Consider the following 57,671-nt stretch of genomic DNA (forward strand, 5'->3'; position numbering starts at 1 on the left):
AAGATATTTCTTCATTAGATACGGCCTTAGCTACTGATACAGTTTCATTTGATATATATAATCAGGTATATGAAGGTTTATATACCTTAGATAAAAATGATAAAGCGAAACCAGGTGTTGCAAAAGCTATGCCAAAAGAAAGTAATGGTGGTAAAACTTTGACGATTGATTTGCGTAAAGATGCAAAATGGTCTAATGGTGACCCCGTTACAGCACATGATTTTGAATTTGCGTGGAAACGTGTCGTTAACCCAGACACTGCATCTGAATATGCTTATATTATGTATGATTTAAAGAATGCTGAAGAAATAAATATGGGCAAAAAAGACGTAGATGAGCTAGGAGTTAAAGCAGTTGATGACCACACATTAAAAGTGGAATTAACAAAACCAATACCATATATGAATGAGATGCTAGCCTTTGCAACGTTTATGCCACAAAATGAAAAAGCTGTGAAGAAAGCTGGACAACAATATGGTACTACAGCTGATAAAACAGTGTTCAATGGACCGTTTAAAGTAAAAGATTGGAAAGTGGAAGATAAAATACAACTTGTGAAAAATGATGATTATTGGGATAAAAAAGCAGTGAATTTAGATCGTGTAAATTATAAAGTGTTGAAAGATCAGCAAGCAGGTGCGTCACTATATGACACAGGTTCTGTAGACGATACAACGATAACTGCCGACCAAGTTGATAAATATGCAGATAATCCAGGATTAAAGAAACGTTTATTAGCAAGTACATTTTATATTAAGTTAAATCGAGACAATGTACCCGAATTTAAAAACAAAGACTTAAGGTTAGCAATTTCTCAGGCTATCGATAAAGAAGGCTATGTAAATTCAGTTAAAAATAATGGTTCTGAAGCTACAGATGGCTTTACATCTAAACTAACTGCTAAATCGCCAGATGGTAAGGATTTTACCGAATCAATTGATTCGCCGTTAACATATAATCCTAAAGCAGCAAAACAACATTTAGAGAAAGCCAAAAAAGAGTTAGGTATCAAAGAGCTAACATTTACAATGAATACGGAAGATACTCCAGATGCAAAAATTTCAGCAGAATATATCAAGGCACAAGTTGAAAGTAATTTGCCAGGAGTTACAATGAATATTAAACAATTACCGTTTAAACAAAGGGTGAATCAAGAACATTCTGAGACATTTGAAGCATCATTATCTGGGTGGGGACCAGATTACCCAGATCCATTAACTTTCTTGAATATTATGACTACAGGTAATCCATCTAATAATACAGGATGGGGCAATAAAGAATTCGATAAATTAGTTAAAGATGCCAATGGCAAATTATTGAAGAAACCTGAAGAACGAAATGCAGCAATGAAGGAAGCAGAGGAATTATTGTTAGCAGAAGCGCCAGTTGCACCGATTTACCAAAAAGGGGAAGCGCATTTAACTAATCCTCAAGTTAAAGGTTTGGTGTATCATCAAATTGGTGGAGATACTACCCTAAAACATGTGAAAATTGATAAGAGTATCGACCCTAAAACTGGTAAAAAGAAAGAGAAATAAGCATAAAAAAGGAGAATCCGAAGTACTGGATTCTCCTTTTTTATGTTCTGAAAATTGTAAGATCAGTAAGTTATCTTTTACGACCTAAGCCCATAGCTTTTTCCATTTTTTTCAATGTTTTAAATGACACTTTTTGTGCTTTATCTCTACCATTATCTAAAATTGTATCAAGCTCAGCAGAATTGAAATAATAGTCATATTTTTCTTGGAAATTAGTTAAGAATGATTTCACGATTTCTGCTAAATCTGCTTTAAACACGCCATAGTTTGAGTCTTTATATTTTTCTTGAAGTGAATCAATAGATTCATTAGTTAAACTTGAATAAATAGATAATAAATTAGAAATTCCTGGTTTATTTTCACGATCAAATTTAATGATACCGTCAGAATCTGTTACAGCACTTTTGATTTTTTTAGCGGCAACATTTGGCTGATCAAGTAGTGAAATAAAGTTTTTCTGATTATCATCACTTTTACTCATTTTTTTAGTTGGGTCTTGAAGACTCATCACGCGGCCTCCAACTTTTGGCATACGGATTTCTGGTTTGATTAATACATCATTATAACGGGAGTTAAATCTATCTACTAGATTACGTGTTAACTCCATATGTTGTTTTTGGTCATCACCAACTGGTACGATATTAGTATTATAAATAACGATATCAGCAGCCATCAATGGTGGATAAGTTAGTAATCCTGCTGGTACACCTTCAGTTTGTTTTACTGCTTTATCTTTAAATTGCGTCATACGTTCTAATTCGCCAATTGAAGAAATTGTAGTGAGCATCCAACTTGCTTGAACATGCGCAGGAACCTCAGATTGGATAAACAGTGTTGATTTTTCTGGATCTATACCAGAAGCTAAATAGATTGCAGCAAGTTGTCTAATTTGTTTACGTAGTTTTAATCGATCTTGGGGTACCGTGATTGCATGTTGGTCCACGATACAAAAGAAACAATCGTAATCATCTTGTACTTCACCAAATTGTTTCAATGCGCCAATGTAATTACCAATTGTTGGAATCCCACTAGGCTGGATACCTGAAAATAATGTTTCCATTTTATGATGCCTACTTTCTGAAATTTAATTTAATACACAATACGTTTATTATAACAGTATTTCAATCATTTGTAAGTTATGTTAAACTACATGTACATCAATATTTCTAGTTGAATTTATTGAGAAATACTTTTATTTTAAATTTTTTAAAAAAATTAGAGAATTCTCATTTAATTTTAATGTTGAAAGGGTATACTTTCATTGTAAGGTTAAGGAAGGCGAAGAAAACTATAAAGTTTCCTAATCATATAAATATTGAAATCAAATGAATTTACATTCATGAAAAATAGGAGAGTGAGATGTATGGTAACATTATTTACTTCACCAAGTTGCACATCTTGCCGTAAAGCGAAAGCATGGTTACAAGAACATGACATTCCGTATACGGAGCGTAACATTTTTTCAGAACACTTAACAATTGACGAAATCAAACAAATTTTAAAAATGACTGAAGACGGTACTGATGAAATTATATCTACACGTTCTAAAACTTACCAAAAATTAAATGTAGATATTGACGCGCTACCACTTCAAGATTTATATTCAATTATTCAAGATAATCCTGGTTTATTACGTCGTCCAATTATTTTAGACGAAAAACGTCTACAAGTTGGTTATAACGAAGATGAAATCAGACGTTTCTTACCTAGAAAAGTTCGTACGTTCCAATTGCAAGAAGCGCAACGTATGGTTGACTAAGACAAATTATAAGTGAAATAAATAAATCGTAAACCATAAAGTAATGAATTAAAAAATTGCTTTATGGTTTTATTATATTTAATATAACAAATACTAATAGGTTTAGGTCAAACGCAAAGGTTGTCTAAGCGAAAAAATCGATTTAATATAGAATTAAGTTAATTTTGGTGCAGCACGCTTGAATAGTTAGTGCTGTTTTTTTGGCTAATATAAGGGTATATGTTAATATAAGATACTAATTGGAATTTAGTGAAATTTAATCAAACAAATCAATTGTAATTATTGCTATGTTCTAATACAATATGATTACTATTCATCGACTGTAAGGAGTGAGATGATATGAGAATAGAGCGCGTTGACGATACTACCGTTAAATTATTTATAACATATAGTGATATTGAAGCAAGAGGTTTTAAACGTGAAGATTTGTGGACTAATCGCAAACGTGGAGAAGAATTCTTTTGGAATATGATGGAAGAAATCAATGAAGAAGAAGATTTTGTTGTTGAAGGCCCATTATGGATTCAAGTACACGCTTTTGAAAAAGGTGTTGAGGTAACGATATCTAAATCTAAAAATGAAGATTTGATAAATATGTCAGATGAAGATAATGAACAGCTTGATTATCAAGTGAACGATTTATTATCACAGACGTTTGATCAAGATGATAGTTTAGAAGATTTATTTGAGCAACGTCAACAACAGAAAGAAAATAACCATAGCCAAGAACGAAATGACCATAAACAGCAAAATACACGTACTGTTATTGTTAAATTTAGTGATTTAGAAGAAGTAATCGATTATGCACATCACAACGATCAAGTGACAGATGCATTTGAAGATTTATTATATAGTCTTAACAATATTTATTATTATGCTGTGCATTTTGACGAAAATGTAGATCAAGAAACAATTAATGATAGTTATAGTCAATTACTTGAGTTCGCATATCCTACTGATAAATCTGAAGTATATTTAAATGACTATGCAAAAATAATCATGAGCCATAATGTTGCGTCACAAGTGCGTCGTTATTTCCCAAACACTGCAGAGTAATTAATGTGAATAAATGAATGATATAACCATTACTAGAATTGATTTGTAATGTATAGTAAGAGTTATGTTTATAAGAAAGACCCTAGGCCGACAAAGTTTATACTTTGTCGGCTTTTTTATATTAGGTAAGTTGAAATTATAATTTACTAAAGTAATTTATGTGAGATTGCCGTGTATATTAAATGAGGTGATTCAAACATGTTTTACGCGAAAGATGGCAACGGGGTATTAATAACTGCGCATAACGCTAATAAAAACTGTGATTATAAGTGCCCGCATTGTCAAAATAAAGTTATTTTAAAAAAAGGGACAATGAAAACAGCGCATTTTGCTCATGTTCACAGAAGTTCAAACTTTTGTAACAAAGGTGAGACTTATGAACATTATATGTTTAAATATGAATTGGCACAGCAATTAAATAAATTAGATTATTATGTGGTAATTGAACCTTATATATATCAGTGCTATCAATATCCTGATTTAATCATTAATAATAAAATTGCGATTGAAATACAATTTTCAAATATAACTATAGATAATATAAAAAAGCGAAGCAATGCTTTAGCCAGTATTGGTTTTGATGTTATTTGGATTATCGGTAAGTTGAAATATAATAAAAGAACAAAAATTTTAATTTTAAATAAGTCTGAACGTACTTATATTAATTTGAAAAGAAGACAACTTTTTTCGTGGCATAGCGACACGTTTTTATTATATAGATATAAAATAGTTCAATTCATTGGTGGAAATCGTTACATAGCTATTAGGGAACAACTTTCATACAAACAATTTACATATTATTTTAATAAAAATGACTCTCCAATGTTACCATGTCATTTTAAATTAACGAAGTCTTCAATTGAACAATATATCAAGTATTGCAGACGTCAAAGAACTGTTCGTGAGCCTAGTTTGAGTGTTATTTACAATTTACAACTAACGGAATCATGGGTTTGTGAAAATTTAGGTATGGTGTATCCAGAACAAATATTTGTACAATCACATCCTATTTATTGGCAATTGCAATTGCTAAATATGTTAGATAAAAACAATATTAATGAAGGCTTATTCTTAAATACTATTAAGTATAATCATTTTTATAATTATGATGTTAATAGCCAAGTAATAGTTCAAGCAATTATCTATAAGTTTCAAAAATCATATCGAAATATTAGGTATAAAAACGTGCAAAATTGAGTCTTACATGAGAAAATTATGGTATTGAATTTAATAGGAGGTTTACTAAAATTATGACACAACAATTAACAAGAGAAGAACAAGAACGTAAATATCCTGAATATACATGGGATTTAACTACCATATTCGAATCGGATGAAGCTTTTGAAGAAGCTTTTAAAGAAGCAGAACAAAATTTAGGAAAAGAACAAAAATTTAAAGGTCATTTAGCTGATAGTGCTGAGACTTTATATCAAGCATTAGCTTTAGAAGATGAATTAGGCTCTAAATTAGAAAAAGTTTATGTATACGCACATTTAAAGCAAGATCAAGATACAGCTAATGATAAATACACGGGTTATGAAGCGCGTGCGCATCAATTAATAATTAAGTTTAGTTCAGGATGGAGTTTCTTAGTACCTGAAATATTACAAATTGATGAAGACAAGATTCAATCATTTATTGATGAAAATGACAATTTAAAACAATATGAATTTGATTTGAAATTAATTAATGAAAAGCGTCCACATGTGTTGAGTGCGGATAAAGAAAAGTTACTTACAGAGGCACAAGATGCTTTATCAACAGCTGATAATGTATATGGTATGTTCAGCAATGCTGATTTAGAGTTTGAAGATGCTATCGATAAGGATGGTGATCGCCATTCACTTACACAAGGCACATTTATAAAGTGTTTAGAATCAGATGACCGTATATTAAGAAAATCTGCATTTGAAAATTTATATAAAGCTTATGGTGCCTATAATAATACTTTAAGTGCTACATTAGCAGGAGAAGTTAAAAAGAATGTGTTTAATGCACGTACACATAACTATGAATCTGCAAGAGCAGCAGCTTTAAGTAATAATCATATCCCAGAAGCAGTCTATGACAATTTAGTAAAAACAGTCCATAAATATTTACCATTATTGCACCGTTATACAGAATTACGTAAAGAATTGTTAGGTCTTGAAGATATGAAAATGTACGACTTATATACACCTTTAGTTAAAGATGTGAAGTTTGAAATGCCATATGAGGAAGCAAAAGATTGGATGGTTAAAGCTTTACAACCTATGGGTGAAGAGTATATGGAAGTAGTAAATGAAGGATTAAATAATCGTTGGGTAGACGTATATGAAAATAAAGGTAAACGTTCAGGCGGTTATTCTTCAGGTGCACATCTAACAAATCCATTTATCTTATTAAATTGGTCCAATACTGTGTCAGATTTATACACGTTAGTACATGAATTTGGTCATTCAGCTCATAGTTATTTCAGTCGTAAAAATCAACCATCTAATTCAAGCGATTATACAATATTTGTCGCGGAAGTAGCATCTACTTGTAATGAAGCATTACTAAGTGATTATATGGATAAACATTTAGATGATGAACGTAGATTGTTGTTATTGAACCAAGAGCTTGAGCGTTTCCGTGCCACATTATTTAGACAAACGATGTTTGCTGAATTTGAACACAAAATTCATCAGATCGAAGAAGCAGGAGAGCCATTAACAGCAAATCGTATGAACGAAGAATATGCTGAATTAAACCGCGTTTATTTTGGTGACTCAGTTGAAACAGATGAAGATATCAGCAAAGAGTGGTCAAGAATTCCTCACTTTTATATGAACTACTATGTGTATCAATATGCAACAGGCTATAGCGCTGCACAAAGTTTAAGTCATCAGATATTAACTGAAGGGCAACCTGCAGTAGATAGATACATTAATGAATTCTTGAAAAAAGGTAGTTCAAATTATCCAATAGAAATCTTGAAAAATGCTGGGGTAGACATGACAACACCTGAACCAATTGAGCAAGCTTGCCAAGTATTCGAACAAAAATTAGATGCTTTTGAAAAGTTAATGAAAGCTTAGTATGAATGTATTCGTTTACAATATGACAAGTTTGTGACAAACTAAATTTATTTAATTTAAAAGGTTGAAAGGTGTATTTTACCGTGTTATATTATAAACATGAAATTAATCACATAACAAACATACCCCTTTGTTTGAAGTGAAAAATTTCTCCCATCCCCTTTGTTTAGCGCCGTGTAATCAGACACGGCGTTTTTTTGTACTCTTTTTTAATGATTCTTCTAAAAATGAGTATAATTGAATAACTATTCAATCAACTTTAAGTGGAAAATATAGTGAAAACAAAAAAACGATAATTTTTTACTGAATTGTAGTAAAAATTATCGTTTTTAATTTAAGTAGAACATTTTATGTCATTATCTATTTAATAAAATCTATTTGATTATAAAGTTAAATCATAGAGCATTAATTTTTAGCTTTCCAAAATTTGCCGTCTGGCGACTTAAGTTTTTCAATTTTTTGTTGAATTGCTAACTTTTTCAGCTCTTTATTCATTAGTTTTTCTGGCCACTCATATATTGTCAGTAACTCTTCTTTAGTAACTAATTGTTGTTGTTGAATATATTCTTCAAGACTCGGTGGTAATTCTTTTTCAATTGTTGAACCAATGAGTTCGTTAATAATATAAGTATAAATATGGTAAGGATATAATCCTTCTACTTTTAATCCTTCTTCGTGTACGTCCTCGCTAAAGAATACGAGGGAAGGAGCTTCTTCAATTTCCATTTCTCGTGCGATATGCAAATCAACTTGTAAACTATCTTTTAAACAGTTACTTTGCAAATCTTCTTTAAAAACTTCGTAGTCTAGTCCTGCGTTACTGATACAATTATTAACCATCGATTCTGTAATAATATCTCGCTTGGGTATAATTTCATTTTGTACAAGATGTATAAAACGCTCTGCACGTATACGTCCCTGAAGTTCAGCGGCTTTATATGCGAGTGCGATATTATCTAAATCAGATGTACTTTGCGCTTGGCATTTTGTCAAAACGCGTAATGAAGGGTTCAATATATGTCTAATACTTATATATTGTTTATACTCAATGCGTAATTTAGAAAGGATTGCAGATAATTTAAAACATTCCTTGCTGAATGGATCAAAAAAGGAATAAATTTCTATCTTACTAACAGGTGAAAGATTTACATCTTCACGACTATTGGGTTGTATTAATCTTAATTCTTCAGTCATGTCTATTCCACCTACAATTAATTTTCGGAATTAACCATGTGATTCGCTGTTAAACGTAATCTCTCGTATAAATAATCACCGACACCTTCGGGAAAATCAGCATGCTGTATAGCTTTATACATATTTTCTAACCAAGCATCACGTTCATGATTTGTTATAATAAAATCTAAATGACGTCTTTTCAACATTGGATGACCATGTTCTTGTGTGTAAAGATTTGGGCCACCTAAGAATTGTGTTAAAAATTGTTTTTGTTTTCTGCTTGTTTCTGCAAAATCTCCAGGAAACAAGTGATTAATTCTACTATCTTGTTCTACTAAATAATAAAAGTAATCAATCATCTCATATAAGGCTTTTTGGCCAATGATTTCATATGGTGTTTGCGTCATAATATCACCGTATCCTGTTAATATAATACTAATATAACATGAATTTTTACATTTGGAAGTAATTCGACTTCTTACAATTGCATGTGATTAATTATGATATAAATTTGATTTACGATTAAAAAATCTTTGTACTTTATTAGCTGGAATTTCATGTTTTATATCAAATTTTTCAAGGATTGATTTAAATTGAATTAAACCTTCATCATAATCTTCTACTTCGTATTCTAATTCAAAATCTTCAAAATCTAGGTAAGTACTTTTATCAAGTACAAGTAAGTTTCCATTTATTTCTTTCTCTAAGCGTTCAGTTTTAAGTGAACCAAGAATAATTAATTCAGTTAAATCGATATCCATCTTTGTAAGTTGATCTGCAATTTCAGAAGGCAACGATTGTTCTGGAATAGGCTTGTTTAATTCAGGAACGACATGTGTTTCAAAATTGTATTCAGTAAGACCTACTTCAGCTGGTATTTTTAATGTCATCTCTAAGTACTCATCTTTCACACGAATTCTCAAAGCTGATTTATGGTCTTTTAAATCAAAGTCTGGCGTATCAATATAGAAATTTGTTTGTTTATAAGGTTCAATTTCGTTGAAATAGGTTTTATGAATAACATTGTATTGACTTTCTGTTAACAATTGTTTGAATTCAATCTCGTTATTTGTTGCCACTATAATCTCTCCTTCTGCTGCGTATATTCATTTATTTTAAAACACTTTTTATTTAATTTAAATTGAACTGCATTTATGATTACATAAATAGTTGAAATTGATGGATTGATGTTGGTATAACATTATCTTGTAACGTGTTATGTAGCATGAAATTATGTTAAAATAATGAAGAATAAGGAGGAACAAGCATGCGTATTTATGTGAATGAAATTAAAATTACAGAAGATAGCATTAATTGCTATACAGAACAATCCACAGAAGGTTTACAAGAAGCAGGACAAATGCTTGTTGATAGTGATAATTACAGCTTTGCATACATTTTAGACGACGGACAAAACTATTCGTACTTGATATTTGTACAAGAAACGTGGTCTATGTTATATGAAAACAAAGGCAAAAAAATTATCGTTAATGACGACTTAGAATTAAAACAATTCGAAAATGAGTTTAATTACATATTGGATAACATTCAAGGTAATTCAAATTATGGTAAGGAGTTTGTTTCCGTTGTAGAGGATATTTTCGAATTAGATTGAAGCGGAGTGAGGCACAATGAATCAATGGGATCAGTTTTTATCTCCATATAAACAAGCAGTAGACGAATTGAAAATTAAATTAAAAGGGCTTAGAAAACAATATGAAGTAGAAGATAATGCATCTCCTATAGAATTTGTAACAGGGCGAGTCAAACCCATGACAAGCATTATTGATAAGGCTAATAAACGTCAAATTTCTTTTGATCGTTTACATGAAGAAATGTATGACATTGCAGGTTTGCGTTTAATGTGTCAATTTGTTGATGATATTGATATTGTGGTTAATTTATTAAGACAGCGTCAAGATTTTAAAGTTGTAGAAGAACGGGATTACATTAGTAATACCAAACAAAGTGGTTATCGTTCATTCCACGTCATTATTGAATATCCTATTGAAACATTAAATGGGGAGAAGAAAATATTGGCAGAGATTCAAATTAGAACGCTAGCAATGAACTTTTGGGCAACGATAGAACATACTTTGAGATATAAATATGATGGAGATTATCCACCGGAGATTCAACATCGATTGGAAAGAGCAGCAGAAGCGGCATTTTTGCTGGATGAAGAGATGTCAGAAATTAAAGAAGAAATTCAAGAAGCTCAGAAATATTATTCTAAAAAGCGTGCGAAAAAGCATAATAATGACTAGGGGATGTTACGATGCGTTATACGATTTTATCTAAAGGTGATTCAAAATCGAATGCTTTAAAGCATAAAATGATTAACCATATGAAAGATTTCCAGATGGTTGAAGACCCAGATAATCCAGAAATCGTTATTTCTGTTGGGGGAGATGGAACTCTGTTACAAGCTTTTCATCAGTATAGTCATATGCTATCTCGCTGTGCGTTTGTAGGGGTTCATACAGGGCATTTAGGCTTTTATGCTGATTGGGTGCCACATGAAGTTGAAAAACTCATAATTGAGATTAATAACTCTGAATTCCAAGTCATTGAATACCCTTTGTTAGAAATTATTGTGCGTTATAATGATAATGGATACGAGACACGTCATTTAGCATTAAATGAAGCTACTATGAAAACTGAAAATGGTTCTACTTTAGTTGTTGATGTGAATATTAGAGGTAATCAATTTGAACGCTTCAGAGGTGATGGTTTATGTATTTCTACACCATCAGGTTCTACAGCATACAATAAGGCATTAGGTGGCGCATTGATACATCCGTCATTAGAAGCAATGCAAATTGCTGAAATTGCATCAATAAACAACCGGGTATTTAGAACTGTAGGTTCTCCTTTAGTTTTGCCCAAACACCATACGTGTTTAATAACACCAGTTAATCATGATACTATTTTAACGACGATTGACCACGTTAGTATAAAACACAAAAATGTTAATGCAATACAATATCGCGTAGCCAATGAGAAGATTAGATTCGCTAGATTTAGACCGTTTCCGTTTTGGAAAAGAGTACATGACTCGTTCATTTCAAGTGGAGATGATGAGTAATGAAATTTACTTATACAATACAGCAGCCAGAAATGGTTCGTACATTTTTACAACAACAAGAATTTTCAAAACGGACGATAAGCGCCATTAAGCATAATGGCGCTTTATTAGTTAATGGACAACCAGTTACAGTCAGAAAGCAATTAGCTATAAATGATAATTTGGAAGTATTTTTAAGTGATGAAACACCAAGCTCTAACTTAAAACCATATAACGACGGGTTAAATATCTTATATGAAGATTCATATTTAATTATTGTGTCGAAATTTGCCCAACAAAATTGTGCACCTTCTAGAGATCATTTACATTTTAGTTTAGTAGAGCAAGTGTTGGGTTATTTTAATGATAGAAAGTTATCATTGACCCCACACATTGTTACGCGTTTAGACCGTAATACATCAGGCATTGTTGTGTTGGCAAAGCATGGATTTATTCATCATTTAATGAGCCAAATTAAAATCGATAAAAAATATTTATGTATTTGTCACGGCCTATTAGACGGTGAAGATTTAATTGATGCTCCTATCGCAAGACATCCAGATAGTATTATCCAGCGTCAAGTCAGTAGTTTAGGAAAGTCTTCACAGACTAAATATAAAGCACTCGAACATACTAATAATCATACTTTATGTGAAGTGAGTTTGCTGACAGGAAGAACACATCAAATACGTGTGCATTTTCAACATATTGGTTATCCTTTAGTAGGTGATGACTTATATGGCGGTAAAGATGAAACTTATCATCATCAATTATTACGTTGTATTCAAATATCATTTATTCACCCAATTAAAAAACAAAAAATTATAATAAACGATAGATATGACGCGATTGAAACTATATTTAATATGATATAATTTAAAAGAACTATGGAGGTGGGGCTAATGGCTAATGAAAAAGAATCAATTACATTAGAGGATGAGCAAGTATATGATAAAGTATTGCTAGATGATTTGTTGATTAATAATCATATTGACGAATTTAGAGATGAATTCTTATCTATGCATACATATGAACAAAGTGAATACTTTGAAGATAGTGATGAAGATATACGACAACGTATCTTTGAAGTACTATCGCCAGAAGAAGTTGCCGATTTCTTTGAACAATTAGAAATCGATGAAGATGAATACGAAGCATTATTTGATACGATGGATGCTAATTATGCTAGTAAGATTTTAGAAGACATGTCTTACGATAATGCCGTAGATATTATGAATCAGTTGTCTAAACAAAAAACAGTTAGTCTCCTCACACTAATGAAGCGTGAAGACGCTAAAGAAATTAAAGCATTATTACATTACGATGAAGATACTGCCGGTGGTATCATGACTACTGAATATATCTCATTGAAAGCAACAATGCCTGTAAAAGAAGCGCTTATTCATGTCAAAGAACAAGCCCCTAATGCAGAAACAATTTATGTTATTTTTACTGTGAATGATGATAAACAACTAGCCGGTGTGCTCTCACTTAGAGATTTGATTGTAGCCGAAAATGATGCTTACATCGAAGATATCATGAGTGAACGTGTCATTAGTGCAAATGCAGCCGATGACCAAGAAGATGTTGCTCAAAAAATGAGAGACTATGATTTCATTGCAATGCCAGTTGTCGACTACCAAGACCATTTACTTGGTATTATTACGATTGATGATATTTTAGACGTTATGGACGAAGAAGCAAGTGAAGACTACTCTCGTTTAGCCGGTGTATCAGACGTTGATGCTACAAATGATTCTGTAATTAAAACTGCAAGAAAAAGATTGCCATGGTTGATTATACTTACATTCTTAGGAATGATTACCGCGACAATTTTAGGATCATTTGAAGATACATTATCAAAAGTTGCATTATTGGCTGCATTTATTCCAATTATTAGTGGGATGTCTGGAAACTCGGGTACACAATCGCTTGCCGTTTCTGTTCGTAATATTTCAACAGGTGAAATTGATGAACAAAGTAAATTTAAAGTCGCATTAAGAGAAACTGGTAGTGGATTTTTAAGTGGGTTGGTCTGTGCAATCTTGTTATTTATCATTATTATGGTCTTATATGGCCAACCAATCTTAGCAACCATTGTAGGCAGTAGTTTAACAATCGCGATGACAGTGGGTACATTAGTAGGTTCAATGATTCCGTTAGTGATGAACAAATTAAAAATTGATCCTGCAGTTGCAAGTGGTCCGTTTATCACTACAATTAATGATATTGTCAGTATGTTGATTTATTTTGGATTAGCAACATCATTTATGTCTTACCTAACATAAGGGGGTTATATGGAATTTGTATCACTTGTTGTCGTAGTTTTAGCGGCATTTCTTACACCAATTATAGTCAATAGACTAAGGATTACATTTTTACCTATAGTTGTAGCTGAAATATTAATGGGTATTATTATAGGCAATTCTTTTTTGAATTTAGTCGAACGTGATTCAATGCTTAATATATTATCAACTTTAGGTTTTATATTCTTAATGTTTTTAAGTGGCTTAGAAATTGATTTTAAAGCTTTTAAAAGAGATAAAAGTTCAACTAAAAAAGAAGAAAAAGTTAAAAAGCAAGAACCAGGTCATTTACAGCTTGCCATAGTTGTATTTATGTTTATTATGATTATATCTATTGTCTTTGCATACATGTTCAAATGGTTCGGCCTAATTGATGATGTTTTACTAATGGTTATTATTATATCTACGATTTCATTAGGTGTCGTTGTACCAACGTTAAAAGAAATGAATATCATGCGTACGACAATTGGACAATTTATCTTGTTAGTTGCTGTACTAGCAGACTTAGTAACAATGATCTTATTAACAGCATATGGTACGTTTCATGCTTCAGGCAATACATCATTGTGGTTAATCGGTAGTTTAGTGGTATTTACAATTGTTTTTTACTTTTTAGGTGGTTTCTTCAAGAAAGCACAATTCTTACAAAAATTAATGGATGGTACTACTCAAATTGGCATACGTGCTGTGTTCGCACTTATCTTATTGTTAGTGGCTTTAGCTGAAGGTGTTGGTGCAGAAAATATTTTAGGCGCATTTTTAGCAGGAGTTGTAGTTTCTCTTCTTAATCCAGATGAGGATATGGTGGAAAAGTTAGATTCGTTTGGATATGGATTCTTTATTCCAATCTTCTTTATCATGGTTGGTGTAGATTTAAATATCCCAGAGTTGATTAAGGAGCCAGCATTATTGCTGATTATTCCGTTTTTAATACTAGCTTTTCTAATATCTAAACTGATACCAGTATTTTATATACGTAGATGGTTTGATATGAAAACTACAATTTCTTCTGCATTTTTACTAACATCTACATTATCATTAGTAATTGCTTCTGCTAAAATTGCAGAACAACTTGGTACAATTTCACCAGAGATATCTGGTATTTTGATATTAAGTGCCGTTATTACTTGTGTATTTGTACCAATTATCTTTAAGAAAATGTTCCCGATACCAGACGAAGCAACAAGACAAATTGAAGTAAGTTTGATAGGAAAGAACCAACTAACGATCCCAATTGCTCAAAATTTATCTTCACAACTTTATCAAGTTTCTCTTTATTATCGAAATGATTTAAGTGACAAACGTAAATTATCTGATGCAATTTCAATGATTGAAATTGCAGATTATGAAGAAGGGTTACTTGAGCGTCTTGGTTTATTTGAGCGCAATATTGTTGTATGTTCGACAAACGATGACGGTATTAATCGCAAAGTAGCATTAATGGCAAAAGCTCATGGTGTAAAACGAGTTATTTGTAGGTTAGAATCTAGTTCTAATGACGAGTCTCTCCAAAGAGAAGGTATTGAAGTGTTTAGTAGTTATATGAGTAATAAAATTTTATTAAAAGGCTTAATAGAAACACCTAATATGCTTAACTTGTTAAGTAATGTTGAAACGTCATTGTATGAAATTGCGATGTTAAATCATCAATATGACCAGATTCAACTACGTAATTTCCCATTCGGTGGGGATATTATCTTTGTTCGTATTATTAGAAATAATGAATCTATTGTCCCACATGGCGATACTCAGCTACGTTACAGAGACCGCGTTATTGTTACAGGTTCTAAAGAATATGTTGACGAATTGAAACGTGAATTAGAGTTTTATTATTAAATTGCTTATGACAGTAAATGATACTCTAATCTCATATCATCTAACTAATCATATATTTAAAAATGAAGGCTGAGGCATATTATAAAGTAATGCCTTAGCCTTCGCTATATTAAAACAGGATAAAAGTAGTATTTTGTGATACTCCTTGTAAAATTCGATATAAATGTATGTTCGAATCTTTTTATAATACTCCTTATAGGATAATTATTTCACTTTAGATATGTAAACGCGTAAAAAGTTCAATTGATATTAAAATAAATTGTTTATTCATTATAACCAATGTTAAAATAAAGAATGTTGATATTGGTATCGAGTAAAAAAGTATATATCTGTGTCATCTGAATTCGAACCAGTTAAAAAATGAAAATTCAAATAAAGGAGCTATTTTCATGTTAAATTTAGAAAACAAAACTTTCGTCATTATGGGTATTGCAAACAAACGTAGTATTGGTTTTGGCGTAGCTAAAGTATTGGACCAACTTGGTGCAAAATTAGTATTTACATACCGTAAAGACCGTAGTAAAAAAGAATTAGAAAAATTAGTTGAACAATTAAATCAAGAAACTCATCATATGTATCAAATTGATGTTCAAAGTGATGAAGATGTAGTAAATGGTTTTGCTAAAATTGGAGAAGAAGTTGGCAATATAGATGGTGTTTACCATTCAATTGCATTTGCAAATATGGAAGATTTACGTGGTCGCTTTATTGATACATCACGAGATGGTTTCTTATTAGCACAAGATATTAGTTCTTATTCATTAACACTTGTATCACGTGAAGCTAAAAAACTTATGCCTGAAGGTGGTAGTATTGTAGCTACAACTTACTTAGGTGGCGAATTCGCAGTTCAAAATTATAATGTGATGGGTGTTGCGAAAGCAAGTCTAGAGGCAAATGTTCGCTATTTAGCATTAGATTTAGGACAAGAAAATATCCGTGTTAACGCGATTTCAGCTGGACCTATCCGTACATTGAGTGCAAAAGGTGTAGGTGGATTTAATTCAATTTTGAATGAAATCACAGAACGTGCACCGTTAAAACGTAATGTCGATCAAGAAGAAGTTGGTAAAACTGCAGCTTATTTATTAAGTGATTTTTCAAGTGGTGTTACCGGAGAAAACATTCATGTAGATAGCGGTTATCATATCGTTAAATAATATTGTAAAACCTCAAAATAAATATCATATTGTCTAATTTATATATTATAATATTGGCTAATGATTTGCGGCAACTTCTGCGGAAAGAGCGCTAGTCGAACACTATAGGTTAAGTCAGTATTCGCAGAAAACGTACAAAAAAGCTGTCAACAAAGTCTTGGACTTTGTCGGCGGTCTGAAACCTCTGATACTTGGTATTAGAGGTTTTTTGTATTGATAAATTAAAATCGGGACATGCATTTATTACGACCTCAATATATAAAATTAAAGCACCTAGTCAAATCGACGACTAGGTGCTTTAATAAATGTGTCTAAATTTAAACACTGATATAGTATCTAAGCTATTTTTTTAGCTATCCTTTAACATCACTATTAGCTTTTTCAATAATTTGTTGGCGATATTGGAAAACATTACGCACAATCGTTTTAATTACTGCGTAAAGTGGGACAGCTACAAGTATTAGGCCAAAGCCACCGAGATTACCAGCAGCTAAGATGACAACAATTATTGTTAGTGGGTGAATATTTAAAGATTTACCCATAACATTTGGTGTAATAACGTTACCTTCTAATTGCTGAGCAACTAATGTGATAATACATACCCATATAAATGTAGTTGGACTTTGAATAATTCCGATAATGGCTGCTGGAGCAAATGCCATCCATGGACCAAGGAATGGAATCATATTAGCTACACAGGCAAACATTACTAATAATAATGTGTAATTCAAACCAATAATTGAATAACCGATATATAAGATAATACCTAAAATAATACTAACTGTTACTTGACCTTGAATATAAGACTGTACTGTATGATTTAAATCTTTTAATAAATCAACAATAAAAACTTTTCTATCACCTTTAAATAGTTTAGCAATAAAAGGTATAAAACGTTCATGGTCTTTTAACATATAGATTAAGAAAAATGGCACCATGATAAGTAAAAATAGTGTTGAGATAAATGAAGTTAAATAACTAAATGAATTAGATAATATATCTGCAGTACTATCACTCATAGATTGAACCATTTTATTTATTCTATCTGTTACATCAGCAGGTAATCTCTCCATTTGATCTAAAGCAAAATTGATAATATATTGAATTTCATGTTGTAATGCTGGGATTTGATTGATTAAATTTTCAATTTGTTCTGCAATAGGTGGTGCGATAAACCTAATAATGATACCGATAATGATAAATAAAGCGATAAAGATAATTGTAATACTAGCCCAACGTGGGACTTTATTTTTTTCTAGTATTTTTTGAAAAGGTAAGCAAATATAGAATAAGAAGCCACTTAATAACAATGGTAATAATACAGATTGAATAATAATTACAAAAGGTACAAACACACTATGGACTTCCATGACTAATTTGATTAATAAAAACAGGATTAATAAGGCAATGCCTGTTCTAAACCAAACTTTATTTAGCATAGGACAGTTCCTCCTAAATTCTTTTTTAAGTACTATTTAGTATATCTCAAATAAACAAAGAACAAAAGATGAAAATTGAATTCAATAATTTCTGTGGTGCAATTATAAAAAAATAGAAAGTTATATCTATAAAATAGACTAATTTGTGATGAATAGTGTAAAACTATTTATCTATAAGAATAAAGTGATCTGAAATATTTAATATAAATTTTGTAATATAATATATAAATTGTGAAAAATATAACTTAATGAATACGTTGCGCGGAATATTATATATGTGTATAATAATGAAAAATATATCATTTCACATGATGGTACAACAAGGGGGATACGTTATGTTAGAGGGGTTACTTACGTGGTTGTATGATATTGTTTGGAGCAAACCTTTGGTTTATGGTTTATTACTTACAGGAGTATTATTTTCATTTATGATGCGCTTTTTCCAAATTAGGCATTTTAAAGAAATGATACGCCTAATGTTTCAAGGGGAAAAATCACCGACAGGTATATCTAGTTTCCAAGCAATTGCTTTATCTTTAGCAGGTAGAGTAGGTACTGGTAATATTGTAGGTGTTTCAACGGCTATATTTATCGGGGGTCCTGGTGCTATATTTTGGATGTGGGCATCGGCATTTTTAGGCGCAGGTAGTGCATTTATTGAATCTACACTCGGACAAATTTATAAGCGTGAAGAGAAAGGGCAATACCGAGGCGGTCCAGCATTTTATATTGAATATGGTATTAAGGGGAAATTAGGAAAGATATATGGTTTAATATTTGCGATCGTTACTGTCATATCAGTGGGGTTATTATTACCAGGTGTGCAGTCTAATGCGATTTCAAGCTCAATGAAAAATGCATTCAGTTTAGAACCTTGGATAGTAGCAATATTCTTGGCGATCTTAATTGGATTAATCATATTTGGAGGTATAAAGTGGATTGCAAATGCAGCAACTGCAGTAGTTCCATTTATGGCAATTGCGTACATATTAATGGCAGTTATAATTATATTTATAAATATCGAACAAGTTCCTGCTCTATTTGCTTTAATATTTAAATCAGCATTTGGTTTTGAAGCAGCTTTTGGTGGTATTGTAGGTGCTATGATTGAAATTGGTGTTAAAAGAGGACTATATTCAAATGAAGCAGGACAAGGTACAGGCCCACATGCTGCGTCGGCAGCAGAAGTATCTCATCCAGCTAAACAAGGGTTAGTGCAATCATTTTCAGTTTATATAGATACATTATTTGTTTGTACAGCAACCGCTTTAATTATTTTACTTTCGGGTACGTATAATGTTACTGATGGTGGTTCGATGTCAGACGGTAAAGCGAGTATGATTAAAGACAGTGGTATATTTGTAGAAATGTCCAATGGTGATAAAGATTATTCAGGTACAGCAATGTATGCACAAGCTGGTATTGATAAAGCATTCCATGGTAGCGGTTATCACTTTGATCCGACTTTCTCAGGATTTGGCTCATACTTTATTGCAATTGCATTATTCTTCTTTGCCTTTACAACAATACTGGCATACTATTATATTGCTGAAACCAATATTACCTACTTAACTAGAAGAAGTTCGAAGAAAACCACTTTTGTATATATTAATATTATAAGAATCGTTTTAATTTTAGCGACAGTATATGGCGCAGTTAAAACTGCAGATTTGGCATGGATGATGGGTGATTTGGGTGTAGGTATGATGGCATGGTTAAATATTATTGCTATTTGGATACTACATAAGCCAGCAATCAATGCTCTGAAAGATTATGAAAAGCAAAAGAAAAAACTTGGATCAGGTAAACGAGCAATTTACAGACCAGATGCTAGTAAAGTACCTAATGCTATTTTCTGGCTGAAAGATTACCCACAGCGACTAAAAGAAGAAAAAATTGATGATTAACGTATCATTCAATTTGTAAAAATTAAGTTGAAATATTTTAAAATCATGCGTCTCTTGGTACAATGTCTATAAGACTACTAGGGGGCGCATTGTTTATGTATGACTTTCAACCAGGAAATATCAATAAGATTAATTTTCCTAGCAAGATTTTAGATAGAGATGTGACATTATCTATCTATTTACCTAAGGATTTTACAGAATTATTTAAATATAAAGTTGTTTTTTGCTTTGATGGGGCAGACTTTTTTGCTTTTGGCAGAATCCATCGTACTTATGAAAAGTTAAGAGAAACCAATGAAATTGAGCGAGCAATTTTTGTAGGTTTTCACTATGAAGATGTTGATAAAAGAAGAGCAGAATTTCATCCACAAGGCGCTCGTACACCATTGACTGTGAAAGCTATGGCTAATGAAATATTACCGTTTATAGATAAGACGTTCCCAACGTTTAAAGTAGGCAATGCACGTGTTCTATTAGGGGATAGTTTAGCTGGTAGTGTTGCTTTAATTACTGCGTTATCATATCCGCGTGTATTTAGTCAGGTGGGTTTATTAAGTCCGCAACATGATGAGGCTATCCAGACATTAATTGAACGTTGCCAATTTAAAGAGCAGCTATCAATTTGGCATGCGGTAGGATTAGAAGAAGAGGATTTTAAGTTACCTACCACAGGTAAAACTGCAGATTTTTTAACACCAAATCGTGAATTAAATTCAATTATTAAAGCAAATGATTTTACGTATCATTATTTAGAATTTGAAGGAGGCCATAGATGGAAATCATGGCAATATTTACTTGATGAAATGTTAAAATATTTTTTATCTGATAATATTTCATTTTAATATTCTGAAATAAATTGACTTTAGAGTAACGAATTTTTCAGAAATTTGCTATAATGTAATTATGTTAAACAAAGGAGGAATTTAAATGATTTTAGGATTGGCATTAATTCCGTCAAAAGCATTTCAAGATGAAGTGAATGCATATCGTAAGCGTTATGATGCTCATTATGCATCTATTATGCCGCATATTACGATAAAGGGGCAATTTAAAATAAACGATGGTGATTTAGAGTCTGTAAAAGAGACAATTAAATCAAGAATCGAAGGCATTCCAACGGTTGATGTTCATGCAACAAAAGCATCTAATTTTGCGCCGATAACAAATGTTATTTATTTTAAAGTTGAAAAAACAGAAACTTTAGAAAACTTATTTAATCAATTTAACAAAGGCGATTTTTATGGGGTTGCAGATCATTCGTTTGTACCACATTTTACTATTGCCCAAGGATTGACGAGTCAAGAATTTGAAGATATTTATGGACAATTGAAGCTAGCGGGGATTGACTACAAAGAAACTATTGAGCAACTTTCTTTAGTTTATTATGATGAAAAAGAAGATAAATGGAAAGTTTTAGAAAACTTTAATTTAGCATAAAAGTGTTCCGTTTTGATTATTGTCTGAATGCATCATGATTAGACATAAGAAGATATAGAGTTGTGAGAATAAATGCGCACCTCCGAAATAAGAGAGAGCTAATCATTTTAGGTTAGCTCTCTTTTATATTTAAAGTAGTATGATTTAGGAAACGCCTACCATCCTAAGCATGGCCATGGTAAAATTTTCATGAAAATAAAAAACGTCAATTTATCTATATTTTCAATAGAAATTGACGCTTTTTAACTAGATATATTTTATGTCTCATGTTCTGAAATTTTTGAGTTATTATAACTCATGTCTACATACATATTTGAGGTTTACTAATGTTATTTTTAAATAATAACTTAAGTATGGCTGATATAACTTTTCTATAAATATTAAAGTTTATGAACGCTTTAAACGTGCTTTTTACGTTTGATAAAATAGATACCGTAAAAGACAGCTAGGAATAAGAACACAAACGCTGAAAAGTAAAATGTGTTATTTACTGAATTTGAAAACTCAGTGATTAAACCACCAACGAGGGGGCCAACCATAGATCCAAAGCCTTGCACACTATTGAATACACCCCAAGTTTCTTCTTGTTCATCCGAATGTATATGACTCGCCATGAATGTGTTCCAAGCCGGTAGTAAGATACCATACATGAGACCGATAAATACTGCTAGTATCCAAACCAATGTGATTTCTGTAATTAGCGATAAAGCAAATATCATGAGTGTATATAGTACAAAACCACTAAATATTACACTGTACATAAATAATGTGCCATGATTATCAATTACCTTAGATAAGAACAACATTGAAAACGCACAGCCAATGCCGCCAAATACGATTGCCATTGTATATTCTACTGTTGAAACACCGACAACTTTTGTTGCATATGTAGGTAGTATTGGAACAAGAGCAGTAATTGAAGCACCTTGTAGTAAAATCCCCGGAAAAAGAATTAAATGTCGCTTTGTGACATTTACTATTTGACCTAATTGCTGATTAACAGGTCGAGTATTATAATTTGTGAGTCTAATTTTTACGAAATAATATAATATCCAAGCAATTAATACAACTAGTGACATTAAAAACGCAAATTGTGTCGGATGAAATTTAAATATAATATTCATGCCTACCATACCTACTAGTAATCCTAGTAACCATGAGAAGTACACGTAACCCATTTGTTTACCACGATTTTTTTCATCAACACTTGCTAACATGATGACCCATATAGGGCTAACAGCAATACCTAGCAAGACCGCACTGATGATTAATACTATTGGTGCAGTAGGGAACCAAATAACTAAAAATAAACTAACAAAAGCAAGTAAAAAACCTAAAGTTAGTACTAATTTTGCACCTAAGCGTTTAAGTAAGAAACCAATAACAAAGTTTGTTGCTGCATCTGAAATAAAATGTATAGAAATAGCGATAGATGTTATACCTACCGCGATTGAGGTTGCTGTTGGAAGTAATGATAAATAACTTAAAATATACATTCCTCGAGCAAATTCCATTAAGAATAAGATGATTAGCATGATTATAAAATTTTTATTTGTACCATATTTATTTAACGAAGAGCTTTGCATATAAAGGAACCTTTCCGTAAACTTCCTCATATCGAGATGAATGATTAAGTAAGTCTAATAAGTCTTTGCATAATTTGTATGTTGAGTATGGGATTCTGGAAGAATCCATTGCTTGTGACATTGCAGCTAATTTAGCTGGCTCATTTGTTAATGAAGCAACTTGCTCTATTGCTGCCTCAGGTGTAAGTGCTATGCTACCAAACCCTTTTTCTTCAAAATAAACTGCATTCTCAAGCTCTTGGCCAGGTGCGGGATCTAAGAAAATCATTGGTATTTGACGTGTTAATGCTTCTGATATCGTGATACCACCTGGTTTTGTAATCATCAAGTGACTTGAAGCCATCCATTCGTTCATATGTGTGGTGTAACCTAAAATTAGTACGTTATTGCTAGCTTTGAATTGACTAGATAATGAACGTTTTAAGTCTTTATTTTTACCACATATCATAACTACTTGTGCATGTGGACTTCTGTTTAAAATTTCTTGAATCATTTGGCCGAACCCTTTTGAAACCCCAAATGCACCTGCAGACATTAATATAGTAGGTTTGTTAGGATCTAAATTATTTTGACGTAACCAATCTTCTTGATTGATATCCGCTTCGAATTTATCTGAAATAGGAATTCCTGTTACTTTCAACTTATTTCGAGGAATGCCAATACTTGCAAATTCATCTTTTAATTCCTCTGTAGCAAGATAATATTTATGTGAATGTGGCGTAATCCAGTTTTTTTGCATGCGATAGTCTGTCATTACTGTTGCAATAGGTATGTTCATATCAAATTGTTCAGTTAATACAGACATAACCGGTGTTGGAAAAGTTAATAAAATAAGATCTGGCTTTTCTTTTAAAAGTAAATTCATTAATTTATTAAGTCCATAGTATTTATAGAAACATTTATCTAATTGGTCTGGTTGACTATAGTAAAAAGCTTTATACATATTTCTAAAATATTTAAAACTATTAATGTACCATTTTTTACAAATAGAAGTCAGAATTGGGTGAGCTTCTAAAAATAAATCATGTTCAATAACTGTTAAATTGTCTAGATTCATTTCGTTAAATTGGTTTACTACGCTTTGCGTAACTTGTAAATGCCCGTTACCAAAAGATCCAGTAATTATCAGTATTTTTTTATTTTGAGTAACCATTAAAAGCCACCCTCCAATAGTTTATATTTAGCTCAAGATAATTTTAACGTATTTACTTGAGGTTGTGAAAGAAAAACACACAATTAATTTTAATTATATCATTTTACAAACGCTTGTGAAATGATTCATACTAAATTGGGAAATTAAAATTTATTAAAATAAAGTTGTTATATATCTATATAATACCACTTTTGACAAGGCAATAAGCTTATATTCTACAAATAACTAAATATATAGAAAGAATTAATATTTTCGCAACGTATGGTTAATATTATTAACCATAAAGATTATAATACGTAGGTAAATAGTATTTGAACGTAATTAAATGATTAATCAACTTAATACAATAGGAAGAAATTATAAATATCAAATCATTAGATTCTATAAAAACAGTGGGAAATGTGTATAATAGAAGTATTGGAAATAAAGGAGCGATATATGTTGGAAGCAAATGTGTTGTTTGAAAAAATTAGAGTGAAACAAGTTTTCGGCACGTTAGATAGAAATATAACAGATATAACAACAGACTCTCGTACTGCACAGCGAGGTAGTATATTTGTAGCGTCGAAAGGTTATACAGTAGACAGTCATAGATTTTGCCAAGATGTGGTGAATCAGGGGTGTGATGTTATCATCGTTAATCACAAACAACAAGTTGTAGGAGATGTAACGCAAGTCGTTGTCCCAGATACTTTACGTGTAGCAAGTTTGTTAGTTAATATGTTGTTCGATTATCCTAGTAAGCAACTCATAACATATGGTGTAACAGGAACAAATGGTAAAACTTCAATCGCTACGATGATACATCATATTTATAGAAAATTAAATAAAGGTAGTGCTTACTTAGGAACAAATGGCTTTCAAATAAATGAAGTTAAATCAAAAGGGGCAAATACAACTCCTGAAACGGTATTATTAACAAAAAAAATAAATGAAGCAGTTGAAGCAGGTGCTGAATCTATGACCTTAGAAGTATCTAGTCATGGTCTATCTTTAGGCCGCCTTCGTGGTGTGGATTTTGATGTAGCTATTTTTTCAAATTTAACACAAGATCATTTAGATTTTCACGGAACAATGGAGTCCTATGGACATGCTAAATCATTATTATTTAGCCAATTGGGTGAAGATTTATCACAAGATAAATACGTTGTGTTGAATAATGATGATGCTTTTTCGGAATATCTTAGCTCAGTAACACCATATGAGGTATTCACTTATGGTGTTAAAAATGACGCCCAGTTTACAGCAGAACAAATTGAAGAATCATTACAAGGCGTTAAATTTATTTTTAATACGCCTGAAGGAAAATTTCAGGTCCAATCACCTTATGTTGGTCTGTTTAATGTTTCTAACATTATGGCTGCTATGATTGCTGTGTGGAGTAAAGGCATTGAGTTAGGTGGAATTATAAAAGCTGTTGAAAATTTAGAACCTGTAGAAGGCAGATTAGAAGTATTAGATCCATCACTACCAATTGATCTAATTATAGACTATGCACATACAGCAGATGGAATGGATAAATTAATTGATGCGGTTAAGCCATTCGCCAAACAAAAATTAATTTTCTTATGTGGTATGGCAGGTGAACGTGATTTAACTAAAACACCTGAAATGGGACGTGTAGCATGCCGAGCAGATTATGTTATCTTTACACCTGATAATCCTGCAGATGATGATCCTAAGAAATTAACACAAGAATTAGCTAAAGGGGCAACGCATGATAACTATATTGAATTTTACGATCGTGCTGATGGCATAAGACATGCTATAGATATTGCTGAGCCAGGGGATACAGTGGTATTAGCTTCAAAAGGTCGAGAACCATATCAAATTATGCCTGGCCACATCAAAGTACCACATCGTGATGACCTTATCGGATTAGAAGCGGCTTATAAAAAATTTGGTGGAGGTTCTCATGAAGGTTAAAAAAATTAATTTCAATGACATTCAGGCTAATGTGTATATATATGAAAATGTAATAAAGCACTTATTTCTTATAGCAATTCCTGAAATAAATTGGTCATTAGAAGTAGAATCAACTTTAAATGAAGATGATATGAAAGAGGAACTTGTGATACACTTATTTACATTACTTGATGAGTCAACAGCATCACATTTTGCTGATGACATCGTTAAATGGATATTTGAGAATTAAAGGAGATTATAAATGAATATAAAGGAAGAAGTAGAATCAAGAAAAACCTTTGCGATTATTTCTCACCCAGATGCTGGTAAAACAACATTAACAGAAAAATTATTATTATTTGGTGGTGCAATTAGAGAAGCAGGTACAGTTAAAGGTAAAAAAAGCGGGAAGTTTGCTACAAGTGACTGGATGAAAGTTGAACAGGAACGTGGTATTTCTGTGACTAGTTCAGTAATGCAATTTGATTACGACCATTACAAAATTAATATTCTAGATACGCCGGGTCACGAAGATTTTTCTGAAGACACATACAGAACTTTAATGGCAGTAGATAGCGCAGTTATGGTTATTGACTGTGCAAAAGGAATTGAACCACAAACATTAAAACTGTTTAAGGTTTGTAAAATGAGAGGTATTCCTATTTTTACGTTTATCAATAAATTGGATAGAGTAGGGAAAGAACCATTTGAATTATTAGATGAAATTGAATCTACATTAGATATAGAAACATATCCAATGAATTGGCCAATTGGAATGGGTCAAAACTTTTACGGAATTATTGATAGAGAATCCCATACAATTGAACCATTTAGAGATGAAGAAAATATCTTACATTTGGATGATGACTATGAACTTAAAGAAGACCACGAAATGAAAAATGATAGCGCGTTTGCACAAGCAATTGATGAGCTTATGTTAGTTGAAGAAGCGGGTGAAAACTTTGATAATGAAGCATTATTAAATGGTGAGTTAACGCCTGTATTCTTTGGATCGGCATTAGCAAACTTCGGTGTACAAAATTTCTTGAATGCATATGTAGACCACGCACCTATGCCAAATGCACGTCAAACAAAAGAAGACATAGAAGTAAGCCCGTTTGATTTAGATTTTTCAGGTTTTATATTTAAAATCCAAGCTAATATGGATCCGAAACATAGAGATAGGATCGCTTTTATGCGTGTTGTTAGTGGCGCATTTGAACGCGGCATGGATGTTAACTTGCAACGAACAAACAAAAAACAAAAAATCACTCGTTCAACGTCATTTATGGCAGACGATAAGGAAACTGTAAATCACGCGGTGGCTGGTGATATTATCGGGCTCTATGATACAGGGAATTATCAAATTGGTGATACGCTAGTTGGTGGTAATCAAAAATTTAGTTTCCAAGATTTACCACAATTTACACCTGAATTATTTATGAAAGTATCAACCAAAAATGTGATGAAGCAAAAACATTTCCATAAAGGTATTGAACAATTAGTTCAAGAAGGCGCAATCCAATATTACAAAGCATTACACACGAATCAAATTATCATCGGTGCTGTAGGACAGTTACAGTTTGAAGTATTCGAACATCGTTTAAAAAATGAATATAATGTAGATGTTGTTATGGAACCAGTTGGTCAAAAAATTGCGCGCTGGATAGAAAACGAAGAAGACATCAAAGATAAGATGAGTTCTACACGTTCTATTCTAGTAAAAGATGTATATGATAATTATGTATTTTTATTTGAAAATGAGTTTGCTACAAGATGGTTTGAAGAGAAATTTCCAGAAATTAAATTATATGGATTGTTATAAATTTTGTTTTTGTGTATAATAACCATATTAATAGAATACCTATGACTATGTAGTCAGAGGGGAGTAACTTAACTAAAGTTGAATTGATATATGAAGTGTGCAAGTATCGCTTAGATATAGTTGAATGCATATTGATATATTCTTTTTAACTTAGTCATTTTTATCGTCATTACGAAGTATGATACTTCCGGTAAGATGGGCAGAATAAAACTGTCGAGTGAGACCTTTGCTAACAGTGTATATTATCTGTGAATTGTAATTAATTTACTTTATGTTTATTAAAATACGATGAATGGATTTCGTATGCATTGACTTAGCTTGGGTCTCTATTTTTATGTAAAAAACTAAAGGAGATGTCCTATATGGATCCGAGTTTGATTTTACCTTACCTATGGGTGTTAGTAGTACTCGTATTTTTAGAAGGTTTATTAGCTGCAGATAATGCAGTTGTAATGGCAGTAATGGTTAAACATTTACCACCCGAACAACGTAAGAAAGCGCTGTTTTATGGTTTGCTTGGTGCTTTTGTATTCCGCTTCTTATCTTTATTCTTAATTAGTGTTATTGCACATTTCTGGTGGATACAAGCACTAGGCGCTTTATACTTGCTATATATGTCTATAAGAAATTTGATATCCTTCTTTAAGGAAAAAGACCATGATAAGAACGATGGCAGTGATGATCATCATTTTGATGAATCTGGAGAAGAAATACATGCAAGTGCTAAATCATTTTGGGGTACAGTATTAAAAGTAGAATTTGCCGATATCGCTTTTGCAATTGACTCAATGCTTGCGGCACTTGCTATAGCGGTTACCTTACCAACAGTAGGTATCCATTTTGGCGGCATGGATTTAGGTCAATTTATTGTTATGTTCCTTGGTGGTATGCTTGGTGTTATTATTATGCGTTTTGCTGCAACTTGGTTTGTAAACCTATTAAATAAATATCCAGGTTTAGAAGGCGCAGCTTTTGCGATTGTTGGTTGGGTTGGTATCAAATTAGTTGTTATGGTACTTGCTCATCCAGATATTGGAGTTTTAGACGAACATTTCCCACACAGCGTTGTTTGGCAGTCAATCTTCTGGTCTGTTATGATTTTGTTAGTCATCATTGGTTGGTTAGGTTCTATTCGTAAAAATAAAAAACAAGAAAAATAAAATCGATAACAAATTAGAGAGTTAACTTATTAATATACTCCTTCTAAAGTGGCCACAACAAAAGTGGGAATTTTAGAAGGGGTTTTTTATGTATATTAATATAAGTGTAAAGACATGTTAATGATAGAAATATATACTTAAAGTGCTTATAATCACATATATATAGTAATAAAATAAAAATAAAGCAGAAATATTTTATGTGATATGTCATAATGGAAATTAAAGAAACATGCAGTTTTAGGGGGAGTTATGGTGAAAGATAATAAAAAACATGTAATCCCAAAAGAAAAATACGGCCGTAAAAGACGCGAGTATTTTCATAATGAAGAGCGGGAACAACGTGTACAATTTGAGCGTAAAGCAAGAAAACAACGTGCTGAAAAAGCAGAAGAACTGGCCAAAAATAATGAAGAGCGCGTAAAAGAGAATTTGAGGAAAGCACGAATTGAGAAATTGACTCAGGAAGAGATTCAACAGCAACAACAAGTTATGAAAGAACGTAACAATGGTAAGACGAGTGACCAAAATCAAATTAGTGAAACACCTAAAGATAGCCAGCAGAAAGAAACAAAAGCTGCAGTTGAATCAGAAAAAACGCCTGCAGCAAATTTAAATGAACCACTTGCATCAACTAAAGATTATCAGAACGATAAAGGACAACATAATAAAGAAGCAAAGCATAGTCATTCAGAAAGAAAAGATGAACCAAAAAATACACATGACGACCATTTTTATTCTGAAGAAGCGCAACAATCGCGTGTAAATAACTATATAGAGGACGAAGATGAAAATAAAACACAACATAATATTGGTGTAAGTAACGAATCAAAACATCACAGAAAAATGGCTCCCCAACAAAAAGATGATCAACCGCAGTCATTTACAGGTAGAGTTAAGTACTTTTTCATGGAACAATGGGCGCAAATATTAATCGTCATTGCAGTTGTGTTATTGTTGATATTGATTCAAGCAATTTTTAGTAATGTAGATAATAATGGAAATACAAAAGATCATGTATTTCTAAACAATAGTGATAAAGATAAAACTTATACTGCTACAATGAAAAGTGCAAATAGTGCAATTCATTCAGTTGTAACAGTAGAAAATGATACAAGTAATGATTCATCATCTGCAGAGAAAGAGACACAGGAAGCAGGTAAAGAAAACGAATTAGGTTCAGGTGTCGTCTACAAAAAAGTAGGCGACTCTATTTTTATTATGACAAACGCACATGTTGTTGGTGATAAAAAAGAACAAAAGATTACATATGGTAACAATGACTATTCAATAGGTAAAGTGATTGGTACAGATAAATTTTCTGATATTGCAGTCATCAAAGCAAAAGTGAAACCAGATAGCGATGTGAAAGCAATTAAAATGGGAGATTCAAGTACTTTAGTATTAGGCGAACCTATTATTGTGGTAGGTAACCCTTTAGGTGTTGATTTTAAAGGCAGTGTTTCAGAAGGTATTGTGTCGGGATTAAATCGACACGTGCCAGTAGATATTGATAAAGACGATAAGTTCGATGTATTAATGAGTGCGTTCCAGATGGATGCGCCTGTAAACCCAGGTAATTCTGGTGGTGGTGTAATTGATAAAAACGGTAAATTAATTGGTATAGCATCACTGAAAATTGACATGGATAATGTTGAAGGTATTGCCTTTGCTATTCCAGTCAATGATGCAGAATCAATTGCAAAACAACTTGAAGCTAAAGGTGAAGTAATATATCCTAATACTGGTGTAGAGTTGGCTAATATCGCAGATGTTGATGATGCGACAAGACAATCTATCAACTTACCTGATGATGTGAATAATGGTGTATTGATAGGGAACATCAAAGCTGATTCTATTGGAGAAAAATCTGGGTTGCAAAAAAATGATGTAATAGTAGAATTAGATGGTAAAGAAGTAGAAGATAATCTTAGATATAGACAAATCATTTTTAGTCATAAAGATGATTTAAAAACACTAACTGCAAAAGTATATAGAGATGGGAAAGTACAAGATATTAACATTAAATTGAAGTAGCGTTGGGGTGAATAAACGTTGTCCATTTTCAATCAATTATTTAAAAAATCAAGCCCTCAACAAGGTATTGTGATGTATTATATTATAGCAATTATTGTAGCGTTTTTATTGCTGAATCTGCCTTTTGTTCATAAATCAGGTATAAAGGTAGATCCAATAGATTCACTATTTGTTGCTGTTTCTGGCGTAAGTGTTACAGGTCTTTCTCCAGTTAATATAGTTGAAACTTATACAACATTTGGTCAAATCATTATTATGATTATACTTAACATTGGTGGCATTGGCGTAATGGCAATAGGAACCATGTTATGGGTAGTATTAGGGAAACATATAGGTATGCGCGAACGCCAATTGATTATGTTAGATAATAACAAAGACACTATGAGTGGTACAGTTAAACTTATTTTAGATATTGTACGTACAATTTTAATTATAGAAGTAGTTGGTGCAGCACTTTTGGCTTTTTATTTCTATAGAGATACACCAGATTTACAATATGCCATTATGCAAGGATTCTTCGTTGCGGTATCTGCTACGACAAATGGTGGTTTAGACATAACTGGTCAATCATTAATACCATATGCAAATGATTATTTTGTACAAACGATTGTAATGTTTTTGATTATTTTAGGTTCAATTGGTTTCCCAGTTCTGATTGAAGTGAAGGCTTATATTAAAAATAGGATTCCTAATTTTAGATTTTCATTATTTGCTAAAATTACAACCGTTACATATTTAGTTTTATTTGTGTTCGGTGTGATTATGATTTTATTATTGGAATATAATCATGCATTTCAAAATATGAGTTGGCATAAGTCATTATTTTATGCTTTATTCCAATCTGCAACTACTAGAAGTGCTGGATTGCAGACCATTGATGTAAGCAATTTTGGTGAAGGTACAAATGTTATTATGAGTATTTTAATGTTTATTGGTTCATCTCCAAGTTCAGTAGGCGGAGGAATCAGAACAACAACATTTGCTATTTTAATACTATTCTTATTTAACTTTAGTAATAATACAGAAAAATTATCAATTAAAGCATTTAATCGTGAAATTCATACTACAGATGTTCAACGTTCATTTGCAGTATTTACGATGGCAGGAATATTAACCTTTGCAAGTATGATTTTTATACTAGTTGTGGAGAATGGAAAAATAACATTTTTACAAGCATTTTTTGAAGTAATGTCAGCATTCGGTACGTGTGGTTTATCTTTAGGTGTAACAGGTGATGTTAATGATATGTCGAAAACAGCACTTATGATATTGATGTTTATTGGTCGTGTTGGATTAATCAGTTTCATCATTATGATTGGTGGGCGTCGTGAACCAGATAAATACCATTATCCAAAAGAGCGCGTACAGATAGGTTAATGATATAAGTAGCGTTACAAAGTAACCACTAGTATGAGAGTCCGGGGCGTAGATATATGCTTCGGACTTTTTTTAGAGTCACTCTCAATCTATTGAGTTAGTGACTCTTACACATGAGCGAAAGCTCAGGTGAACAAAACCATCACTCTCAATCTATTGAGTTAGTGACTCTTACACATGAGCGAAAGCTCAGGTGAAAATAAACAATATGAAGTTATAAAAATGGTATTTTAGTATCATGGTATTTTCAAAACATGTTAAACTGTGATTAATGAGGAGAGAGGCATATGAAAAAAAGTGAAAAGATTGCAATAGACGTTATCACAACTTCAGATATGCATAGTTATTTTCTTAACGGGGATTACGGCTCGAATATTTATAGAGCTGGTACTTATGTTAAAGCAGTAAGAGAAGAAAGCGACCATGTCATTCTATTAGATAGTGGTGGTAGTTTAGCAGGCTCTTTAGCAGCATTCTATTATGCTATAGTTGCACCATATAAACGTCATCCAATGATAAAATTGATGAATGCAATGCAATATGATGCAAGTGGTATTAGTCCCAATGAGTTTAAATTTGGTTTGTCATTCTTTTCAAGAGCAGTGTCACTATCTAGATTTCCATGGTTATCAGCAAATATTGAATATAAGCGAACACGTGAGCCTTATTTTTCTACACCATATACCATTAAAGAAATTGAAGGTGTGAAGATTGCAATAGTAGGTTTAACTTCCGATGGATTAATGGAAAGAGAACATTTTGAGATGGAAAAAGATGTTCAAATTGAAAAAACTTTATTATCTTCTAAACGTTGGATTCGATTTATTCATGAAACAGAGAAACCAGAATTTCTTATAGTGATTTATCACGGTGGTCTAAATCAGTTAAATAAGTCAGCTAATGAGCATGAACAAAATGTGAATGAAGCGGAAAAATTAATGCAGACATTAGGGGTTATAGATTTATTGATTACCGGGCATCAACATCAAACGTTTATAGGCCAAAATGATAAAACGGTTTATGTCCAAGCTGGACAAAATGCCGAACAGTTAATTCATGTTAAAATTGATTTTAAAAAACGTACTACATCATATGAGTTAGAAGATATTCAATCTCAGATTATTGATTTGAATGAATATCATGAAGATAAGGATTTATTAGATTTGACTTTTTATGACAGGAAAACGGTTGAACATTGGAGCAAGGAAGTCTTAACTACCAAAGATATTGATGCTAAAGTTGAGGGGTTGGCGGATGTTATCACTAAACCTCATAAATTTACACAGCTCTTACATGATAGTATACGATTAGCATTTGATTACGATATTTCATGTATACATTTACCTATAAGTGGCGAAGAGGGCTTGTCAGGGACAATAACGAATGAGGAACTATATAATGCACACCCTCATCCTGATATACCAATTGATTTAACGATAAAAGGTCAACAAATTAAAGATATTTTAGAATATTGTTATGGTCATATTGAGTTTAGCAAAGGTGAGCTTAGTTTAACTATTGTAGATGAAACACTTTGTACGTTTTGGCAAGGTGTAGACTATATTATAGATATGAAAGCGGAGCCGTTTAACCGTGTTACACTTAAAAATATTAGACTAGATCATATGTATCGTGTAAGTATGACGGATTACTGTTATAGAAATTATAGACAGTATTTAGAAGATGCTGTGATTCATGAAACTGGTGAAATCACAATGGTAGAATTAATTTCACGTAATTTAAAAACTCAAGACTATCAAATTCAGCAAAAACAAACATTTGAGGTCATAATATAAAAAAGCTGAGAGATTCATTTTATAATGAGTCTCCCAGCTTTTTTAAAACAAATAATGCTTTTTTAAGGTTTATGCGTTAAATATTAATAAGATTACAACAGCAACAATTTGTGCAATAACCGTTGTGGCAATTCGACGTGTATAAAAATAACTTAATGAAAGTACGATTTGTACAACAAATACAAAGAACACAATCCATAAATTATCTAGATAGTAAAATAAAGAAGCCGAACAAAATGCTGTAATTATAATACCTAACCAACTAGGTAAATTTAATTTAAGTAATTCTTTTTGTAATACAGTACGCATATATAATTCGTGACAAGGTATTACAAAAACTAATGTAACTAACATTTGCCATTTATAATACACGCCAGTACGTGTTAGCTCTTTGATTAATTCAGCATATTTAATATCGGTAGCTATAGCTGCGATAATAAGCTGAATAACGATTAACACGATACCTGTAATGATACCTATACCTAAAGACGTCAGTAGTCGTTTAGACTCTATATCTCTCTGGTAAAAAACATAACTAACACCTGCGATTAGCATGATACCGGTATATAGATACCAATATTCTTGTTTTTCACCCCACATAACATATAAGATAATATGAAATACAAGAAAACTGACGATAAACCATATTAATGCCTTAGAAAGTCTATTCATTTTAACTATCCTTCTTGTTCAACGATTGTATACCGTTTATGATTAATGACAGTCTTTTCAGGCAAGTCTAGTTCTTCGAAGTTCTCCATAATTGTTAAATCAACAATTACTGAGTTGTCATTAATTTTTTCTACTCGACCTTTTAAGCCGTCATAAAATTCTACGATATTTCCAACTTCTGCAACAGTCATTTTTAGTCCTCCCTAGAAATGCTAACTAGATAGTATTATACAAAAAATCCTCGTACAAATAAACAAATAACCATTAAATTGCTTGATATAAGACAATTTATAAATTTTACTTTATTCTCAAAGTGAATGATTGGCAATTTTTGTGAAAATATAGCATAAATAAGGTAAGGGTATATAATATGGAAAAGGAGTGTAGTAAATGAAGTTTATTAGTAACAATAATATTACAGATCCAACGCTTAATCTAGCAATGGAGGAATATGTATTAAAAAACATGCCAAAAGATGATAGTTATTTTTTATTTTATATAAATAGACCATCCATCATTATTGGGAAAAATCAAAATACTATTGAAGAAGTGAACCAATCATATATTGATGAACAAGGTATCGATGTTGTAAGACGTATATCTGGCGGGGGCGCAGTTTACCATGATCAAGGGAATTTAAACTTTAGTTTTGTTACGGATGATGACGGTAATAGTTTCCATAATTTTCAAAAATTTACTGAACCAATTGTTGAAGCATTAAAATCGCTTGGGGTTGATGCAAACTTAAGCGGAAGAAATGATATTCAAGTTGGTGAAGCTAAAATATCAGGAAATGCTATGGTAAAAGTAAAAGATCGCATGTTTAGTCATGGTACTTTAATGTTGAATAGTGGACTTGATGAAGTTCAGAATGCTTTAAGAGTGAACCCAGCAAAAATTAAATCTAAAGGTATTAAATCTGTAAGAAGTAGAGTTGCGAATATTTCTGAATTCTTAGATGAGCCGATAGATATAGATAAATTTAAAGAAATAATTCTAAGAAGCATTTTTGGAGAAACTCAAGTAGAAGAATATAAACTTACTGATGAAGATTGGGAAAAAATAGAAAAATTAAGCAATGAAAAATATCGTACTTGGGAATGGAATTATGGTAGAAATCCTAAATATAATTTTGAAAGAGAAGAAAAATTTGAAAAAGGTTTTGTGCAGATTAAGTTAGACGTAAAGAAAGGTCGCATAGAACACGCGAAAATTTTCGGTGATTTCTTTGGTGAAGGTGATATTACAGAATTAGAAAATGCATTAGAAGGTACAATGCATGAATTTGATAGTATTGAAGAGGCACTTTCAAATTATGATATTTATCATTATTTTGGAGATATCGATAGGCATGAATTGATTAGACTCATGTCATAAAATTTTAAATAAAGGTTATTTTTAAAATGTAAAAGGTCTATTCACTAACTTAATTGATAAGTAGGGAATAGACCTTAATTTAAATAACAAGCTTTTAAATTAACCAACGAGGAATTCCTCCAAGTTTCTATATTCTTCCGTATAACGTTTGAAATCATTCTCGTTTTTATTTTTAAGCGCATTATCGATAAGTTGTTCCAACTGTTGCTTGCGTACATTACGTAAAGATTCATCGATGATTAATTCAATACCTAAGTCGTTAATTGTTGATACAAACGATTCTAATGTATTGTATTTTACATGTGTATTGTGTTTCATAAACGTCACAACCTCTCTATCTTTATTTACATATAGTATACAAGGTTTTAAATTTTAAATCAATGAATATTCTGACTTTTCCGAAAAAATAGTGCTAATTGCAAGTTTGCTGAAAATGAAAAATTGAAAAAGGTGATACACTGAAAATTAATTGTAGAAAATTTATAAAAATATTTATATTATTTATTGATTTTAAGATGGTGATGATATATTATTTGAGTATCACCGTAAGTTATAAAGGAGGTAACAACAATGATTCAACCCTATATTATTAAAAAAGGTGATATGGTTTTACAACCATGTAATTTAGCTACTGGACAATATGAAGGTAGTTACTTGCTAAGGTATAAAGACGACAGTCAAATTATTAAAGAACGTGTGTCTAAAATCATCGACCGTTCTTGTAGATTTTATGGTAGCAGTTATGTATTTAAAAAGGAAGATACTATGCGTATTACCGGCATAAGTAGTAAACCCCCCCATTCTATTCACTCCATTATTTCCCACGTATTTCTTTCCCACACACTCTGATCGTAAAGCAGATAATACCTGGATCAATATACATTACGTACATAATATTAGACCACTAAAAGAAAAGAAATGTAAGGTTACTTTTGTAGATAATCAAAGTATTGTAGCTAATATTTCTGCTCATAGTATGCATCACCAATATTTAAATGGTATATATTATTATTACATGATGGATAGGGCGGCTAGAGTAGCTACATTTGATCCTGATTCACCTATTGATTATACTAAACCACAATTAAATATATATGAAGCATTGGCAAAATATTCGTTATTCGAATCGAAATAGTGAAAATCAGTGAATAAAAAATGTAAAAAAGGCATATGTGGAATATTATATTAATTTAGTGTAAATATTCCGCATATTTTTTTTACATACCTCTTGAAAAATTAAAGATAGTTGATATAATAGTATTTGTGCTTGATTAAAGGCATTAATTATTCCACAGTAGCTCAGTGGTAGAGCTATCGGCTGTTAACCGATCGGTCGTAGGTTCGAGTCCTACCTGTGGAGCCATTGGAAACGTACTCAAGTTGGCTGAAGAGGCGCCCCTGCTAAGGGTGTAGGTCGTGAAAGCGGCGCGAGGGTTCGAATCCCTCCGTTTCCGTTAATATGTAAAATTATATAAAAATCTGTTTTACGTAAACATGTAAGAACGTTGATATATCAGCGTTCTTTTTATTTTGTGTAATTATTTGTAAAAGTATGTTTTAAAATTTTTGGGCGACATTTGGACAAAGTGTCCACTTATATTTAAATATAGAATTCTTAAAAGAACATTTTGATGTACACCCAACGGGCAATGCAGTTGATTTTATTGATTATAAATATCCGAAAGGGTTCCAAGTCATTAAAAACACGAAAAAATTTATCCCTCAAAAAGGAGACATTTTTGTATTAGATGATGGAAGCTATGGACATACAGGCATGGTTACTAATGCGAATCAATACTTATTTGATAGTATTGACCAAAATTGGTATAACGCTTCAAACAATGGAAGTCCTGCAGCATTTATTCAAGATCATGTGTATGATGATTTTGTAGGTGTCATTCGTCCACCATATAAAGACGCAGAAAAGGGTGTTACTACAGAATCAACAAAGATAGAAACAATCAATCATTCAATTAATTATACAATGAATGAGCGTGTAGGTTCTATTGATGGTATGGTTATTCATAATACAGCTGATAGTATTTCTGCAAAAGAGCAGTACAATCGTTTAAGTAATGCATCTGTGGCACGTTATGAGGGAGGCGTTGCTCATTATTACGGAGATAGAAAGACGATGTGGCGAGCTATTGATACGTTCCGTATTGCGTGGCATGTGGCTGATAGTTATGGTAATGGTCATTATTTAGGTTATGAAGTTTGTGAATCAATGAGTGCTAGCAACAAAGACTTTGTGAAAAACGAGCAAGCTATATTTAAACAAGCAGCAATTGATATGTTGTATTATGGTCTAAAACCTAATAGAAAAACTGTGAAGCTGCACAATCAATTTGTAGCGACGGCATGCCCACATAGAAGTATGGCATTGCATGTGGATTTTGACCCTATTATTAGTGGTGCGCCTTCGACAGCCAAACAACATGAGATGCAAGATTACTTCATTAAAGAAATCACTAAATATTATAAAAATCCAACTTTAGGTGTTGGTGTGCCAGATAATGTTACAGATGGTGTAACAATACCTACTGATGAACAAAAGAAAAACCCAGTCAAAGACAAAGGTAAAAAAGTCGGTAATAAATGGCGTAGAAATCAACATAATATTTTGTGGAAACCTGAAAAAGGAACATTTACAGCAACAACTAATATCTATACTAGATATAATGGACCATGGACAGGTTGGGAAATTGCAGGCATGTTATATACTGGTCAATCTGTAAACTATGACGAAGTATACGACTTTGACGGTTATATTTGGATTGCATGGACTGTAGATAGTGGGGCTCGTGTCTATATGCCTATAGGGGATTCAGCAGGTAACGGCTCACGTGAAGGCGATGCATGGGGCACATTTAGTTAGTTATTGAAAATAATTTGTATAAAAAACTAAGTTGTGTTAATATATTTTTAGCAATTAGTAACCCTATACTAAATTATTGCAATCATTCGAACTATTACTCTTCTCGGCGCTTCGGCGCCTTTTTTATTTATCATTTATAATATATTGAATATTCTGATAATATAAACATTGTGAACTTCTTACCTTTCAAAAAGGTCTCTATATTATATCTCGGGTAGGCACTTACGTGTCTGTCTTTTTATTTATGTGCTAAATTAATGATAATAACCAATAGATTATAAAATATATATAATATATAGTACAGCCACCTTTATAGGTGGCCATTTTTTATTTATATGATATACTTTTGTTAGTTTCTGATTATAGAAACATCCTTTAGTATTTGGGCAGTCGTTAATTCGGCTGTCTTTTTTTGTTTATGAAAATTTTAAGTGGGTATTTATTTAATAGAATCTCCAAAGTAAATAATATTTTTCGTTTCAAATCTGCTAATGATTGATGCCATCCAGTTTCCTACTGGGTGGCTGTTTTATGCCAAAAGTTAACAAAAAGTTAAATATTTTCACGAAAAGCTTAAAAAATAAGCTGATATTCATTGCAATTTTGCAACGTTAAGTATTAATATAGAAAAATAAAAGAGAGAAAGATGTGAATTATATGGTAGCAAAAGAAAGAGGCTCAATAACTTTAAATAAAGAAGAAGCTGTTATATTTGCGAACAAAACATTCAAACCTTTTCATAATAGAATCCAAAAAAACGAGAATAAAAGTAATCCATTTACGAAATTAAATAAAAATGGAAAAAATTAACCACTATGTATATAATATCCCTGAAATTAGGGAACTAATAAATGATAATAAGTATTTTGAAAACTACTATAATGATGAAGTTTCAAAATTTGTTACAAAAAGCAACCCTGATCTATCGGAATATTTGAAAAATAAATCCCTAATAATGGATGATCAAAATGCAATTAGGACTTATATAGTTATTAATACAGATACCCTTGAAATTATAGGGTATTTTTGTTTGAAAATTGTTAATGTGAAGTTCGAAGAGGAAGTTAGTAATAAATTGAAAAAGAAAATATCTTCTGATGCTAAAAGAGATGATGAATTTCAAGCTATTCTGATAACTAAGTTAGCAAGAAATGATATATACAAGGAAAAGGTTTCAGGTAAGACTATTATGGATTATGCTTTGTCTATAGGGCATCAAATATACAAAAGTACAGCTTTAAAGCATATATGTGTCGATTGGTATGACTCAAATGAGTTAGAAAAATTCTATTGTGAAAATTGTGGATTTGAGATTTTCCAAACTAAAGAGCAAGAAAATGATAATGATTATTACCTATTAAACCACCCAAGCATGTCACTGGGTGGTTATTTTTTGCAAAAAAGTAACTGAAAACTAGTTATTTTTTTATAGGTGATGAAATTTATTCGATATTAAAATCATTTTGTTTTTTCTTAATAAAATCTTCCACAGCTTTGTTAAAATCTATTTCACTTTTATCAGATATAACGGACAACCACCACACAGCTTCGCCAATTTTATATTCTAAGTTATTAGTTTCATCTTTTTTAGCAGGCCAAATATTAGCTTCGTCCATTATAAGTCTACTAATTAAACCTACATCTGTTGACATAGCCAAAGCATCTTCTTGGATATCCCATTTTCTTCCATGATATTTTTCTTCTAGAGAATGATACGCTTCACGGATTTTCATACTTTCTTCTACTATTTTATTTAATTCCATCACAATCTCCTCCTAAAGAGTTTTACTTAACTATATATTATATTCATTTAAAGAACAAATGTTTTGTTTTGTGTTTTAATTATTTACATATAAGAACAAGAGTTCTGTTATGTTCGTGGGGTGATAATATGAAAGTAATAAATCCAAATGCACCAGATGAATATAAATACGAAACTGATTACCGAAAAATACCTAGAGAATATCTTAATCCACGTATACCACAAGGGCGTGGCATGGTTAAGTGGCAAGCGTTTAAGACCTTACCTGAACAATACGAGCAACTAGAACAATATATACAAGACCAAAATAAGATTGATAAGCCATCATTAAGTGATGACCAATTAAACGATTTAAATTATTTATTTTTGTGAAGATGTCCCATGATTTAAATGTAGAAGTAAGTTATTTTAAAATATGGGGAAGGTGTTTTGAGTTATTAATATTAAATTTATTAAGGGTGAAATAGTTAGTGATGTTATTTTTAGAAAGCGATGTTAATATATTCTTTAAAAAAAGAAACTTAAATCTCTTTAAACCTAATTAAATCTATTTAAAAAGTTGTTTTTATATCATAAAATAGAAAACATTAAATAATTGATTGGGGGAGGCTTCACAATGGAGGGGTTAATTACATTTGTTTTTATTACACTCTTATTAATAATAGTCCCAGGGCCAGATTTTTTTGTAGTTATGAAAAATTCTATTACATCTGGCAAATATAATGGGATTTTTGCAGCATTAGGTATTACAACTGGACACGTTTTTTTTTCTCTATTAACCGTATTTGGCATTATATTCGTTTTAGCAAATATGTATTATATATTTCTAATTATTAAAATATTAGGCGCCTGTTATCTTGTCTATCTAGGAGTTAAAAGTATTATTAGTGCAAGAAAAAAAGTTGATTTATCATCATATCACAAATGTTTATCCCAAGTGAGGTATTTGACATCTTATCGTCAAGGATTATTTAGCACATTATTAAATCCTAAAACATTATTATATTACATTAGTGTTTTGCCTAACTTTATTCATACTGGCGAAGGTGTTACTTATCAGTTAGCAATATTATCTTTAATTGTAACAATAGTAATTTTAATTTGGTTTATTTCATGTGTTTTTGTGTTTCAATATATTAGGCTATTATTTAATAATAAACAAATCAAAGCAACATTTGATTATATGATAGGTGGTATACTTATTGTGTTATCTATAAATTTATTGTTAAGTAAAAGTAGTTAGTTTAACCAATTAAGGAGGATAAAATGGATATTACAGACAATAAGATTATAGATTCTTTGAAAAAAGATAGTAAAGCATCACTAACTAATATTAGTAACATTGTAAATCTCTCTGTCCCTTCAGTTAGGGAACGAATTAATAAAATGATAGATAACGGTGTGATTCGCAGATATACTATAGATGTAGATTATAAAAAAATAGGATATGATATTGATGTTTTAATAAACATCACATTATCCAATAGTATATATAGCGAATTTAAAGAATTCATTTCCCAGCAAAAGCATGTTGACTTTTGTTATAGAATATCAGGAGACAGTTGTTTTATATTTAAAGCAAGGTTTAAAGAAATGCTAGATGTAGAAGAGTTTATTGATGTTTTAAAATCGTATGGACATACTGAGACGCAATTTATTTTTCCTAGTTCAACTTAAAATTTAGAACAATTAAGTATTATTTTAAGATTTTAAATCTTTACGAAGTTTTATATTAAACTATACGAATACGCAAAAGCCCACCTAAATGAATAGGTGGGTTGTTTTATTGTGGTATTTCATATCGTTAGTGTCTACATAATCACCTTATTTAGTAATAATTATATGTTAATAGGGTATAGTTCTCATATAGTGAATAATAACTAACTCTTTTTTTCAATTCCAATTGATTTCACGGCAATACATCTTACAAATTGATAGGCACTTTGAAGTGCCTACTTTTCAAAAAAAATATTAGATTGTATTATGTATTACACAATCACGAGTTCATAACTAGGAATTCAGACAAAAGGAGTCTTTTAAAATGAGAGAATTATTACAAGGTAAACTAGGTTTTGGAACTGCACCTTTAGGAAATATGTATCGCAATATTCCTGAAGAGGAAGCAATAGCTACTGTAGATGCAGCTTGGGATAGTGGAATACGCTATTTTGACACAGCACCATTATATGGTTCAAGTTTAGCTGAAAGTCGTTTAGGTGATGCTTTATCTAAAAGAAAACGTGAAGAATATGTTTTAAGCACTAAAGTAGGTAGAATTATCACAGATGAAATTGAAGATCCTACAAAAAGAGATCTTGGCGAAAAAGGTGGTATTTTTGAACATGGTCGAAAAAATAAAGTGATAAATGATTATAGTTCTGATGCAACATTACGTTCTATTGAGGACAGTTTAAAACGATTGAAAACAGACTATATTGATTTTGTATATATTCATGATGTTGCTCAAGATTTCTATGGTGACGATTGGATTAGTCAATTTGAAATAGCACGTACAGGAGCATTTCGAACACTAACAAAATTACGTGAAGAAGGTGTTATTAAGGGATGGGGATTAGGTGTTAACCGAGTAGAACCAATAGAATTAATGATTGAGTTAGATGAACCTAAACCTGATGTCTCTTTACTTGCAGGTCGCTATACTTTATTAGATCATGAAAGAGCGCTACAAAGAGTAATGCCAGAAGCTCAAAAAAATGGAATGGATATCGTTGTAGGCGGACCATATAGTTCTGGTGTTCTTGCTGGAGGGAAACATTTTGAGTATCAAAAAGCTTCTCCGGAAATTTTGAATCATGTTGATGAAATTAAGAAAATTGCTGATAAATATGATATTGGTATTAAAGCTGCCGCATTACAATTTTCATTAGCTAATCCAGCTGTAGCAGCAGTAATACCGGGAGCAAGTAAACCAGAAAGAATAGCGGAAGATAAAGCAGCTCTATATACACAAATCCCAAATGATTTTTGGAAGGAAATGAGAGAAAAACAACTAGTTTCTCCAACTTCGCCTTTACCGATAGACAAATAAAAAAGAATGTGTAAAATTGGCTAACACAAAAGTAAGTATCGAAATAGTGTCAAGCCCTGATGAAGTATGGAAAAAATTGGTGGTTTTGACTCTTTACCTGATTGGTTACCGTATATACCAAGTAGTAAAATTAGTGAGGGTGGACGAGTTCGTACATTAACAAATCCGGATGGAAGTATTATTATTGAACGTCTAGAAGCTTTTAATCACGATGAAAAGTTTTATTCTTATTCTATAGTACAATCTCCATTCCCTGTTACTGATTACCTTTCTACAATAACAGTAAGAGAGAGTGGAAATGGTTCAATTGTTGAATGGTTAGGTGAATTTAGTCCTGATAATGTAAGCGAAAAAGAAGTTGTTAATATATTTTATGATATATACAAAGAGGGATTAGCAGCCTTACAAAAACAATTTTAAATTAAATATTTAATAACCCACCTAAATGAATAGGTGGGTATTTTTACCTTTATATATTTCAGGGACCCGTTAGGGACTTTAAACCTTATAAACCCTATGACTTAAAGTATTATATTATCCCTCCCAGGAAGTATAAACCCTGGTAATGAACAAACAGCTAAAGTTGTATTTGATGTAAGTTCAGATGTAGCTAATTCTTCAGATAAAGTTGTTCAAGTTCAATCAGGTATGTTTGGGACAAAAACAGCTAAAATTAAATTAGATTAATTTACTTAGGTAGGCGCTTATTAAGTGCCTACCTGTTTTTTTATAAAAAATATAAAATAAAAGTAATTTAATTGTCTAGCAATATAGTTTTCTTTGTTTATTTGTGTTAACCTGTCTATACAAGTGCTTCAGACACACTTGTAAAACTAAAACTTATTATTAAGAGAGTAGTTTTTTTCTATTCAGTTTAGGAGGTACTTTGCTCAGTGCCTCCTTTTTTAATTTATCTATTGTAATTTTAATTGAGAATTGTTATCATTCAGTCACTAGCTAAATAAAAAGTAGTTTAGTTAGTTAAGAGTAAAACAATTGAATATCCCTCCACAGTATTGTAGTTAAAATAAATACGAAAAGGCACCTCTTTACGAGGTGTCTTTTTTGTGATATAAACATTTTAAGCAATATACTATTGCTAACCAACGCAAGTATACCTTACTAAAAGAGTAGACACATTGTCCCGTGCCTGCTCTTTTTATTTATTTATTGTGAATAATAGAATATTCTGAGTTACTTTTAGTATACTTGTATACAAAACGCTAAGGAGGTATTTATTTGAAATTAACTAACATACTTAGAGTTATTCTATGGTTAATTGCCGTAATAACATTAGGATTATTTGTTTTTGATAAGATTGGATTAACTACTTTTGTTATTATCTATCTAGTTTTTATAGTAGGAATAATTTATTTAGACGTAGTAATTAAGAGGAATAAGGAGTGAACATATTTTATGAAGAGAAAGACATTTGTAAGTAGTTTAGTCCTAGCGTTTTTAATCGCAACATTTACCCCTCAGGTAATTGAGGCAAAAGAAGTAATTGATGAGGGAGATCCTAGTGCAGTTCAAGAAATTGTTCAAAATACAGAACCTGAGCCTGAAAATGAAGGGTTAGTGAAAGAGGCTAGTAAGAAGAGGAATTGGGTAAAATACGGAAGTCGGTATAGCGGTAATAACACAGCAAAAAAATTAACGGTAGGTTCTATTGCTGTAACAGTAGGTGCTATTACTAGAGTTCCTGCATCAGTTAAATGGGTAACAAATATAGCTAATTTATTTTATCAAACTGGTTCAAAGAAAGTTTATTACAGTGCTCAAGCATACAAAGATAAGAATAGCCCCAAATTAAGACCTACATATAAAGTGAATTATACTTTCTATGTCTAACAAAGCACATACTAAGAAAATAGGTAGTAAATCGGTTATACGTAGCGCTACATAAGATTTATACACTGACGTTTTAATATGTTTTGTTTGTATTTCATAAGAATATACTAGGCGTTGGAAGTTCATAGTAATTAATAAATATATTATTTTAGGTGCATTTTTATTTTTCTTAAAATATAGAAATTTTCTTTAAAATATGAGCAGTCGTTAATTCGGCTGTCTTTTTTATATTATAATAAATTTACATATCAAACAGGGTAGGCGCTAATGTGCTTGTCCTATTTTTTAGGTTTAAATTTAATATAAAAGAATGTATGGTAGTTATACATGTATCGTTCAAATTTACACTAAATACAATACTTATACGCCACCCAAGCATGTCACTGGGTGGTTATTATTTGCATTAATAAAAATATATGAATACATAAAAATTAACTTAAGAAACAAGTAGACTTCTATATAAAAGTAAACTATAATAAAAATGTTATAATTATTATATAAAATAAGGAGGTTATACTATGTTTGAACAAGGTTTTAATACAATAACATTCTTGCTTGATAATCACATGAAAATATTAAGTTGGATTGGCTCTATGGGTTTAGATACACTTAATGAATTTTTGAAAGTACTAGGTTATTAATTGTATATTTATAGTTAAAAACAAATTATAAATTATGTGAGTACCTCCTTATATAGAAGGGGGCTTTTTTTGTTGATTTATACGAACAAGTGTTCTGTTATATTCATGAGGTGATACTATGAAAGTAATAAATCCTAACGCACCAGACGAATATAAATATGAAACTGATTATCGTAAAATACCTAGAGAATACCTTAACCCACGTATACCAAAAGGGCGTGGCATGGTTAAGTGGCAAGCCTTCAAGACACTACCTGAACAATATGAGCAACTAGAGCAATACATACAAGACCAAAATAAGATTGATAGACCTTCATTAAGCGACCACCAATTGAATGATTTAAACGATAAGTTGATTTTCAAAATGTATCACGACCCTACAATCGAATTACGTTATTTTGTAGATGGGTATATTAAATCTAAAGAGGGGCATATACACAAAGTAGATGTTCACACACAAACACTACATTTATTATGAAGAAACTGGATTAAGTAAAGTTAATTTGAAAGATATTGTGGAGATAAAATAGATTAAAAAAGATTCAAATGATAGTAGATGAACGTATACTAATGTCCTATAATAGTATTATAGGAGGTAAGGGAGACAGTGAGTAAACAAAAAAAGCTCAAATGTGTAAGAATCACAATCAAGATAAACTTCTACTTTATCAAGATTGACTTCACATTCGAGCCATAAACAAAATGGGGAGTTCGCTCCCCTCTCATTAATAATATACAATATTACTCACTGCATTACAATGAAAATACAAATGAGTGTTAGAAAAACAACTAAAGCAGAAAAGAAAGAATTTGTGATTGGTTTGGTAGTATTAGTAGCAATTATCTTACTTTTTAAGTGGGTGTTTTAAATGAACGCGATCAATGAAATATATCAAACTATACAAAAATTACTAGACTCTGAAATCACAGCTTATCAAATAGAAAAAGATACAGGTATTAGTCGTGCGAAAATAGGGAGATTGAAAAACGGTAAAAATGATTTAAATAATTTAAGCCTAGAAACTGCTGGCAAACTATACGAATACGCAAAAGCCCACCTAAATGAATAGGTGGGTATTTTATAAACGGACGATAAACGGACAACAAAATAGATAGAACACTATATAATAGGCATTTGGAAAAGTACTCCGTTTCCGTAAAAAAGGAACTCCCGTTAAATTAACGTAAATGAAGCGTTTGTTTAACGGGAATTTTTTGTTTTAATGAAGTTATTTTATTATTTGTTGAAAAGTTAAGGAAATATACTAATATAAGAGTTATCATATTAATGATATTGCGTATATGGTGGTTCCCCTTAACCACCTAAAAGTATCTTTTCACAGCCATCCTTCGGGGTGGTTTTTTGTATTTCAAAGGTGTTATTATTTCTATTAATATATCGAGTAGGGTGTGTGATTTAACTACTGAAAATAATTATTTTATTATTAAGATGAAGTGTTATAGTTAGCATGATAGTATTAAATGGTCATTTAAAATTATGAAGTCCTATATAGCAACTTATCAATTTTATTTGTAACACAATGAAAATCTATTTAACTAAAGCTGTTTTACAGCATATAGTAATTGAATAGAAAGCTTATATTAGTAGTAGAAGTATTTGGCTCAAAATTATAATGTAGCAAATGACTTTTTGAAGAGTAGATGTTGTTACATTAAATTTTGCTGTTAGTAGGGTACTTTTTATTTAAAAATAAGGAAATCCCCTAATTTGGTTAATATGATAACCTATAGCAAGTGGACTTCAGACATCTACATATATCCGTTAAGCGGTGATATTATTGCTATAATTTTACCGAAAAAGAAACAAACCATAAGCTGGTGAGATGGCCTCAAATAATGGGAATAAGATAAAAACACTTTCGTTGAATTCATTTAAAATGAATTCAACGAAAGTGTTTTTTCTATGAAAATCTATTCTAGTGTATGTCTTATAATAGTTACATAAATATTAAGCCCCTCTAAAGGTAGATACTTCAAATATAAAAGTAAACTACCTTTAGAGGGGTTTCAGACTGTCGACCAAGCCTCTGATTTTGTTAGCAGTTTTTTGCACATTTTCCACGGAAACTGCCTTAGCCTGTAGTCTTCGGCTAGTGCTCTCCCCGCAGGAGTCGGTCCAAATCACTGCCAATATTATACTGAAAAAGCTATATATATAAATTCAACAGTGGCGGTGTTTATTATGTTGAATATATCAATTGATAAAAGACCACTGCTATTTTGAAAAATGACTATACAAATAAAAAACAAACCTTAGGGGGAACTATCACCTTAGGTTTGTCTACGTTCTGCAACTAGCTTTAGAGGAGTTTTTATGCAAGGGATAATGATTTATTATAGAGCTTTTAGAATTAATTTATGAAAGACTTATTATGTGTATATTAAATAAGGGAGTGAGACGTTAAATGATGTCTCGCTCCCTTAAGTTAGCCTAATAATATCTTTTGTTCGGCTTTTAACATTTGATTATCTAGATTGGGCTAATACAATCAATTTAGTATAATGAACTATAATTCTTTTTTGATAATTTCTATATCATACTTTTTATTAAGTAGCTCATTTTATAGTGATATGATTTTTATTTTTTACTAATTAGATTTCTAATTGCTCTGACAATATAGCCTACAGCTAATGCTCTAAATATGCGTTGGATTATGTTTTTCATTTTAAACCTCCTAAGTTACAATTCAAATTTTTAATTTGGATTATACTTTCTTTACCCTTTTCTTAATGAAATATAGATGTTTTTGGAAATTTATAAATTATTTTCGACATTGCGCATTATTTTTCAAAAGTAATTAAGCCATCTTCATCTGCCTTATGAAAGAAAATAGTAATAATCCCACTTATTATTGCAATAATATATGGAATGCCCGTCCAGAAGAAAATGAGATGGATAATACCTTGTAAAAGTTGATTAGAGTAAAACTTATGAATTCCACACCAACCTAATATGAATGCGAGTACAACATAGATTACTTTATTTACTTTCATGTGTCCATATCCTTTCGTATTAAAGTGATTGTTATAATTATCTCTTAAATCGAAGTTTACAACAATAAAAAACTATTAATTCCATAAAAATTAGTAATTAGTATCGTGATTACTTCGAATTTTCCAGTTGATTCATATATAATAGAATTAAAGAAATTATGGATAAGGGGAGCATTACTGATGATTAGAAAAGCAAAGCCAAGTGATACACCTAAAATTGCTGAACTATGTTATATCATTTGGAGTGAACTTGATATACAAATGGTTGAAGATATAGATAAGTCACGACTGCTTAAAATTATGGAGCAAAGTATGATTGAGGTGCATTATAGAGGACATTATAGTAATACGTGGGTCTATGAAATAGAAGGTGAGGTAGCGGGTTGCTTAATCGCATATCCTGGGGATAAAGAAATTGCACTCGAACAGGCGTGGTTAGATCTGGATTTGGATGATGATATCCGGTCATACGGCACACCTATGCCGATGAAAGAAGCGAATGATGATGAATGGTATATTGAAACAGTTGCGACCTTTGCTCAATATCGTGGTCGAGGCGTAGCAACACAGTTAGTACAACATGTTATAGAGTCATATAGTGATGAAAAGTGGAGTTTAAATTGTGATGTTCATAATGATGGGGCGCTTTACGTTTATAAAAAACTAGGCTTCCAAATTGCTAGTGAATTTGACTTATATGGACATATGCATTATCACATGATTTTACCAATTATCGATGGTAACAAATAAAAAATCGACCTTCATTAAATGAAGGCCGATAATAAACTTTGTATTGATAGGTGATTTTAACATTAAACGTATTTGATTAAATCCCACCTAATATTGCACTGATATAAATACCTAGCGCATATAATAAACCAAAGAACGTATTAGTTTTACCAGTTGCTGCCATGGCAGGCATCATCGTTTGTGGTGTGTCATTTTTCTTGAACCTACGCACTGCTTTAATAGGCATAGGAAATGATAACAATGCTAGTAAGAAAAAGATTGAACCACCAGGTTGAAAGAAAGTGATATATATAACTAATACATAAGCGACAATATACATTAATGCTAAGAAACGAATAGAATTATTTTTACCAAGTAAGATAGGTAGCGTTTTACGGCCGCTTTCTTTATCTTTAACGCGGTCACGTATATTGTTCGCCATATTAATTAACCCGATAGTAATAACAATTGGGATGCTTATCCAAACAACTAAACTTTGTAAATTTCCTGTTTGAATGAAAAAAGAAATTAAAATGATGATCATACCCATGAATATGCCTGAAAATAATTCACCAAAAGGAGTCCATGAAATTGGGAATGGACCGCCAGTATATAAATATCCAACAGCCATACATACAAGACCAATAGGTAATAACCAAAATGAAATTTGAATGGCAATAAATATACCTAATATTGCAGCTATGATATAAAATGCAATAGCTAAGTTCAAGACTAACTTAGGGCTCATGCCATTTCTAACGATTGCACCACCAATACCTACAGAAGTGTGATCGTCGAGTCCTTTCTTAAAATCATAATATTCATTAAACATATTTGTTGCTGCTTGAATTAACAAACATGCGATTAACATTGCTAGAAAAAGACTAAGATTTAGTTTGTTTTCACTACCAAGGATAAAGATTTTTGAAGTAGCAGTACCGACAAGTACAGGCACCACTGCAGCAGTTAAAGTATGTGGTCGCATTAACTGCCAGTATTTTTTGACAGTAGAATATTGTTGATATTGAGATGCCATAATGATTTACCTCGTATTCTTTCGATTTAAAATATTTTTTATCAAATATATTTTAATGGAAGAACTTAGAAAGGTCAAATAACGTAAAAATGTATGAATGAAATAAGCTAGAAACCATACACACATTGTGAAAAGTGGTACAATATCATAATGAGTACAAACTGATAAATGAAAGAAGTGAAATAGATGACTTTTGACGTCAAGGAAAGTGAAATTGTCGAAGCGGTATACGAAAGTAATCATACTTGGGTCTCTGTAGAAGCAAAATTGAATTATGAATTAGATCCTACATTATTATTTCATATAACGGAAGATTGTGCGGGAGACCGTTTTTATTTTAAGAAAAATGACAACGAAACTTCATTCTTTGGCTATCATGCTATTACAAGATTTAAAAATGATTTTGAAAATAAACAATCTATTTTCCGTGAATGGGAAAAATATAAAAATGACATTGAATTAATTCATCCTAATTCTGACAAACATCATTTGAAAATATGTGGAGGTTTCCAGTTCTCAACACATAAATCTGGTGATGAATGGCGTGAATTTGGTATTAATCATTTTATCTTGCCTGAAGTATTAGTAACAATGGAGCAAGGATATACCTATATAACTTATACAGTGAAATCAGATCAATTTGAAATTAGTACGTTTTTATCAATTATAGATAAATTAACGCAAACAACTGTGTATCCTGACTTTGAAATTGGGAATATTAAGCGCATCGATGACATATATAAAGATGAGTGGCGTGATTTAGTCAAAGATACGATTGACATATTAGATGAAAGTAAAAAAATTGTGTTAGCGAGAAAACGTTTAATAATCTTTGATAAACAGATTAAATTACCTTATATTTTGAATAAAGCTTCTCAAGGAGAACATAATAGTTATTTATTTATTTTAGAATCACAAGATAGTATTTTCTTTTCACAAACACCAGAACAATTAATGGAAATAAACAATGAAATACTATCTACAAAAGCAGTAGCAGGTACGATAAAACGAACACACCAAGCTGAATTAGACAATGAAAATATTCAAGCTTTTTTAAATGATGAAAAGAACTTAAATGAGCATCGCTTTGTTGTCGAAAGTATATTGAATGATATATCACCTTATGTAGAAGACGTAACTTATAATCAAGAACCACAGATATTAACTAATGACCATTTATATCATTTGTATACAAAAATTAAAGGTCAATTGAAATATGAATCTTATATAGGCTTATTAGACAACCTGCACCCGACACCAGCACTAGGTGGTTATCCGAAATTTGAAGCATTAGAATACATTGAACAAAATGAATTTGGCACACGCGGACTTTATGGCGCACCTGTAGGCTATATTGATATGTATGACAACTGTGAATTTATCGTGGCTATTCGTTCGATGTTGATTAAGAAAAACCAAGCCACATTATTTGCAGGCTGTGGTATTGTAAGTGATTCTGATGCAGATAGTGAAGTAGAAGAAACTGCAGTTAAATTTAACCCTATGATGAAAGCTTTAGGAGTCGAGGAATATGAATAATCATACAGATGCACTAACGAAACAAGTATTTACTTTTGTTTCAGAATTATATGCTTATGGCATAAGAGAAATAGTAATAAGCCCAGGATCACGTTCAACACCGTTAGCAATTGCAGTTGAGGCACACCCTAAATTAAAATCTTGGATTCACCCTGATGAAAGAAGTGCTGCTTTTTTTGCTATGGGGTTAATGAAAGGAAGCGAGCGCCCAGTTGCCATTTTGTGTACTTCAGGTAGCGCTGCTGCAAACTATGCACCTGCTGTTTCTGAGAGTAGTTTGAGCCATTTACCTTTAGTAGTACTTACAAGTGATCGTCCACATGAACTTAGAAATATTGGTGCGCCTCAAGCAATCAACCAAACGAATATGTTTCAAAATTATGTACAATATCAATTTGATTTTCCAATAGTTGATACGAATGAAGCGGAAGAATTCATGACTAATACTGTTAAATTCCAGCTACAAAAAGCAAGTCAATTTTTATATGGACCGCATCGTGGCCCAATTCATTTGAATTTACCATTTAGAGAGCCACTAACTCCAAACATTGAAAAGGTTGAATGGTTAACATCAGATATGAAAATATTGCCACATTATCAAAAAACAACTAGTTTAAATGAAATCAGTTCGATTATTAAAAAGAGTAAAGGTTTGATTATTGTTGGAGATATGCAACATCAAGATATTGATCAAGTACTAACTTTTTCAACGATACATGATATGCCAATATTAGCTGATCCATTGAGTCAACTAAGACGTGAACATCATCCTAATGTTGTGACGAGCTATGACTTACTGTTTAGAGCAGGTTTACAATTAGATATTGATTATATTATTAGGGTTGGTAAACCAGTTGTTTCCAAAAAATTAAATCAATGGTTAAAAGAAACTTCAGCATTTCAAATTTTAATTCAAAATAATGATAGACCGGATGCATTTCCAATTACACCACATGTTTCTTATGAAATGTCAGCCAATGATTTCTTTAGACAATTGTCAGAAACTCCAATTGTTGAACGTAAGCGTTGGTTAGAGAAGTGGCAGACATTAGAAAAACACGCGATTGTTGAGATTAAAGATTATGTAAGAACAGCAACAGATGAAGCTGCATACGTCGCGAACGTTTTAGATAAATTAACAACTTCAGATGCCTTGTTTGTTAGTAATAGTATGCCAATTCGTGATGTTGATAATTTGTTTATCGATTGTGATGCAGAAGTGTTTGCAAACCGCGGTGCAAACGGCATCGATGGTGTAATTTCTACAGCACTAGGTATGGCAGTTCATAAGAAAGTAACACTATTAATAGGCGATTTAGCGTTTTATCATGACATGAATGGTTTATTAATGTCTAAATTAAATGATATTAATTTAAATATTATTCTACTCAATAATGATGGTGGGGGCATTTTTTCATATTTACCTCAAAAAGAATCGGCAGAAGATTATTTTGAGCGTTTGTTTGGTACACCAACAGGGCTTGATTTTGAACATACAGCTTTGCTTTATGATTTTGCATTTGATAGATATGAATCAATTGAAGAGTTTAAATATGCTGATTTATCTAAATTTGGTGCTCATATTTACGAAATAATCACGCAACGTGAAGAAAACAAGCAACAGCATCTAAAACTCTATAAAAAGTTGAGTGATATTGTTAATGTTAAACTATAAATTTTATCAATCGAAATGTGATACAGATGAATTATTGGTTATGTTACATGGATTCATAAGTGATCAACAGGCTTTTAGTGAACATGTTTGTGTCTTACAAGAGAAATTGAATATTCTAACTGTAGATTTACCTGGTCATGGCCAGGATGACTCAGATACAAATCAGACTTGGGATTTTCCATTTATTACAAACCAGTTAGATGAAGTATTAAAGTTATTCCAAAGTTATCATTTGTTTTTACACGGTTATTCAATGGGTGGTAGAATTGCAATATACTATGGAATTGAAGGAGAAATCACCTTAGCAGGATTGATTTTAGAAAGTACATCTCCAGGGATAGAAGAGCTAGAAGACCGTAATGAAAGGCAATTGGTTGATCAGGCTAGAGCGAAAGTGCTAGAAATTGCAGGTTTAGAAATTTTTGTTAATGATTGGGAAAAGTTACCGCTTTTCTATACACAGCATGAATTAGATAAATCCATTAAAAAAGAAATACGTGATATGCGATTACGTCAAAATTCATTGCGTTTAGCAAAAGCATTGCGTGATTATGGTACTGGACAAATGCCAAATTTATGGCCGAAGTTAAAGCAAATTAAAGTGCCAACTTGCATAATAGTAGGCGCTCTAGATGGTAAATTTTCTAAGATTGCTAAACAAATGGAAACTATGATTCACAACACGGAGTTAAATGAAGTAGAACGAAGTGGTCATACAGTACATGTGGAAGAATTTGCAGAATTTGATAGAATAGTATTAGGTTTTATTCATAAGGAGGAGCAAAATGACTAGACAGTGGGAAACAATTAAAGAGTATAAAGAAATTAAATATGAAATATATGATGGTATTGCAAAAGTGACGATTAATCGTCCTGAGGTTCGTAACGCATTTACACCAAATACAGTACAGGAAATGATAGATGCATTCACAAGAGCACGTGATGACCAACGTATTTCTGTTATTATCTTAACTGGTGAAGGGGATAAAGCATTTTGTTCAGGAGGAGATCAAAAAGTACGTGGCCACGGTGGTTACGTAGGTGATGATCAAATTCCTCGTTTAAATGTATTAGATTTACAAAGACTTATCCGTGTGATTCCGAAACCTGTCGTTGCAATGGTGAGAGGTTATTCAATCGGTGGTGGGCACGTCCTTAGCGTCGTTTGTGACTTAACAATCGCAGCAGACAATGCAATCTTTGGCCAAACTGGCCCTAAAGTTGGATCATTTGATGCTGGGTACGGTTCAGGTTATTTAGCTCGTATCGTAGGACACAAAAAAGCTCGCGAGATATGGTACTTATGCCGTCAATATGACGCTCAACAAGCTTTAGACATGGGCTTAGTAAATACAGTCGTTCCATTAGATCAAGTTGAAGATGAAACAGTTCAATGGTGTCAAGAAATGAAACAACATTCACCAACGGCTTTAAGATTCTTGAAAGCAGCTATGAATGCAGACACTGATGGTTTAGCTGGACTTCAACAAATGGCTGGTGACGCTACTTTACTTTACTATACAACAGATGAAGCAAAAGAAGGCAGAGATGCATTTAAAGAAAAACGCGATCCAGACTTTGATCAATTCCCTAAATTCCCATAGAATTTGAATGAAAATCAATACTAAAAATAAATAAGCATTTATCGATTAACTAGGTGGGCTGTGTCTCATCTAGTTTTTTATATGAACAATGATGAAAGTGTAAAATGATATTTTATCGAAAGTTTACGCTTAAGATTATCAACATAACATGGTAATACATAAAAATAATTATAGATAAAGTAATATAAATCTAATTTCCCGCTAATATATAGTGAGAAACTTTTAGTGTAAAAACTTTTTTAAACTTAATTATTGTATTTGACTAAAATTAAAACGTAGATTAATATTATAATCGAGAAGGGATGAGGAGAAAATATGACAACAGATATATATGATCAAATGAGAAAAGAAATATGTTATTTGTTTTATATTACAAGTAAAGAAGTTGTAAACAGGTTTAATAAGTATTTGAAACGGTATGATATAAGTTTTCCTAACTATATTGTTTTGTTGTATATAGAAAATGAAACTCCAATATACATAAAAACGTTATGTAATGAATTGTACTTAGATTCAGGAACAATCAGTCCAATCATTAAAAGGCTAGAGAAAAAAGAATTGATTCGTCGTCTTAGAACAGAAGATGATGAACGAAGAGTGAAAGTAATGTTAACTACAAAGGGGATAAAATTAAAGGAAGAATTTTCTAAAATTTCAGAAGAAGTGATTCAACAATTTGACATGGAAAAGGAAGATTCATTAGCTTATTATCAGATATTAAAAACGTTTGCTGAGAAAAATATTTATTCTAAAAATGAGAATAGGAAAGATTAAAAATTAAAACACCAACATCAATGTTGAAGTTAATCTACACCACATGCTTATAACTATCAATGGGAACGTCAAAGCGGCATAATTCAACCTTACATTTAGTTGGTGGTTTTTACTATGAATTAAAATTTTGAGTAAGATATTGTTCTAATCTTCTCATAGCTTCTTTTAATGCATCAAGTTCATATGCATAAGAAATACGTACGTGTCCTTTACCAATATCGGTAAACGCAGAACCAGGAACAATGGCAACATGTGCATTTTCTAAAATATCTACACAAAAGTCAAAGTCATCGTCTGTAAAATTCTTAATACTAGGAAAAACATAAAATGCACCCTCGGGTTTAGCATCTAGTTCAAATCCCATTGATTCTAATTTATTAATTAAAAAGTCACGTCGTTCAATATATGCTTCATTCATGTATTGCGGCGCTTCTAAACCCTCATTTAAAGCTGCAATACATGCAACTTGAGCAGGAACGTTGGCGCAAATACA

General features: G+C 31.6%; 52 protein-coding genes, 2 tRNA genes and 4 pseudogenes (2 of these 58 cut by a window edge). 44 read left to right on the forward strand and 14 right to left on the reverse strand.

Going from position 1 to position 57,671, the window contains the following annotated elements; all coding sequences use genetic code 11:
- Positions 1-1,538: the 3' portion of a peptide ABC transporter substrate-binding protein gene (locus tag ACSUE0_RS09790; RefSeq protein ID WP_436957168.1), read on the forward strand. 118 nt of this gene lie to the left of the window's left edge; the window shows 1,538 of its 1,656 coding nt (coding positions 119-1,656); its start codon lies off the left edge, out of view; it ends in the stop codon at positions 1,536-1,538.
- Positions 1,539-1,608: 70 nt separating this feature from the next.
- Here the strand turns inward: ACSUE0_RS09790 and trpS are convergent, their stop codons facing one another.
- Positions 1,609-2,598 (reverse strand): tryptophan--tRNA ligase, encoded by a 990-nt coding sequence (trpS, locus tag ACSUE0_RS09795; RefSeq protein WP_436957170.1) that lies wholly within the window; start codon positions 2,596-2,598, stop codon positions 1,609-1,611.
- Between the two features lie 303 nt (positions 2,599-2,901).
- Between trpS and spxA the strand changes: the two genes are divergently transcribed.
- From spxA to pepF, 4 genes are all read left to right on the forward strand, one after another.
- Complete coding sequence (gene spxA / locus ACSUE0_RS09800; RefSeq protein ID WP_002483765.1) at positions 2,902-3,297, forward strand: transcriptional regulator SpxA; 396 nt, start codon at positions 2,902-2,904, stop codon at positions 3,295-3,297.
- A gap of 339 nt (positions 3,298-3,636) precedes the next feature.
- A complete protein-coding gene (gene mecA, locus ACSUE0_RS09805; RefSeq protein WP_017722306.1) occupies positions 3,637-4,353 on the forward strand; it encodes an adaptor protein MecA in 717 nt (238 codons plus the stop codon).
- Positions 4,354-4,551: 198 nt separating this feature from the next.
- Positions 4,552-5,550: a competence protein CoiA gene (locus ACSUE0_RS09810; protein WP_436957172.1), complete on the forward strand. Its 999-nt coding sequence runs from the start codon at positions 4,552-4,554 to the stop codon at positions 5,548-5,550.
- Positions 5,551-5,603: 53 nt separating this feature from the next.
- Positions 5,604-7,412: an oligoendopeptidase F gene (gene pepF, locus ACSUE0_RS09815; protein ID WP_119614025.1), complete on the forward strand. Its 1,809-nt coding sequence runs from the start codon at positions 5,604-5,606 to the stop codon at positions 7,410-7,412.
- Between the two features lie 405 nt (positions 7,413-7,817).
- Here pepF and yjbH read toward each other — a convergent pair whose 3' ends face one another.
- From yjbH to ACSUE0_RS09830, 3 genes are all read right to left on the reverse strand, one after another.
- On the reverse strand, positions 7,818-8,606 hold the full coding sequence (yjbH, locus tag ACSUE0_RS09820) for a protease adaptor protein YjbH (RefSeq protein WP_017722303.1): 789 nt from the start codon (positions 8,604-8,606) through the stop codon (positions 7,818-7,820).
- A 17-nt stretch (positions 8,607-8,623) separates the two neighbouring features.
- A complete protein-coding gene (locus tag ACSUE0_RS09825; RefSeq protein ID WP_017722302.1) occupies positions 8,624-8,995 on the reverse strand; it encodes a truncated hemoglobin YjbI in 372 nt (123 codons plus the stop codon).
- A gap of 87 nt (positions 8,996-9,082) precedes the next feature.
- Positions 9,083-9,667, reverse strand: a complete 585-nt coding sequence (locus ACSUE0_RS09830) for a CYTH domain-containing protein (RefSeq protein ID WP_119614024.1) — start codon at positions 9,665-9,667, stop codon at positions 9,083-9,085.
- 188 nt (positions 9,668-9,855) lie between these two features.
- Here ACSUE0_RS09830 and ACSUE0_RS09835 point away from each other — a divergent pair, with 188 nt between their 5' ends.
- From ACSUE0_RS09835 to fabI, 7 genes are all read left to right on the forward strand, one after another.
- On the forward strand, positions 9,856-10,203 hold the full coding sequence (locus ACSUE0_RS09835) for a hypothetical protein (protein ID WP_436957175.1): 348 nt from the start codon (positions 9,856-9,858) through the stop codon (positions 10,201-10,203).
- Positions 10,204-10,219: 16 nt separating this feature from the next.
- Entirely contained in the window at positions 10,220-10,855 is a 636-nt protein-coding gene (locus tag ACSUE0_RS09840; RefSeq protein ID WP_017722299.1) for a GTP pyrophosphokinase, read from the forward strand.
- 11 nt (positions 10,856-10,866) lie between these two features.
- On the forward strand, positions 10,867-11,676 hold the full coding sequence (locus ACSUE0_RS09845) for an NAD kinase (RefSeq protein ID WP_017722298.1): 810 nt from the start codon (positions 10,867-10,869) through the stop codon (positions 11,674-11,676).
- Positions 11,676-12,530 carry an RluA family pseudouridine synthase gene (locus tag ACSUE0_RS09850; RefSeq protein WP_119614023.1) on the forward strand — a complete coding sequence of 285 codons (855 nt, stop codon included), beginning with the start codon at positions 11,676-11,678 and terminating at the stop codon, positions 12,528-12,530. Before ACSUE0_RS09845 ends, ACSUE0_RS09850 begins: the two co-directional genes overlap by 1 nt.
- 27 nt (positions 12,531-12,557) lie before the next feature.
- Positions 12,558-13,943, forward strand: a complete 1,386-nt coding sequence (mgtE, locus tag ACSUE0_RS09855; protein ID WP_436957177.1) for a magnesium transporter — start codon at positions 12,558-12,560, stop codon at positions 13,941-13,943.
- A gap of 9 nt (positions 13,944-13,952) precedes the next feature.
- On the forward strand, positions 13,953-15,797 hold the full coding sequence (locus ACSUE0_RS09860) for a monovalent cation:proton antiporter family protein (protein ID WP_119614021.1): 1,845 nt from the start codon (positions 13,953-13,955) through the stop codon (positions 15,795-15,797).
- A 389-nt stretch (positions 15,798-16,186) separates the two neighbouring features.
- The gene (fabI, locus tag ACSUE0_RS09865) at positions 16,187-16,957 is read left to right on the forward strand and encodes an enoyl-ACP reductase FabI (protein WP_017722294.1); all 771 of its coding nucleotides are present in this window, start codon (positions 16,187-16,189) and stop codon (positions 16,955-16,957) included.
- Positions 16,958-17,310: 353 nt separating this feature from the next.
- Here fabI and cozEa read toward each other — a convergent pair whose 3' ends face one another.
- Positions 17,311-18,396 (reverse strand): lipoteichoic acid biosynthesis protein CozEa, encoded by a 1,086-nt coding sequence (cozEa, locus tag ACSUE0_RS09870; protein WP_119614020.1) that lies wholly within the window; start codon positions 18,394-18,396, stop codon positions 17,311-17,313.
- A 335-nt stretch (positions 18,397-18,731) separates the two neighbouring features.
- On the opposite strand from cozEa, the gene ACSUE0_RS09875 reads away from it, so the two are divergent.
- The 3 genes from ACSUE0_RS09875 to ACSUE0_RS09885 all read left to right on the forward strand — a co-directional run bounded on the left by ACSUE0_RS09875 (position 18,732) and on the right by ACSUE0_RS09885 (position 21,740).
- Positions 18,732-20,303 carry an alanine/glycine:cation symporter family protein gene (locus ACSUE0_RS09875; RefSeq protein WP_119614019.1) on the forward strand — a complete coding sequence of 524 codons (1,572 nt, stop codon included), beginning with the start codon at positions 18,732-18,734 and terminating at the stop codon, positions 20,301-20,303.
- A gap of 95 nt (positions 20,304-20,398) precedes the next feature.
- Positions 20,399-21,145 (forward strand): esterase family protein, encoded by a 747-nt coding sequence (locus tag ACSUE0_RS09880; RefSeq protein WP_119614018.1) that lies wholly within the window; start codon positions 20,399-20,401, stop codon positions 21,143-21,145.
- A gap of 85 nt (positions 21,146-21,230) precedes the next feature.
- Positions 21,231-21,740: a YjcG family protein gene (locus tag ACSUE0_RS09885; RefSeq protein WP_017722290.1), complete on the forward strand. Its 510-nt coding sequence runs from the start codon at positions 21,231-21,233 to the stop codon at positions 21,738-21,740.
- Between the two features lie 398 nt (positions 21,741-22,138).
- On the opposite strand, the gene ltaA is transcribed toward ACSUE0_RS09885, so the two are convergent.
- Both ltaA and ACSUE0_RS09895 read right to left on the reverse strand, forming a co-directional pair.
- The gene (gene ltaA / locus ACSUE0_RS09890; protein WP_119614017.1) at positions 22,139-23,326 is read right to left on the reverse strand and encodes a lipoteichoic acid biosynthesis MFS flippase LtaA; all 1,188 of its coding nucleotides are present in this window, start codon (positions 23,324-23,326) and stop codon (positions 22,139-22,141) included.
- A complete protein-coding gene (locus tag ACSUE0_RS09895) occupies positions 23,304-24,479 on the reverse strand; it encodes a diglucosyl diacylglycerol synthase (RefSeq protein WP_436957182.1) in 1,176 nt (391 codons plus the stop codon). Before ACSUE0_RS09895 ends, ltaA begins: the two co-directional genes overlap by 23 nt.
- 441 nt (positions 24,480-24,920) lie before the next feature.
- Here ACSUE0_RS09895 and ACSUE0_RS09900 point away from each other — a divergent pair, with 441 nt between their 5' ends.
- The 7 genes from ACSUE0_RS09900 (at position 24,921) to ACSUE0_RS09930 (ending at position 34,576) form a co-directional block, all read left to right on the forward strand.
- Positions 24,921-26,405 (forward strand): UDP-N-acetylmuramoyl-L-alanyl-D-glutamate--L-lysine ligase, encoded by a 1,485-nt coding sequence (locus tag ACSUE0_RS09900; RefSeq protein WP_119614761.1) that lies wholly within the window; start codon positions 24,921-24,923, stop codon positions 26,403-26,405.
- Entirely contained in the window at positions 26,395-26,634 is a 240-nt protein-coding gene (locus ACSUE0_RS09905) for a YueH family protein (RefSeq protein ID WP_119614759.1), read from the forward strand. The genes ACSUE0_RS09900 and ACSUE0_RS09905 overlap by 11 nt, the downstream gene beginning before the upstream one ends.
- A 12-nt stretch (positions 26,635-26,646) precedes the next feature.
- The gene (locus ACSUE0_RS09910) at positions 26,647-28,209 is read left to right on the forward strand and encodes a peptide chain release factor 3 (RefSeq protein WP_436957184.1); all 1,563 of its coding nucleotides are present in this window, start codon (positions 26,647-26,649) and stop codon (positions 28,207-28,209) included.
- Between the two features lie 362 nt (positions 28,210-28,571).
- Positions 28,572-29,369 (forward strand): TerC family protein, encoded by a 798-nt coding sequence (locus ACSUE0_RS09915; protein WP_119614757.1) that lies wholly within the window; start codon positions 28,572-28,574, stop codon positions 29,367-29,369.
- A gap of 252 nt (positions 29,370-29,621) precedes the next feature.
- Positions 29,622-31,403 (forward strand): trypsin-like peptidase domain-containing protein, encoded by a 1,782-nt coding sequence (locus ACSUE0_RS09920; RefSeq protein ID WP_436957187.1) that lies wholly within the window; start codon positions 29,622-29,624, stop codon positions 31,401-31,403.
- 18 nt (positions 31,404-31,421) lie between these two features.
- Positions 31,422-32,780 carry a TrkH family potassium uptake protein gene (locus ACSUE0_RS09925; RefSeq protein WP_119614756.1) on the forward strand — a complete coding sequence of 453 codons (1,359 nt, stop codon included), beginning with the start codon at positions 31,422-31,424 and terminating at the stop codon, positions 32,778-32,780.
- Positions 32,781-33,067: 287 nt separating this feature from the next.
- On the forward strand, positions 33,068-34,576 hold the full coding sequence (locus tag ACSUE0_RS09930) for a bifunctional metallophosphatase/5'-nucleotidase (RefSeq protein WP_119614755.1): 1,509 nt from the start codon (positions 33,068-33,070) through the stop codon (positions 34,574-34,576).
- Positions 34,577-34,645: 69 nt separating this feature from the next.
- Here ACSUE0_RS09930 and ACSUE0_RS09935 read toward each other — a convergent pair whose 3' ends face one another.
- Together ACSUE0_RS09935 and ACSUE0_RS09940 are read right to left on the reverse strand one after the other, a co-directional pair.
- Positions 34,646-35,248 carry a CPBP family glutamic-type intramembrane protease gene (locus ACSUE0_RS09935; RefSeq protein ID WP_119614754.1) on the reverse strand — a complete coding sequence of 201 codons (603 nt, stop codon included), beginning with the start codon at positions 35,246-35,248 and terminating at the stop codon, positions 34,646-34,648.
- 5 nt (positions 35,249-35,253) lie between these two features.
- A complete protein-coding gene (locus tag ACSUE0_RS09940) occupies positions 35,254-35,439 on the reverse strand; it encodes a YkvS family protein (RefSeq protein ID WP_002483735.1) in 186 nt (61 codons plus the stop codon).
- A 199-nt stretch (positions 35,440-35,638) separates the two neighbouring features.
- On the opposite strand from ACSUE0_RS09940, the gene ACSUE0_RS09945 reads away from it, so the two are divergent.
- On the forward strand, positions 35,639-36,625 hold the full coding sequence (locus ACSUE0_RS09945) for a lipoate--protein ligase (protein ID WP_119614753.1): 987 nt from the start codon (positions 35,639-35,641) through the stop codon (positions 36,623-36,625).
- Positions 36,626-36,724: 99 nt separating this feature from the next.
- On the opposite strand, the gene ACSUE0_RS09950 is transcribed toward ACSUE0_RS09945, so the two are convergent.
- On the reverse strand, positions 36,725-36,943 hold the full coding sequence (locus ACSUE0_RS09950) for an IDEAL domain-containing protein (protein WP_017722274.1): 219 nt from the start codon (positions 36,941-36,943) through the stop codon (positions 36,725-36,727).
- 252 nt (positions 36,944-37,195) lie between these two features.
- Between ACSUE0_RS09950 and ACSUE0_RS09955 the strand changes: the two are divergent.
- The 6 genes and pseudogenes from ACSUE0_RS09955 (at position 37,196) to ACSUE0_RS09980 (ending at position 40,914) form a co-directional block, all read left to right on the forward strand.
- Positions 37,196-37,760, forward strand: a pseudogene (locus tag ACSUE0_RS09955) (competence protein ComK).
- A gap of 153 nt (positions 37,761-37,913) precedes the next feature.
- Positions 37,914-37,988 (forward strand) — tRNA-Asn (locus ACSUE0_RS09960).
- A gap of 2 nt (positions 37,989-37,990) precedes the next feature.
- Positions 37,991-38,079 (forward strand) — tRNA-Ser (locus ACSUE0_RS09965).
- A 152-nt stretch (positions 38,080-38,231) separates the two neighbouring features.
- A complete protein-coding gene (locus ACSUE0_RS09970; RefSeq protein ID WP_436957219.1) occupies positions 38,232-39,503 on the forward strand; it encodes an SH3 domain-containing protein in 1,272 nt (423 codons plus the stop codon).
- 648 nt (positions 39,504-40,151) lie between these two features.
- Positions 40,152-40,313, forward strand: a complete 162-nt coding sequence (locus ACSUE0_RS09975; protein WP_436957190.1) for a hypothetical protein — start codon at positions 40,152-40,154, stop codon at positions 40,311-40,313.
- Positions 40,300-40,914 carry a hypothetical protein gene (locus ACSUE0_RS09980; RefSeq protein ID WP_436957192.1) on the forward strand — a complete coding sequence of 205 codons (615 nt, stop codon included), beginning with the start codon at positions 40,300-40,302 and terminating at the stop codon, positions 40,912-40,914. Before ACSUE0_RS09975 ends, ACSUE0_RS09980 begins: the two co-directional genes overlap by 14 nt.
- Positions 40,915-40,945: 31 nt before the next feature.
- Here the strand turns inward: ACSUE0_RS09980 and ACSUE0_RS09985 are convergent, their stop codons facing one another.
- On the reverse strand, positions 40,946-41,266 hold the full coding sequence (locus ACSUE0_RS09985) for a MazG-like protein (RefSeq protein WP_436957194.1): 321 nt from the start codon (positions 41,264-41,266) through the stop codon (positions 40,946-40,948).
- A 128-nt stretch (positions 41,267-41,394) separates the two neighbouring features.
- On the opposite strand from ACSUE0_RS09985, the pseudogene ACSUE0_RS09990 reads away from it, so the two are divergent.
- The 9 genes and pseudogenes from ACSUE0_RS09990 to ACSUE0_RS10030 all read left to right on the forward strand — a co-directional run.
- Positions 41,395-41,622: pseudogene (locus ACSUE0_RS09990) on the forward strand (YolD-like family protein); the annotation flags it as partial.
- Positions 41,623-41,881: 259 nt separating this feature from the next.
- Positions 41,882-42,508 (forward strand): LysE family translocator, encoded by a 627-nt coding sequence (locus tag ACSUE0_RS09995; protein WP_436957196.1) that lies wholly within the window; start codon positions 41,882-41,884, stop codon positions 42,506-42,508.
- 23 nt (positions 42,509-42,531) lie between these two features.
- A complete protein-coding gene (locus tag ACSUE0_RS10000; RefSeq protein WP_436957198.1) occupies positions 42,532-42,942 on the forward strand; it encodes an Lrp/AsnC family transcriptional regulator in 411 nt (136 codons plus the stop codon).
- A gap of 364 nt (positions 42,943-43,306) precedes the next feature.
- Positions 43,307-44,314, forward strand: a complete 1,008-nt coding sequence (locus ACSUE0_RS10005) for an aldo/keto reductase (RefSeq protein WP_436957200.1) — start codon at positions 43,307-43,309, stop codon at positions 44,312-44,314.
- 16 nt (positions 44,315-44,330) lie between these two features.
- Positions 44,331-44,734 (forward strand): annotated as a pseudogene (locus tag ACSUE0_RS10010) (SRPBCC family protein).
- Positions 44,735-45,730: 996 nt separating this feature from the next.
- Positions 45,731-46,165 carry a hypothetical protein gene (locus ACSUE0_RS10015; protein WP_436957202.1) on the forward strand — a complete coding sequence of 145 codons (435 nt, stop codon included), beginning with the start codon at positions 45,731-45,733 and terminating at the stop codon, positions 46,163-46,165.
- 518 nt (positions 46,166-46,683) lie between these two features.
- Complete coding sequence (locus ACSUE0_RS10020) at positions 46,684-46,806, forward strand: hypothetical protein (RefSeq protein WP_259338061.1); 123 nt, start codon at positions 46,684-46,686, stop codon at positions 46,804-46,806.
- A gap of 118 nt (positions 46,807-46,924) precedes the next feature.
- Positions 46,925-47,336: pseudogene (locus ACSUE0_RS10025) on the forward strand (YolD-like family protein).
- Between the two features lie 339 nt (positions 47,337-47,675).
- Positions 47,676-47,876: a helix-turn-helix domain-containing protein gene (locus ACSUE0_RS10030; protein ID WP_119614342.1), complete on the forward strand. Its 201-nt coding sequence runs from the start codon at positions 47,676-47,678 to the stop codon at positions 47,874-47,876.
- Positions 47,877-49,608: 1,732 nt separating this feature from the next.
- On the opposite strand, the gene ACSUE0_RS10035 is transcribed toward ACSUE0_RS10030, so the two are convergent.
- Entirely contained in the window at positions 49,609-49,821 is a 213-nt protein-coding gene (locus tag ACSUE0_RS10035; protein WP_029379120.1) for a TM2 domain-containing protein, read from the reverse strand.
- Between the two features lie 180 nt (positions 49,822-50,001).
- On the opposite strand from ACSUE0_RS10035, the gene ACSUE0_RS10040 reads away from it, so the two are divergent.
- Positions 50,002-50,571 (forward strand): GNAT family N-acetyltransferase, encoded by a 570-nt coding sequence (locus tag ACSUE0_RS10040; protein ID WP_119614340.1) that lies wholly within the window; start codon positions 50,002-50,004, stop codon positions 50,569-50,571.
- 76 nt (positions 50,572-50,647) lie between these two features.
- On the opposite strand, the gene ACSUE0_RS10045 is transcribed toward ACSUE0_RS10040, so the two are convergent.
- Complete coding sequence (locus ACSUE0_RS10045) at positions 50,648-51,586, reverse strand: 1,4-dihydroxy-2-naphthoate polyprenyltransferase (RefSeq protein ID WP_436957205.1); 939 nt, start codon at positions 51,584-51,586, stop codon at positions 50,648-50,650.
- A gap of 186 nt (positions 51,587-51,772) precedes the next feature.
- Between ACSUE0_RS10045 and ACSUE0_RS10050 the strand changes: the two genes are divergently transcribed.
- The 5 genes from ACSUE0_RS10050 (at position 51,773) to ACSUE0_RS10070 (ending at position 57,178) form a co-directional block, all read left to right on the forward strand.
- Positions 51,773-53,125 carry an isochorismate synthase gene (locus ACSUE0_RS10050; RefSeq protein WP_119614339.1) on the forward strand — a complete coding sequence of 451 codons (1,353 nt, stop codon included), beginning with the start codon at positions 51,773-51,775 and terminating at the stop codon, positions 53,123-53,125.
- Positions 53,118-54,800, forward strand: coding sequence for a 2-succinyl-5-enolpyruvyl-6-hydroxy-3-cyclohexene-1-carboxylic-acid synthase (gene menD / locus ACSUE0_RS10055; RefSeq protein ID WP_436957207.1), 1,683 nt, complete (start codon positions 53,118-53,120; stop codon positions 54,798-54,800). Before ACSUE0_RS10050 ends, menD begins: the two co-directional genes overlap by 8 nt.
- Positions 54,787-55,593, forward strand: a complete 807-nt coding sequence (gene menH, locus ACSUE0_RS10060; protein ID WP_436957209.1) for a 2-succinyl-6-hydroxy-2,4-cyclohexadiene-1-carboxylate synthase — start codon at positions 54,787-54,789, stop codon at positions 55,591-55,593. The genes menD and menH overlap by 14 nt, the downstream gene beginning before the upstream one ends.
- Entirely contained in the window at positions 55,586-56,404 is an 819-nt protein-coding gene (gene menB / locus ACSUE0_RS10065; protein ID WP_017724097.1) for a 1,4-dihydroxy-2-naphthoyl-CoA synthase, read from the forward strand. Before menH ends, menB begins: the two co-directional genes overlap by 8 nt.
- A gap of 315 nt (positions 56,405-56,719) precedes the next feature.
- The gene (locus ACSUE0_RS10070) at positions 56,720-57,178 is read left to right on the forward strand and encodes a MarR family winged helix-turn-helix transcriptional regulator (RefSeq protein WP_436957212.1); all 459 of its coding nucleotides are present in this window, start codon (positions 56,720-56,722) and stop codon (positions 57,176-57,178) included.
- Between the two features lie 112 nt (positions 57,179-57,290).
- Here the strand turns inward: ACSUE0_RS10070 and ACSUE0_RS10075 are convergent, their stop codons facing one another.
- Positions 57,291-57,671: the end of an aminotransferase class I/II-fold pyridoxal phosphate-dependent enzyme gene (locus ACSUE0_RS10075; protein WP_119614335.1), read on the reverse strand. 783 nt of this gene lie beyond the right edge of the window; 381 of the gene's 1,164 nt are visible here — the last part of the coding sequence; its start codon lies beyond the right edge, outside the window; its stop codon occupies positions 57,291-57,293.

The organism is Staphylococcus sp. AS1337 (genome assembly GCF_051408735.1).
Classification (GTDB): Bacteria; Bacillota; Bacilli; order Staphylococcales; family Staphylococcaceae; genus Staphylococcus; species Staphylococcus xylosus_B.

Coding starts and splice junctions, on each gene's coding strand:
- trpS (WP_436957170.1), bottom strand. CDS start 2,598: ATGGAAACATTATTTTCAGGTATCCAGCCTAGTGGGATTCCAACAATT.
- spxA (WP_002483765.1), top strand. CDS start 2,902: ATGGTAACATTATTTACTTCACCAAGTTGCACATCTTGCCGTAAAGCG.
- mecA (WP_017722306.1), top strand. CDS start 3,637: ATGAGAATAGAGCGCGTTGACGATACTACCGTTAAATTATTTATAACA.
- ACSUE0_RS09810 (WP_436957172.1), top strand. CDS start 4,552: ATGTTTTACGCGAAAGATGGCAACGGGGTATTAATAACTGCGCATAAC.
- pepF (WP_119614025.1), top strand. CDS start 5,604: ATGACACAACAATTAACAAGAGAAGAACAAGAACGTAAATATCCTGAA.
- yjbH (WP_017722303.1), bottom strand. CDS start 8,606: ATGACTGAAGAATTAAGATTAATACAACCCAATAGTCGTGAAGATGTA.
- ACSUE0_RS09825 (WP_017722302.1), bottom strand. CDS start 8,995: ATGACGCAAACACCATATGAAATCATTGGCCAAAAAGCCTTATATGAG.
- ACSUE0_RS09835 (WP_436957175.1), top strand. CDS start 9,856: ATGCGTATTTATGTGAATGAAATTAAAATTACAGAAGATAGCATTAAT.
- ACSUE0_RS09840 (WP_017722299.1), top strand. CDS start 10,220: ATGAATCAATGGGATCAGTTTTTATCTCCATATAAACAAGCAGTAGAC.
- ACSUE0_RS09845 (WP_017722298.1), top strand. CDS start 10,867: ATGCGTTATACGATTTTATCTAAAGGTGATTCAAAATCGAATGCTTTA.
- ACSUE0_RS09850 (WP_119614023.1), top strand. CDS start 11,676: ATGAAATTTACTTATACAATACAGCAGCCAGAAATGGTTCGTACATTT.
- mgtE (WP_436957177.1), top strand. CDS start 12,558: ATGGCTAATGAAAAAGAATCAATTACATTAGAGGATGAGCAAGTATAT.
- ACSUE0_RS09860 (WP_119614021.1), top strand. CDS start 13,953: ATGGAATTTGTATCACTTGTTGTCGTAGTTTTAGCGGCATTTCTTACA.
- fabI (WP_017722294.1), top strand. CDS start 16,187: ATGTTAAATTTAGAAAACAAAACTTTCGTCATTATGGGTATTGCAAAC.
- cozEa (WP_119614020.1), bottom strand. CDS start 18,396: ATGCTAAATAAAGTTTGGTTTAGAACAGGCATTGCCTTATTAATCCTG.
- ACSUE0_RS09875 (WP_119614019.1), top strand. CDS start 18,732: ATGTTAGAGGGGTTACTTACGTGGTTGTATGATATTGTTTGGAGCAAA.
- ACSUE0_RS09880 (WP_119614018.1), top strand. CDS start 20,399: ATGTATGACTTTCAACCAGGAAATATCAATAAGATTAATTTTCCTAGC.
- ACSUE0_RS09885 (WP_017722290.1), top strand. CDS start 21,231: ATGATTTTAGGATTGGCATTAATTCCGTCAAAAGCATTTCAAGATGAA.
- ltaA (WP_119614017.1), bottom strand. CDS start 23,326: ATGCAAAGCTCTTCGTTAAATAAATATGGTACAAATAAAAATTTTATA.
- ACSUE0_RS09895 (WP_436957182.1), bottom strand. CDS start 24,479: ATGGTTACTCAAAATAAAAAAATACTGATAATTACTGGATCTTTTGGT.
- ACSUE0_RS09905 (WP_119614759.1), top strand. CDS start 26,395: ATGAAGGTTAAAAAAATTAATTTCAATGACATTCAGGCTAATGTGTAT.
- ACSUE0_RS09910 (WP_436957184.1), top strand. CDS start 26,647: ATGAATATAAAGGAAGAAGTAGAATCAAGAAAAACCTTTGCGATTATT.
- ACSUE0_RS09915 (WP_119614757.1), top strand. CDS start 28,572: ATGGATCCGAGTTTGATTTTACCTTACCTATGGGTGTTAGTAGTACTC.
- ACSUE0_RS09930 (WP_119614755.1), top strand. CDS start 33,068: ATGAAAAAAAGTGAAAAGATTGCAATAGACGTTATCACAACTTCAGAT.
- ACSUE0_RS09935 (WP_119614754.1), bottom strand. CDS start 35,248: ATGAATAGACTTTCTAAGGCATTAATATGGTTTATCGTCAGTTTTCTT.
- ACSUE0_RS09940 (WP_002483735.1), bottom strand. CDS start 35,439: ATGACTGTTGCAGAAGTTGGAAATATCGTAGAATTTTATGACGGCTTA.
- ACSUE0_RS09945 (WP_119614753.1), top strand. CDS start 35,639: ATGAAGTTTATTAGTAACAATAATATTACAGATCCAACGCTTAATCTA.
- ACSUE0_RS09950 (WP_017722274.1), bottom strand. CDS start 36,943: ATGAAACACAATACACATGTAAAATACAATACATTAGAATCGTTTGTA.
- ACSUE0_RS09980 (WP_436957192.1), top strand. CDS start 40,300: ATGGAAAAAATTAACCACTATGTATATAATATCCCTGAAATTAGGGAA.
- ACSUE0_RS09985 (WP_436957194.1), bottom strand. CDS start 41,266: ATGGAATTAAATAAAATAGTAGAAGAAAGTATGAAAATCCGTGAAGCG.
- ACSUE0_RS09995 (WP_436957196.1), top strand. CDS start 41,882: ATGGAGGGGTTAATTACATTTGTTTTTATTACACTCTTATTAATAATA.
- ACSUE0_RS10000 (WP_436957198.1), top strand. CDS start 42,532: ATGGATATTACAGACAATAAGATTATAGATTCTTTGAAAAAAGATAGT.
- ACSUE0_RS10005 (WP_436957200.1), top strand. CDS start 43,307: ATGAGAGAATTATTACAAGGTAAACTAGGTTTTGGAACTGCACCTTTA.
- ACSUE0_RS10015 (WP_436957202.1), top strand. CDS start 45,731: ATGAAGAGAAAGACATTTGTAAGTAGTTTAGTCCTAGCGTTTTTAATC.
- ACSUE0_RS10020 (WP_259338061.1), top strand. CDS start 46,684: ATGTTTGAACAAGGTTTTAATACAATAACATTCTTGCTTGATAATCAC.
- ACSUE0_RS10030 (WP_119614342.1), top strand. CDS start 47,676: ATGAACGCGATCAATGAAATATATCAAACTATACAAAAATTACTAGAC.
- ACSUE0_RS10035 (WP_029379120.1), bottom strand. CDS start 49,821: ATGAAAGTAAATAAAGTAATCTATGTTGTACTCGCATTCATATTAGGT.
- ACSUE0_RS10040 (WP_119614340.1), top strand. CDS start 50,002: ATGATTAGAAAAGCAAAGCCAAGTGATACACCTAAAATTGCTGAACTA.
- ACSUE0_RS10045 (WP_436957205.1), bottom strand. CDS start 51,586: ATGGCATCTCAATATCAACAATATTCTACTGTCAAAAAATACTGGCAG.
- ACSUE0_RS10050 (WP_119614339.1), top strand. CDS start 51,773: ATGACTTTTGACGTCAAGGAAAGTGAAATTGTCGAAGCGGTATACGAA.
- menD (WP_436957207.1), top strand. CDS start 53,118: ATGAATAATCATACAGATGCACTAACGAAACAAGTATTTACTTTTGTT.
- menH (WP_436957209.1), top strand. CDS start 54,787: ATGTTAAACTATAAATTTTATCAATCGAAATGTGATACAGATGAATTA.
- menB (WP_017724097.1), top strand. CDS start 55,586: ATGACTAGACAGTGGGAAACAATTAAAGAGTATAAAGAAATTAAATAT.
- ACSUE0_RS10070 (WP_436957212.1), top strand. CDS start 56,720: ATGACAACAGATATATATGATCAAATGAGAAAAGAAATATGTTATTTG.